The following is a 55,560-nucleotide window of genomic DNA, read 5'->3' as shown; positions in this document are numbered from 1 at the left end:
TTATGCGCCTTTTTTAATACCAACTAATACAAATTCTACGTAGTTAAAATTCGTAACTTACGCTAATACCGCCATCGGCTCTTTTTTCGTTGCTGTCGCTTGTTTTGCCATAGCCCACATCTAGCTCTAATCTAAAACCAGCGCTGTTCAATCCATTAAAGTTATAGCTGTACGTAAGCCCTATTCCGTTTGTTGTTTCTTCATCAAAAATACCGCCAATTACACAACCTAGCGTATTAGCAAAGTCAGTTGCTACATCATTAGTTGAACCTTCACACTCTTGGTCTGTATCTCTTGCACCAATAGCGCCCACAAGCGCGCCAAAAGCATGCTTTTTATTATCGCTTACTGCTTGTTCAAAACCTGCAGAAAATCCATCATCAAGGCCTAGTTTATAGTTTGCATACCAGCGTTGTGTGTCGTCGTTAGCCGACAAAGACACTTCAGGAATAACTAAGTAAGGATAGCCACCCCCAATCGAAAAACTAACATCGTTAGCAAAAGTAGAACAAGAAGCGATAGATAAAGTGAGTAGTAATATTTTTATTTTCATAAAGTTCCCTTTGAGTAAGCATAAAATGTACTTACTTTAGGGACGCTGTGCAATACGACAAAAAGCTCGTTAAATTTAGCTTTAGTAATAAAATAGGGATTAAATTTTAGCGAGTATTTTATCGCTAGCCGCTTCTATTAAATCGAGCACATTTTCAAAGCCATCATCGCCGCCGTAATAAGGATCGGGAATAGCGCTTTGGGCTTGCTCGCCATATTCTAAAAATAGCGCCAGCTTATAGCGTAAATGCTCAGGGCATTGCGCTGTTAAATCAGCTAAATTTTGCGTATCGGCCGCTAAAATCAAATCAAATTCAGTAAAGTCGCTTGTGCGTACTTTACGCGAATAAATACCTTTAAAACTATAACCGCGCTTCTCCCCTGCAGCCATTGAGCGACTATCAGGCGTTTTACCTTCGTGGTAACCAATAGTCCCTGCCGAATCGACTTTAACGTTAACACCTAGCTTTTTAGCACGGGCTTTTAATACCGCCTCTGCGGTTGGCGAGCGGCAAATATTACCTAAACAAACTATGAGTACTTTTTTCATTAAGGCTCCTCTAACTAATTTAAAAACCTAAGCTTTAAAACTGTTTTAAAATACTTGCGTCGTAATCTTCAACGTTAAGCGTTACGTTATGTTGCGCTGCAACAGATTCAAGCTCAGCTTGTTTAATAGCTAAATCGTCCATAGTGATTAGATTATCGTCTAGCTGCCACAATAACCGAGAGCCCGCATAGCTATAATGAATCGCTAATAACGCATCGGCATTACCTTCACGGCCAGCGGCTTTTAACTTAGCCATTTTACGGGTTATTTTGTTAAGTGCTTTTTTAAGCTCCCACACATAAACAACTTCAGTCATAAACGTATGAGTACGGTATTTATGAAGTAACCACGCAAGCCCAACGCTAGTAATAGCAACGCCTATTAAGTTCCAATGAAAGTGGCTACCACTTTCATCAGGAAATAAAGCAATCAGCGTTTGCGATATAGCCAAGCTGCCTACCGCCAAACCAATACCACATCCTGCAATAACACGGTTTAAATGTTTACGGTAACGTGCTTTATTTATTTCAATGAGTTGCATAACAGCCTAAAAAGTTAATAAGTAAAAGAATGCGAATGGCTATTGTAACTAAACCCCACATTTTTTATAAAATTATTTCACCCCTTTTTGATTTGCCACCCGTTATAGCTTTGAAAACACCCTAATTGTAGTGGTCAATAAAATTTGGAGCGGCTTATGCACACACTTGAAGTACCTAACAACCCAATATTTATTAAAACATCGACTGCCGTTATTGGCGGCGCCGCAATGACCTTTGCTGCTTTTGCGTTTATGCAATATTTAATAAGTGGCGAGCAACGCGCACCGGTTAAACCGGGCGGCGATATTATAGTAGAGATTTTTCAAGCGCCTGAGGATTCAAAGCTAAGGCACATACAAAAAATACAGCCACCACCGCCAATGCCTAAAGTGCCGCAAAAAGCTCCACCGCTTGATACATCAGCCGATCCTGTGTTGGCAATTAGCGACTTTACGCCGATTACAATTGACGATTTTGGTGGCGACATTAACAACACCATTAATCGCCCAACAGGGGATGCAACACCCATTGTGCGCATTAACCCTAAATACCCAACCACAGCAGCGCGCGATGGTATTGAAGGTTGGGTACAACTAAGCTTTAGTATTTCGCCAACGGGGGAGGTAATCGACCCAGTAGTTATTAACGCCGAGCCAAAACGTACCTTTGACCGCGAAGCAATAAGAGCCATTAAACGCTGGAAATATCGCCCCAAAGTAATTGAAGGTGTGGCACAATTACAAACAGGTCAAACTGTACAGCTCGATTTTAAATTAGATAACTCTATTTAACGGACTAAACGCCTATGCTACTAAGTATTAAGTCATGGTTATTTGAAACGCCAAGCAAGGACTGTATGGCAAGTTACGCAAAAAGTGGCGACAATCGTTACTTAGAGCAGCTTATTGCCCTCTACAGTAACGACTTATACCACTACCTTGTTACACAATCTAATACGCATTTAGCATACGACGTAAGCCAACAAACATGGCTAAAATTAATCGAAAAACGCCACCTTTATCAAGCGCAAGCCACACCCAAAGCGTGGTTATTTAAACTTGCCCGCAACACACTCATTGACGAATGCCGCAGGCAACAACGCTTTGTAGAGTTTGACGAAAACACGCATTTAGCAGCACAAAATGATAAAAGCGAAAGCGACTTAAATAGCAGTGACTTAACTAGCAGAGACTCGCATATAGGAAGCTCAAACATAAGCTATGACGCGTTCGACGCCGCACTTAAACAACTGAGTTTTGTACAACGCGAAGCCATTACTTTACAACAAGAAGGCTTTTCGCTCACCGACATAGAACTTATAACGCAAAGCAGCCTCGAGACCATTAAAACAAGGCTGCGCTATGCCAAGCAAAATCTTAAACGTTTATTAGGAGCAAACAATGAACAAGCCTGATGAGCCGCTTGATCAAAAGCTCACACAACACTACAAAGAGCGAAAAGCGCGCACTACACTTACAAGTGATCAGCAAAAAGTGCTACTTAATAAAGCCACGCACACTAATCCTAAAAAGATCGGCTTTACGCTACAGCTAATCAGCCTAGCCTGCGCACTGGGTGTGTTTGCATTTATTGTGTTTGATAATAACAACATAATAAATACAGAGCCCAAAACCGTGCTTAACAGCGTACTTAAGACTATAGACATTCACGACTATTCAATTATTAAAACACACGAAATAAATCCATCCGGCAGCTACGCAAGCTCTATTACAGAGCAAAAACACGCACTCGACAGCCAATTCGCTAATGATTTACGCCGCCACCAACAACGCCACATAGAATACGGCACTCTAGTGAAGGTAGATAACGACTGGTACATAGCCAGCTGTAATGACGAGGTGCTCGTGCAAATTAAGCGTTCGCTGTTGAGTGATTTAAAAGGTAAACACGCGGTCGAAAGTAATATAAATACAGGCGACATGCTCGCCATGGCACATAACGGTAAAGGGCAGATTATTGCGCTTAAACATGCGGGTAATGGGGTTAGGCAGTGTGGGGCTTAGGTGGTTTGGGATGGTGATAATTTAAATAGAGAATTACCACCAAGAACACAGAGGCACTTACCGCTGCGCAGAGTAGAGTTAATGAACATAAATTTTTATTTAGTATTTAGTATTTAGTATTTAGTATTTAGTATTTAGATTAGATAATTAACAGGCTATTTTGGGTTCCACCTGCTCTGGAAATAGCAAATTAAATGGTATTGGATAACGATAATATCGACAAGCCACTAAAACCAATGGCATATACCCCTGCTTTACCGCCGTTAGTCCCCAAAAAAAATTAGAATGTTTACACTCTTCTTCGACATGCTTTCTAGCCAACTTGCCATTTATAGGAAAGTTAGTCGTTGCGACTCCATGTTGATTAGCTCCTGAAAATAAATAATCTTCTGATATTTCATTCGGGTACCAATATTGGAGAGTACAGTGCTTCAAATTTTTATCGCAAAATTCTTCTAATATTTCTGCTAAATCAGGCGTGTCGTACAAATTGCAGAACAAGGTTATAGCGGGATAAAGAACACTCGCTTTAGTCATCGACTCTTTATAATCCATATCCGTTTTTTCTTTGTTGCGATGTTCTAGTAATTGTTCGTATGTATACAGGTTTGTGGGATACATACCATTTGACTCATAAGAGAAAGTTACTCGGTCAATAATGGTATCCAACCAACTTTTTACAAAGTCATCATCGTGACTATTTTGGTATAAAAGGTGAAGCGCTAATACTAAATCTATCGCCTGGTCATCTTTATAAGGTGAAAACAATAAAGGATTATTAATGACTAAATGATTTATTGCTCTTTTAACTTTACTTAATTTACTTTGGAGTACTTCGAATTCATCACTTTCAAATTTTTCCGAAGTATCATTTTCATACAACTTAGTAAGTTCAAATAGTAACCACTGCCCTCTAGTAGCTAAACGCCCTAAAATATCAAACAATTTCAAATTAATGCTTATTGAGCATGGTGCCGAAACTAAATGTGATATTGCATGCTTTTTATCTACAAATGGGAATACAACCTTCTCAAAATAAGCCTCGGTGATTGTATGATAGGTTTGTAAAAGCCCGTCAAATGAATTACGGATCGGCTTTTGATTAAGATTGTCTTTAATTGAGCCCCATGTCACAAGTAAAGAATATTCAGCCAATTGAAAAGATGCCTCTAAATTACCCTGTTCACGGTGTTGACTAAATATTAGCCACAAAGCTAAATTCACTTGATTAATAGCTTTAATAATAGCTGCTGGCTTCTTATCTTTATCAAAAATGAATTGTAGTAATATGCTGAAGTACTTTCTAGATTCTATTGGTTCATCAATTAAAGCTATAGATTTATGAAGTAGTGGTTGCCAGCCAATAGGAAAAAGAGCTTCGGTAAACATGTGTTCAAGAATCAGACCTGCTAGTTTATCGCCATTCCATTCTTCAAAAGATAAATCCGCCCTTGTATTTCTTCGGATATATCCTGTGACGTCTTGCCTAATACCTGTGCTAATGTGGCCACCAAAACACAAACCAATAACGACAGGCTTAGACTTGTGCTCAAGCGGAATTCGACTATCTATAAATGAATCTTGAATCTCTTCTAAAGACCACCGGAGAGATTGGTGTGAATCACCTATCCAGGTGCTACGAGTTAAGTTTTTTTCTTTAACTGAGAATAAATAAACTTTATCAACATCACCATTTATACTGCCCACAGCAGCAACATCTACACCGTATTCTTTAAACCCTCTAGAGGGTTTTATAAATACATTTAATCCCATCTGGCTTAACAAATCAGGTAAAATAATATCTAATTCATCCCTTTCCTTTAATGAGGCTAAATACTCCTTAAGCATCTTTTTCATTTATGAACCTCTCACAACGGAATACCCTCAGCATAATATCTAAACCTTCAGGATCAATCACACTCATTTTTGGCATTTCATAAGAATAACGCACTGAGTGCATCGTATTTTTTATGCGTTGATTTTTATTTCCCAAAGCTGAAGGTGTGACAACATCATTACCATATAAAATAGTTTGTGTTGTAGCGATTAAATCAACTATAGAGCCTTTCCTTGCTTCACTCATACTTTGAGACATTTTCTCTTCAAAATCTTGCCAGTAAATATTAACTTCTTTTTGAGAAACACTTAGTTCTTTTACATTTTTAATGTCTTTAAAATCTGCTTGATAGCGTTCTAAATCGGATAAAAGCTGGTTAATAATAGTCAGAATATCATTATCAGCATTCTCAATTTTTTTTGTCAGGAAGTCTTTGCCTTTCCCTGTATAACTAAGAAGTAGTGGATCATAAAGTAATTGGGTTATCTGCGTTTTTAAATCTGCTTTTGTATGAGGAATAATAGAAAGTAAAAAGCTGATAGCAGCATTGGGGGTATAAAAAAGCCAACCAACAGTCTTTCTAACCAAAAACAGAAACTCGTTATCCGTAAGCGGTAAAACTGATTCATCAATTGAGAGTTCAATCAAGTCTCTATCACCTTTAGTAATTACATCATGCAACGCACAACACAGTTGAACATCTCCTATTAAAAGCCATTTTGTAACTATTCTATTTAAAAAATCTGAATTTCGCTCATTCACAAGCTCATGATCTAGGTGCTGAAAATCGCTAACTTTAAGCTCATTATTTTTTATAAGTAGGGTTTCAAGTAAATCTTCTACTAAAGAACATTTCTCACCATTAATTTCATTTATAATAAAATAGGACAAGTGATCTAGTGTTTTAGATTGAGCTGGCGTTGTATTTTTGAAATAAGGTATTAGAAATGTAACGACGTTATCAGGAAGATCTTGTCCATTAAAAGCTGCTAGGTATGAAGCTTCTTGTATTACCAAATGTTCATATTTCTGAAGACATTGTTCAAACAATAACTGGGCTTGAGGCCATAATATGGGAGTTTGTTTCGCAATAAGAAAAGCTGAGCGAAAAATTTCAGATTTTTCAGAACTACCTGTTTCAATATTTAAAGCGCTTTCTAATAGCTTTAGACGAACTGATGGCATATCTAAATCATTCAATGAGACCCGACCTATAGCCGAATATATCTGTAATCGTATACCCGCACTTTCGTGCTTGATCAACGTCGAAAGTTGTTCTATTACCCATGAAGAGTCGAGTTTCGCAGCACCCATTATTGTATTAGCTAATAAAGGATAACTATTTTCCGGTTGCTCTAATATAAAACTTAAACCAGCTTTACAACGATCTAAATTTTGCTGGCAAAACAAAAAATAGGCTTGTTCATAATCGCCATAAACTAATTCTTCATCTTTTAAGTGAACGAATACATTAACAACATCAATCACAGTAGTATCAAGTTTGGGCAATACAGAACAATAGGCAAATGTCAGACTTGAAGAGTTATAATTATTTTCTTGATTTGTTAGCTTTAGTAATTGCTCATTCAGATCCAAGATTTGATTATTGTGGAGATACGCCAACTCTTCAGCTATTAAACTATCTTTATTACGAATATCTCTGAAATCCAAGTCATTTAAAAACTTAAGTAAGGTATCGTTTTTTACCGCATCCTCTAGAGTCGCTTTTATTTCCGCCTGTTCCATTGCAGAACCTTTGAATTAAGGGATAGTATTTAATCCCACTTTAAATTGACAGATACCACAAGTCAATTGAGGAGAAATATCATCACTCTAAACTAAGCTTTTGAGTTAGCGCTTATTTATTTAATTTGCAAAACCCGCTGGGCTAGATTTTGCATCCCATCCCTCAGAGTCAGGTCTTATTTCTTGCCAAACTAAAACATAAATTTCACGTTTAACAATTTTCCCGACATCGCGACATGAAAATAGGTAGTTGATGAGTAATTTCACGCATTGGTATCTTATCTTCACCATTTACTTTCACATCTATCAATATTTGAAGGGAGTAATGTGATGCTCGGTGGTACAGGGAAAGCTCAGGGGATATAAGCGTCAGTATACCTTTGCCGCTGTCGCCAGCACGATAAAAACCTGAATGAGGTTTTATGTTGTATTTAACTTTCAGGCTACCGCCCGACGCGCCAGCAAGCTGTTCACCTACAATAAACACTACATATAACTAGCTTTGGAGGTGCTCATTGCATTGGCGATCCGTTGGGTTTCGTGTCACTCAACCCAACCTACGCAGCTATAAACATGATCCTAGCGCTAAATAAATCATTGTTAATGATTACCGCTTTAAAAGTCGTTTTTCTGGATTGTTTAAATACTTTAGACCAATGGTAACTATGCGTGTATGCACCATTGTTATAACGCGTATTTGCACATTACCAATAACAACAATATCGCCTTTACTGACTTCTCCTGAAAGCTTTTGGTTGATCACTTCTTCCAAGCTTATCTCTTCTGGGGCGTCTATTTGCATGTGATAAGAGTAAAATATATCCCCTACCAACGTTACCCCTTTCACTTTAAGTTCGTTGTGCGCTAAGTGGCTATCTTGATGGTTTGTTTTATCGGTTGCTGTAAAAACTAAATCAACAAAAGGTCTGTTATCTGGTTTTAAAACAACAAATAAGTGATCGTTTGCTTTCAACTTAGTTGAACCTCGTGGCGGTATGATTGACGGACCCCGCGTGATCATAGCAACAACCACACTTTCAGGAAGTGCGGCATGTGACAAGCTGCGCCCAGAAACCCGAGAAACGTCACTTAAGGTGTATTCTACAATTTCTATATCAATATCGTTTAGTGCTGTAATTTCGAGCGTTGCAGCGGCTAGGTCGGGCGGCGGCTCTACTAAATTTAGTTTTTTAGCCATCCAAGGCATTGTTGAGCCCTGTAACGTGGCTGAAATTAACACCACGAAAAAAACGACATTAAAAATAAGTTCAGCCCCTGAAAGGCCAAATAGTAATGGGAATATAGCTAAAATAATGGGTACTGAGCCTCTAAGGCCAACCCAAGATACAAATAAGGTTTCGCGATTATTAAAGCCAAACAGTTTTAAAATAGGCGCTACAGCTAATGGGCGAGCAACAAAAATGAGTGCCAGTGCAATAAGCAGTCCTTCTAACCATACGTCAACCAACGACGACGGGTTAATAAGGAGTCCTAATACAACAAACATGGTTATTTGCCCAAGCCATGCTAAGCCGTCATGAAACAGAAAAATACCGCGTTTATATACAAACTTGCTGTTACCTAAAATCACGCCGGTTATAAATACAGCTAAAAACCCACTGCCGCCGAGCGTTGCAGAAAGGCCAAAAGAAAGCAGCCCAAATGCGGTTACCATCACTAAATACAAACCCGATGCATTTAGTTTAATTCGATTAATAAACCAAACCGATACCTTACCAATTAAAAGACCACAAATAGCGCCAACACCCATTTGTTGAGCAAATAGCTGTAGTAAATCCAGCCCTATTGGCATGTCGTTAACGAGCATTTCGAGCAATCCAACTGTTAGAAAAATAGCCATTGGATCGTTCGAGGCACTTTCTATTTCAAGCGTCGATTTAAGCTTTTTGTTTAAGTGAATACCCGCACTTCGTAAAAGCGCAAACACTGCTGCAGCATCTGTAGAGCCAACAATAGCGCCCAGTAAAACACCTTGTAATATGGGCAGGTCTAAAATATAAGTGGCCACAAGACCTGTAATTACAGCGGTAAATAACACCCCAATGGTTGCTAAAGCAGACGCGGGTTTCCACACTTGTTTAATTGAACTGGTAGGCGTTTGTAAGCCGCCATCAAATAGAATAATGGCAAGCGCAAGAGTACCCAAAGCATGTGCGGCCTCAGCGTTGTCGAATGAAATACCTGCAATACCATCTTCACCTGCGAGCATGCCTACAAGTAAAAATAGCACCAGCACAGGTAAGCCAACGCGTGCAGATAACTTGCTCGAGATCACTCCTAGTAAAATTAATATGGCACTAACGAGAATGATATTATCAATTGCAAACATAGTGTGGATTTACAGCCTTATATGAATTATACCAATCCGCAATAATACTTAGTCATTTTGCGGGGCTAAACGTGTCGCTACCTGCGTTAAAAAATTCTCATTTAGAACAACTAAATAGCGAATTTTTTGCCTAGCTATCAACACGTTTTTCCAGCCTCAAAATAGATTACTTAATTAAGCGAATTGGTATTAAAAAGTAAGAATTTATAGCTATTAAAAAGCTTAAAGCTCATGCTATACAATAACCTAAAAAATATAAATACGGGTAATTAAGTCTATAATTAAATAGTTTTTCTAATAATTATAGAGCCTTTGAGTTTGGTATTGCTTGGCTCTATCTTAATTAGCTTTATTTATTTTGAAAACAAAAAAGCCTGCGACTAAGCAGGCTTTTGAGTATTTAAATAATCAAATTTTACAAAACAATAATGCTTGTTACTAAGTACGCTAAAAACGTAAGGCCACCACCAAATAAGGCGTACGGTAGCTGCGTTTTAACGTGAGTGAGTAAGTCACATCCCGATGCAATAGCCGATACAGCGCTGGTGTCGGATATAGGCGAGCAATGATCGCCAAATATACCACCACCCAAAATAGCACCAACAACAAGCGATGGCGGTAAACCTAGCGCTTGAATAAGTGGCACACCAATTGGGATTAATATAGCAAACGTGCCCCACGATGTACCTGTAGTAAACGACATTACTGCGCCAGTTAAAAACAGCACCGGTACTATTAAGTAAATAGGTAAGTAGTCGCCAACAAGTGACGCTACAAATACGCCAGTACCCAGCTCTTTTAAGCTTGCGCCAAGTGTAAGCGAAAGCAGTACAATGGCGACTAGCGGCATTAATTCGCCCATACCTTTAAAACCGGTATCAACTAACTGATGATGGGTAAATTTACGCGAACCAATCATTAAAAAGTACGCTACAACAATGGCTAAAACTGTTGCGTATAATACTGATTTAGAGCCACTACCCTCTGCCAACACACCATTACCGGTGTAATACATAAAGCCAACCATGCTGGTAATAAGCGTAATAAGCGGGATTAACATGTAACGCGCTTTAGAGGCTTTTATTTCATCTTTTACGTCGGTTGTTTGAAGCTCTAGTTTTTCTTCGGCTTCTTTCATTGGGCCGTGCACCTTATCGAACGCGATTGTGTAAAAAACAATGGCAAGGGTAATTATGGCGTAAAAGTTATACCCCACGCTGCCCCACAATACCGATACAGCCGACTCACCTAGCTCGTAGTTACCTAACAAACCAAGTACAAATGCACCCCAGCCGTTAAGTAGTATTAAAATACACACTGGCGCACTGGTGCTATCAATAATATACGCTAGACGCGCTCGGCTCATTTTAAATTTGTCGAATAAGCCACGCGATAAAATACCCGAGGTAAGTACGCTAAGGTTAGATTCTATAAACACCGCAATGCCGGTAAACATGGTTAAAAAGCCCACTTGGCGCTTACTTTTTGCAATGCCTTTGTTCATTAGCATATTAACAGTTGCTGCAACGCCGCCAGATTCGCGAATATAGGCAAGCAGTGCACCAATTAAAATACTAAAAATTAGTATGCGTGTATTACCTGGCGAGCTGGCAACCGAAATAATACGTTCAATGGTATTTAAAAAAGTATCAAACAAGCTATTACCTTCGCCCTGAAAGGCGAGTAAAAACTCAGAAGAAGCAACAGCAACAAGTAGCGCCATAATCACTTCTTTTCGCCAAAACACGATAGCAATCGCAATTAGCGGCGGTAAAATAGAATACCAATGCATAAAAAGTTAACCTTAATTATTAGCGAGTAGACCTCGCTTTGTACGCGTTTTAACGCTTATTTGTTAAGCCTAACAACATAAACCGGCTTAGTTTTATAGACCGCTTAGCTTAATGGATTGGCTTACTCAAGTCACCTGTAAATAAGCCACTTAAGGTGGCACAGTTAGTACGTTTTAACCTATACGATAGCTTATTGATTTAGTAGCGCTTCATAAATAAGCGACACCACCGATCCGTACTGTGCGGTTTCAAATCGTTTGCCTGTAAATTCGTAACGTTTTTGCGAGCCTTTAATTGCACTATGGCGAGCATTAGTAAGTAAAACAATAGCCAAGTCGTAAGCGGGGTCAATTACGGTCACTGTACCTGTCCAACCTGTGTGCCCATAAGCTTGCGCGCTTGCGTAAGGGCCAAAATGCCAACGCCTTGCTTGGTTGTTACCAGCAAGCCTAAAGCCAAGCCCGTAGGTTTCGTCGCTGCTTTGAGGCGTTAAAAATTGCGCTAAGGCGCTTGCACTAAATAATTGTTGGTCGCCGTAGCCGCCATTATTTAATAATAGCTGGCAAAGCACAGCTAAGTCGTGAGCGTTACTAAATAGTCCCGCATGCCCTGCTACGCCATCAAGAGAATAGTAAGCGCGCTCGTCATGCACTTGGCCTTGTAAAACATTGGTGCGAACATTATCAAACTTAATGCGCCCGTCTCGTGTGTTGCCGCTAAGCTCAGTGGCTGCAAATTGCTGCGGCTTAAAGCCTTTTTTAAGTGGATTAAATAACGTGTTAGTTAATTTTAGTGGCGCATACACTTGCTGCTCTAGGTATTCGTCAAGAGGCTGCCCTGTAATACGCTCAATTAGCACACCTAAAATCATGTAATCAATATCTGAGTAAATAGGCTGACCAGATGATTTACTACTAAAAGGCACGCTGGTAAGTAATAGCTGTTTGGTGGTTTTACTGTTTTGCGAATAAAACGCGTCGCCGTAGCTGCCATCTTTACGATGAAAGTCAAATACTGGCGGGTATCCGGCGCTGTGAGTAAGTAAATCTTTTACTTTACGTTGTACTCGCCCTTCGCCTTTATACTCGCTTAGGTAGCTTTGCACGGGTTTATTAATATTCAATAACCCTTCGCTTACTAATTTCATAAGTGCAAAGTTGGTGGCAAATATTTTGGTGTTTGAGGCAAGATCAAACAAGGTATTAGTTTGCATTGGCTCTGGGCGAAGTAGCATTAAATCACTTTGCTGATATTGCTTTGCATCGCCATAGGCGGTTAATTTTATTAGCTCTCCATTTTTAACAACGGCCAACACAGCCCCAGGAAAACCCGCTTTTACATCGCGTTCAATTAATGCATCTACTTCAGTAAAATCTACGAGCTTTATTGGCTCATCGCTTAAAGTAGGAAATGCAAAACGTAGCGTTAAACTTGCGCCAACAGGGAAAATATTTTCAACTTTAAAAGTATTAACACCATTGTGAGTATTTTTTGCCAAACTGTAATTGTATAGAGTGTTGGCGCTCAGTTGGCTAACGTCGAGCTTTTGATTATTAATATAAATATCGGCACTTTGTGCGTTGTGGTTTTGTATTAATAATTGCCCGCGCCCTTTGTAAGCTTTAAACGTTCCTCGGTTATTTACATAAAACCGGCTACTTGGATTTACCTCAGGAAACGTTACAACCACTTGTGCATTAGGCAGCTCTACAAGTTGGCTCTTTGTAAGTGGTAGCACCGAGCTAATAGGCTCAGGTGGTGTACTACAACCCACAACAATAAAGCTTAACGCCGCTATAAATGCTTTTTTTATATAACTACACCTTTGATTTTTTAAAGCAATAAACATGCTTAGCCCTTATTTATATAACAAGTAAGGCGCTCTTTGCGCTTTAAATTGCGCAAGCCCCGCCTGCCAACTTTGTTTTATTTGCGCCTCTGATTGCCCTGCTTCAATAGCTAAGCGCAATTTATTAGTACCCGCTAGTTTATCCATAAAATCAGCGCGCTCAAAAAACGAGATGTTGCTTTTACTAAGCTCCGTGTACGCATTTATTAAGTAAGTTAAATTTAGGCCTGTGATATTTGCTTGTCTTAAATCGAGCCCTTGTACGGTTTGGTTTTTAAATTTAGGGTTTAAAGCAGCCCCTTTAATTGCACGCGGTGTAAAATTAAAATCACCTAATGCAACTGGCGAATAGCCAATTACTTGAAATGCAAAGTCGGTGCCTCTACCAATGCTGATAGGCGTTGCCTCAAAAAAGCAAAGCGACGGGTAAAGCGCAATGGCTTGATCGTTAGGTAAGTTAGGGCTGGGTTTTACAGGCAAGCTGTATGTACTTTTGCGAGTGTAATGATCAACAGGGATCACGGTTAATTTTAAATCGGGCGCTTTATTGATCCAGCCCTCGCCCTTGATCATTTTAGCAAGTTCGCCAACCGTCATGCCGTGTAACACAGGAATTGGGTGCATGCCTACAAACGATTTAAATTCTGGCTCTAATATTGGCCCATCAACGTAGGCAATATTTGGATTGGGTCTGTCGAGTACTAAAAATTCTATCCCCTGCTCTGCAGCGGCTTCCATCATGTAGTGCATAGAGCTTATGTAGGTATAAAAGCGCACTCCCACATCCTGAATATCAAAAATAATGACATCAACATCAGCTAAAGCAGCTTGGCTTGGTTTTTTATTTTTACCGTAAATAGAAATAAGCGGAATACCGGTTTTGCTATCAACGGCATTTTTTACATGCGCGCCCGCATCGTGATCGCCGCGAAAGCCATGCTCAGGTGCAAAAATTTTAGTTATATTAATATTTTTAGTCAGCAGAGCATCTACTAAGTGAGCTTGCCTTACAGTTGATGTTTGATTGACTACTAACCCTACACGTTTATTTTTTAACTGTGGTAAATATTTAGCATATTGCTGCGCACCTACCACAGGAGAGTTATTGGCTTTGTTGGCTTGTGTGCTGGAAATAAAAATAGCGCTAAAAATAAAAAATAACGTAATAAATAGGGTTTTAAACATACTGCAATATCCTTTTAAACAAGGCGTTTAAAATAACATAGGTAATATTAAAGAGCAGCTTTAGAAAAAGGTTAGTGGGCTTGAGCAGATACAGCGCTTCTCACGCGAGCAAGCTCAGCGTCTACAACGGATGAATAAAACTCGGAGTTTAGATTTAAAGATTAGAGCTAGTTTTACTTGAAAATACCACCTCCCATTTTAAGCTTAAAGACCGTATTTAACCTTCTTAGAGCTAAACGCTTCTAGTTATTTAATTTCTTGGTCAATGAACCACTTAAAGATCTATTACACAAAGAGAAGTAAATGAGAAGACATAAGCCCGGGTTTATTAGTTTAACTTAGCTTTATTACTACCTCTAAAAGCGCAGCGCCTCTTAAACTCTTTGTGAATAAATTACTTATTTCTGGCGTTGCCAACGAATAAAATCTTATAAATTATATTTTTAAGGGGGGAATAGAAGCTGGCGCTTCTCACGCGAGCAAGCTCAGCGTCTACAACGGATAAATAAACTCGGAGTTTAGATTTAAGGATTAGGGCTGGTTTTACTTGTAGGCGTACAGCTTGCTGACGCGACGAGCAACGCTCGTAAATGTATTGTGCTGTGAGTTTATTCAATTAGAAGCTGGCGCTTCTCACGCGAGCAAGCTCAGCGTCTACAACGAATGAATAAACTCGGAGTTTGAATTTAAGGATTAGGGCTGTTTTTACTTGTAGGCGTACAGCTTGCTGACGCGACGAGCAACGCTCGTAAATGTATTGTGCTGTGAGTTTATTCAATTAGAAGCTGGCGCTTCTCACGCGAGCAAGCTCTGCGGCTACAGGAGTGGTAGTTTACATTTCACTTTATTTTAGGCACAAAAAAACCGACTTAATGTCGGCTTGTTTATGAAAGTGGTGGGCGCAGGAGGATTCGAACCTCCGACCGCTCGGTTCGTAGCCGAGTACTCTATCCAGCTGAGCTATGCACCCACTTTCATAGATTGCTTATTTAAACTCTAAGCAGAGCGTATAAATTCAGACATAAAAAAACCGATTTCCATCGGTTTATTTTTCTTACACTTAAAAGTGTATGAAAATATGAAAGTGGTGGGCGCAGGAGGATTCGAACCTCCGACCGCTCGGTTCGTAGCCGAGTACTCTATCCAGCTGAGCTATGCACCCACTTTCATTTTTACTATTACTTGTTTTTACTCTAAGTGAGAGTCTATAAAGTGGTGGGCGCAGGACGTATCTTGTAAGAATGAACCTCCGACCGTTTGGCTTTAGCCAACACTTTACTTTTTTATACTCTAAGTATGAGTCTATAAAGTGGTGGGCGCAGGAGGATTCGAACCTCCGACCGCTCGGTTCGTAGCCGAGTACTCTATCCAGCTGAGCTATGCACCCACTTTATAGTTTACTTATTTTAACTCTAAGTAGAGCTTTTGCTTATTTAGACTCTAAGCGAGTTATTAAAGTATGGTGGGCGCAGGAGGATTCGAACCTCCGACCGCTCGGTTCGTAGCCGAGTACTCTATCCAGCTGAGCTATGCACCCATACTTTAAAACTTTACAAAACACGCCATTAAAATAAATGGTGGAGAGGGAGGGATTCGAACCCTCGATAGAGCTACAAACTCTATACTCCCTTAGCAGGGGAGCTCCTTCGGCCACTCGGACACCTCTCCGTCTTGTGGGGCGTATAATAAAGATTTCAGAAAATATGTCAAACACTTTTCTACCAAAAACGACTATATGGTTATAGATTGCACATATGCTTGGTTTAAAAGTGTAATTAGTTTGAAATTTAAGCGGGTTACGTATTTTTATTTGAAGGATTAACACCTAGCACAGGAACTAAGTCATCAGTTAACTGAGCCAAATACTGTTCTTGGTAACCTAATTGTTGAAATTCAGCAATACAAGCACGGTAGTAAGCATTTCTTTCTTGCTCTGATGTGCATTCTTCTGATAAATCATCTACTCGTTTGTCTTTCATACTATTATTCTAAGTCCTTTAAGAATCTATATTTAGCTGCTAAATACCAAGCAGTGTAAATTTCGTGCGTATTCTAGCTAAAACCTTTACATAAATACAACATATGTTTAAAAAACAATCATACTAAAAAGTTATAGCACTGTTAGTTTTAATATTAAAAACTTCCAATAACAATAAATTAGCGAAGCTGAATTGCACATTAACCAGCACTAATAACTACATTTAATTTTTAGTGTAGTACTTATTAATTAAAATACTAATGCAAAGCAAAAAAAACGCCGCTATTAAGCGGCGTTTATTAACTTACTTTGTTCTACCCAAAGCTTAGTCAGCTTGTGGACGCATATGCGGGAACAAAATAACGTCTTTAATTGTAGATGAGTCAGTAAACAACATTACTAAACGGTCAATACCAATACCTTCACCTGCAGTTGGCGGTAAGCCGTACTCAAGTGCGCGTATGTAGTCTTCATCGTAATGCATTGCTTCATCATCGCCTGCGTCTTTCTCTTCAACTTGGCGAGTAAAGCGCTCAGCTTGGTCTTGTGCATCGTTAAGCTCAGAGAAACCATTTGCAAGTTCACGACCGCCAACAAAAAATTCAAAACGGTCTGTAACAAATGCATTTTCGTCGTTACGGCGTGCAAGTGGAGAAACTTCCCACGGGTAGCCAGTAATAAACGTAGGTTGAATAAGCATGTGCTCTGCTGTTTCTTCAAATATTTCACACAAGAACTTACCTGGGCCCCAAACACAATTTTCAGGAATTTTAACGTGCACTTGTTTAGCGTACGCTTTTAATTCGTCAAAGTGGTTTTCTGGGTCGTTAAATACCGCAGCATCAAACTCAGGGTTATATTTTAATATTGCATCGCTCATGCTTAAACGTGTAAACGGTTGGCCAAAGTCGTACTCAACTGAGTCAATTACTTCGCCGTTTTCGTCTTTAGTTGTATTAACTACAACTGCACTACCTAGTACGTTTTCTGCAACCGTACGAAGCATGTCTTCGGTGATGTTCATCAGGTCGATGTAATCAGCGTATGCTTGGTAAAATTCAATCATTGTGAATTCTGGATTGTGACGCGTAGATAACCCTTCGTTACGGAAGTTACGGTTAATTTCGAATACACGGTCAAAACCACCTACCACTAAGCGCTTTAAGTAAAGCTCAGGCGCTATACGTAAGTACATGTCGATATCAAGCGCATTATGGTGAGTTACAAACGGACGTGCAGATGCACCGCCAGGTATAACCTGTAGCATTGGTGTTTCTACTTCCATAAAGTCACGGTCTGCTAAAAAGCGACGAATGCCTTCAACTACTTGTGAACGAATACGGAATGTTTCGCGCGTTGCTTCGTTAGTAATTAAATCAACGTAACGTTGGCGGTACTTTGTTTCTTGATCTGATAAGCCATGGAATTTTTCTGGTAACGGACGAAGTGACTTAGTTAATAGTTGGTACTCAGTCATTTCTACGTATAAATCGCCTTTACCTGATTTATTTAATGCGCCTTTAACACCAATAATATCGCCAGTGTCTAGTTGACCATATTTTTCTTTAAGATCTTTTTGAACATCTTTAGATGCATACGCTTGTACGCGACCTTTCATGTCTTGGATTACAAAAAACGGTCCACGCTTTGCTAAAATACGGCCAGCGATAGACACAACTTCTTGCATCTCTACTAATTCTTCTTTGCTCTTATCACCAAACTGGGCTTGCAAATCAGCCGTGTAATGCTCACGACGGAATTGGTTTGGATGACCGTTGGCTGGGCAATTTTCGCGTATAGCGTCTAACTTGCCGCGACGCTCAGCGATTAACTTGTTTTCGTCTTGGATTTTATCAGTCATTTTTTAGCTCTTTATTAGCTTGGTGGTTATAGGCCAGATTTAAGGCTGGCTTCAATAAATTTATCTAAGTTACCGTCAAGTACCGATTGGGTATTGCGGTTTTCAACGCCTGTACGTAAATCTTTAATCCGTGCGTCATCAAGTACGTATGAACGAATTTGACTACCCCAACCAATATCAGATTTAGCATCTTCTTGCGTTTGTTTTTCAGCATTTTGCTGTTGTAGCTCAAGCTCAAATAATTTAGCTTTTAACTGCTTCATCGCTTGGGCTTTATTTTTATGCTGCGAACGCTCGTTTTGACACTGCACTACGGTATTTGTTGGTACGTGAGTGATACGAACCGCCGATTCGGTGGTGTTAACGTGCTGACCACCCGCGCCAGATGCACGGTAAACGTCTATACGCAGGTCTGACGGATTCATATCAATTTCAATATTATCGTCAACTTCTGGGTATACAAACGCAGAAGCAAATGAAGTATGACGACGACCACTTGAGTCAAATGGGCTTTTACGTACTAAGCGATGTACACCAGTTTCTGTGCGTAACCAACCGTAAGCGTATTCGCCAACAAAGCGGACAGTTGCGCCTTTAATACCAGCAACATCACCGTCGGTCGCTTCAACTAGCTCAACTTTAAAGCCTTTAGCCTCGCCCCAACGTAAATACATACGAAGTAGAATATTACACCAGTCTTGTGCTTCAGTACCGCCAGAACCTGATTGTAAATCAAGGTACGCATCGTTTGAGTCATGAGGACCTGAAAACATACGACGAAACTCTAAACCTTCTAACTGTTCGTTTAGATCAGTTAATTCGCTTTGCGCTTCGTCAAAGGTATCTTGATCTTCAGCTTCTACAGCAAGCTCAAGTAAGCCTTCAACATCATCAGTACCGGCTACAAGGTTGTCGATTGTTTCAACAACAGCTTCTAATGCTGACTTTTCACGGCCAAGCGCTTGTGCGCGTTCAGGCTCATTCCACACGGCTGAATCTTCAAGCTCGGCGTTAACTTCTTCTAAGCGTTCTTGTTTAAGAGCGTAGTCAAAGGTACCCCCGAAGCAATTCAGTACGTTCGCGAATTTCCTTGATTTGATTAATCACAGGATTCACTTCAAACATGTACATCACTCCAAAATGGCTAGGTAATTGCGCCCCTTTAAATGGGATTTTCGCAATAAATTATCGTCAAATGATAAAAACGCCCGATTTTAACAAAAAACCGCGCGCTTTATTAGCATTTTATGCATGATATTACATATTTTTTAGTGTACTTTTTCAAGCTCTCTAACTATTAATTGCAGCGTAAATTTACCTCTAAACTCATTTATATCGAGCTGGTACGCTACTTTTACAAACTTCGCCTCAGTATCAGGCCATTCTTTTACATCAATACCAAAAGCAATGGCATCAACTAAACGACCAGATTGGTGCTTTAACACGAGCTTTAAATGCTTTTCGCCTACTATGCGCTGCTGTATTACTTCAAAGGTATGCTCAAACACCGGCTCAGGAAATTGCTGCCCCCACGGGCCCGATTGCTTTAATAGCTGAGCAAACTCCATCGTAAAGCAGTCGTTTGGCAGCTCACCGTCGGTAAATACAATACAGCGTTTACTTTCTTCACTCAGTTGCGCGCTAACGGCGGCATCAAACGCTTTTTTAAAGTCGTTAAAGTGTTGCTCGTTAATACTTAAGCCGGCTGCCATGGCATGGCCACCAAATTTATTAATTAAGTGTGGGTCGGCTGTATTAAGCCCTTCGAGTAAATCGCGCATGTGTAGCCCTTCAATAGAGCGGCACGAGCCTTTAATTTCACCGTTTTCGCCACCAGCGAATATAACGGTAGGGCGGTGGTATTTTTCTTTTAAGCGACCAGCCAAAATCCCAATAACACCTTGATGCCAATCGTCTTGAAACAAACAAATAGCATCAGGAATGTTATCGTCGCTAAATGCGAGCCTATCAAGCACGGCTTGCGCCTCGGCTTGCATGCCTTGTTCTATTTCGCGCCTTGCAAAGTTTAAGCTATCGAGCTCGCCAGCTATACTACGCGCTTGGTTTATGTCGGTGCTAAGCAAGCACGCTATACCCAAACTCATGTCGTCTAATCGCCCTGCTGCATTTAAACGCGGAGCAAGTGAAAAGCCAAAGTCGCTTGCGCTTAAGCGGGCAGCATTGCGGTTAGCCACTTCAATAAGCGCGGTAATGCCTGGGCGTGTTTTACCACTGCGAATACGTGCTAAACCTTGGTGTACTAAGGTACGGTTATTTGCATCAAGTGCCACTACATCGGCAACCGTTCCAAGCGCTACAATGTCGAGCAAGTTAGCTAAATTAGGTGGTGGTTGTTGCTCAAAATAACCCAAATCTCGCATTACGCTTCTCAGCGCTATTAATAAGTAAAAAGCAACGCCAACGCCTGCAATAGATTTAGACGGAAAATCACATTCATGTCTATTTGGATTTACTATTGCATCTGCATTTGGCAGCTGCTCACCTTGTAAGTGGTGATCTGTTACCAGCACTTTTATGCCAACCGCTTTTAAAATATCAATACCGGCAATACACGATATGCCGTTATCTACGGTGATCACTAAATCAGGTTTTATTTGTACTATTTGCTCAGCAAGCGCGGGGCTTAAGCCATATCCTAAGCTAAACCTGTCAGGAATTAAGTAATCTAAATGTTTAAAGCCAAACATCTCAAGGCCTTGCATTAATGTTGCAGTGCTTGTTGCGCCATCGGCATCAAAGTCGCCAACTATTAATATTTGGCTTTGCGCTTTTAATGCTTCAATTAATAAGTCGCTGGCTTTGTCGATGTCTTTAAACAATTTGAAGTCGTGAAGCGTAGCTACGCTGTTATTTAGCTCTTCGGCATTGAATACATTGCGGTTAGCATAAATTTGTTTAATTACAGGGTGTAAATTACTCGGCAGATGCGAGTCGTCAACGTTTTCACGCGCAATGATTAGTTTTTTCATGCAGGGTTTTAACTTATTGAGTCGTATTAAAAAGACAAAAAAAGGCCATTAAGGCCTTTTTAATAATAACTAAGCGTTTAATTACGACGCTTTGTTAGCTTCTAATGCTGCTTTTAGTGCTGCTGCTGGCTGGTAACCAGGGATCATTGTACCATCTTCTAAAATAATAGCGGGTGTGCCGCTAATACCAAAGCTTTGACCTAATTGGTAATGCTCTGCAACCGGTGCGCTACAGCCTGCAACTACTTTAGTGCTTGTGCCCGATTTAGCTTCTGTTAGTGCTTCTTGCTGATCGCGTGCACACCATACGTTCATTAAATCTGCGTAACCTGAACCTTGTAAGCCACCACGTGGAAACGCTAAGTACTTAACGGTAATACCCGCATCAAGTAAATCGTCTAACTCGCGGTGTAATTTACGACAGTAACCACAGCTAATGTCGGTAAATACAGTAATGCTGTGTTTTTCGTTTGGCGCTTTGTACACAATCATCGATTCTTCGTATTCTTTAAGACCTTCAACACGCACGCCATTTAATGCTTGCTCTGTTAGGTTATTACGATTATTTAAATCAATTAACGTACCTTGCATTAAATATTGACCGTCTGGACTTGCGTAAAGCACGCCCTTATTAGTAATCAATTCTTTTAAACCCGTTACTGGACTTGGATTAATTTGCTTTACAGTTACACCAAGCTCGGCAAATTTAGTAATAATAGGATCATTAGCATCTGGTGTTACAGCAACGCCATTTGCAAATGCACTAATACTTGTGCACAACATGGCACCTGCTAACATTAATTTTTTCATAACTTCTCTCTATCCTAAAAATACTTAATATATTGACCGGCTTAATGATATTTACTTTCAAACTTACGCACGCGGGTGATGCTCTGCGTGTACCGACTTTAACCGTTCATTGGCAACATGGGTATAAATTTGCGTCGTCGATAAATCGCTATGGCCCAACATCATTTGTACCACACGTAAATCTGCCCCATGATTTAATAAGTGCGTAGCAAAAGCATGGCGCATAGTATGGGGCGATAATGGAGACTCAACTGCTGCCAAAATAGCATAGTGTTTAATTCTATGCCAAAAGGTTTGTCGCGTCATGCCTACTCCGCGTTTAGATGGGAACACAAAATCGGTGGCATGTTTTATCATTTGCGCACGCCCACCCTTTAAAAATTGCTCAAGCCAATACATGGCTTCTTCACCCAGTGGAACTAAGCGCTCTTTATTACCTTTACCTTTTACAAACACCACTGCTTGGCGCAAATTAATTTGCTCCATGCGCAGTCCAACAAGCTCACTTACACGCAAACCCGTTGCATAAAGTAGCTCTAGCATGGCTTTATCGCGCAGTCCCATCGCTTCTTCGGTATTAGGCGCATTTAATAATGCCTCAACTTCGGCCTCTGAGAGTGTTTTAGGTAACGACTGCCCTGCTTTTGGCTGAGAAATATTTAGCATGGGGGTGTCGCTAATTAGTTTTTCGCGCACAAAGTACTGATAAAAACGCTTTAACGCACTAATACTACGTGCAGTACTGCGTGGTTTTAAGCCTAAATCGACTCGGTGCGCTAAGTAACTTTCAACATCAAGCCCTGTTACCGTCATTAAATTTTCGCCCTTTAAAAATAGGCAAAACTTATCTAAATCACTGCGATAAGCACTTAATGTGTTTTCGCTTACGCCTTGTTCTAAGTACAGGCTATCTAAAAAGGTTTCTAGGTAGTCGCTATTACTGCTCATACTGCTGTTATTTTCAAAAGAATCGTCAGATAGCGTTGTCACATTATGCTCTCATGCTTTGCTAAGGTATCAATTAAAAATACCTTACGGTAAACTTGAGCCTATCATATCAGGCAATTACACAGTGATAAATACGATGCAAATTGGTTTATTTTTTGGTTCTACTACGTGCTACACCGAAATGGCAGCAGAAAAGATTCGCGACATTATTGGTGCCGATATAGTTACCCTGCACAATATTAAAGACGAGCCACTAAAAAATGCAGAGCAGTATGACTTTATCATCTTTGGTATTTCAACATGGGATTTTGGTGAAATACAAGAAGACTGGGAGTCAAAGTGGGACGACATAGCCGACGTAAACCTAAATGGTAAAACCATTGCTTTATTTGGCATGGGCGATCAGCAAGGTTACGGGCAGTGGTTTCAAGATGCGCTAGGCATGCTACACGACGAAATAAATACGCAAACATTTACTCAACTTGGTTTTTGGCCAAACGACAGTAGTTACGAGTTTGAAGCTTCAAAAGCATTAACGCCTGATGGTAAACAGTTTGTAGGACTCGCGCTCGACGAAGACAGTCAATACGAGCTAAGCGACGAGCGCATTGCAACATGGGTTGAACAGGTAATGACTGAATACGGCGAAACGCTTTAATTAATAAGCTAATAAATAAAAAGCAAAAAGCCCGCAACTAGTTTAGTTGCGGGCTTTTGATTAGTAATATGAGTAATTTATTGAAACGTCATCACATTGGTTGTTTGTGGGTAGTACCCATCTGCCATAACAATGTACGGTAGTAAATTACTTAACCATTTTTGCTGCACGCTTTCGCTATAGTTTAAGTAAAGCTTATCTTCGTGAATATAAAATGCTTCTGGGTCTATACCTACAGCGTTACCTTCATCAGCCATTGCATAAGCACACCAACCACCGTATTGCGGTGCATAACGCTTTGGATTTTCTGCAAATGTCGTTTTGTTTTCTTCACTCGAAAAGTGCCAGTTGGCACCTAAATAACTAAACGTGTATTTGTCGCTGCCTTTAACGGCTTTATTTTGCGTAAAATAAGCAACGCTGTCGTACCCTTTAATAGCCGTGTTATTAAACCAACCCGTATTTACAGCATCATCCTTTGCATTTGCCCCACCGCTTATTAACAGTGCGCTAAGCATTATTAAAGCAACTATGTACTTAATCATCTTTTTTCCTTTATTATTTACTCAAAATTGAATGCCAATTAAATATAGCTGGCTTAGTGAGTAAGAAAGGCAAAGCGCAAAAATGATTTCAGTTAATGCTTAATTATTTAACGCCCAGTGATTAAATAAGTAGTAAAACTTACTCTACTTTTAGCCAATATTGGTTTCGATAAAAAAAGCCAATGTAGCCGCGTACCTCGAGCTTTTTACCTTCATCTTGCGGGGTTAGTTGTAAAGTGTAGGTTTTACCATTTGTTGGATCGAGTATTTCACCGTCTCCCCAAACGCCATCATCTTGTGCTTTTACATCCGTGATTATAGTCATTCCTAAAATAGGCTGATCTTTTAACTCATCATCACATTTACTGCATATATCGTTTTGTTTTGCCGGGTTAAGAATGGTTTCAACTTTGCCGCTTAATACACCGTTGGTTTGGGTAATACGTACATACGACTTAGCTTGGTTTGTATCCTCATCAATTGTTTTCCAAAGCCCTACAGGCGTAATAGCAGCAAACACACCTTGGCTTGCAAAAATGGTGGCTGCTAACGTGCTAAGTAATGCTAATTTATTTAACTTTTTCATTGTGTTGCCTTTTAAATTAAGTGGCCAATGGCTAAATCATATCAGGTGATTTATAAACACACTATTAAAGCGCTGTACATAAAATAAAAAACTAAACTAATAATCATTAGTTTAGGTTTTCATATGAGCTTTTTTGCTTACTTTTAAAAACTACGAATTACTACACCTGAATTATTAAACTCAAATTTATTAATTTTTCCGCATTGCGCCATATGATTAGTACTTGTATAAAGTGGATTGTCTTGTGCAATGGCTGTCTCCCATCCTTGGCCATTTTTAATGAATGCTTTTAGTTCAAACCATCCATTAACCGCTTTACTGCAATCCATATCTACATCAAGCATCCAATAGTGTTCGCCCCATATATTTAAAGGTGTCACACCAAAACCATCTGTGTTTACCGTTTTTTCAGCGCCCCAACCTGCTGGCCAAACGTTCGTTGTCCAGTCGGTAGCAGAACCTTCTGCTTTGCTACTTTGCCCATTTTCTATACCATACCAATCAAGGTAGTTATCATTTGCTTTCCAAGGGCTTGTTGTGACATTTTTTAAATTGTTATGACGAATAGGCATTGCACACTCAAAATTACTTGTTTGGCAATTTCGACCAAGGTTTGCGTTTGCATAAGCGTGGTCAATTCCACCACGGATAAACATATCTTGTCCGCTTTGTGTTTGTGCATTAATAAAAATAACCGTTCGCTGCCAGTCACTTTCAGTGCTTGAGGCAGAACTGGTATTTAACTTGGCATTTTTATGAATTGCCATCGCATCCCAAGCGCCAATATTAAGATTAATAGTACCGTCGGAATTAACCGTTATAACCTCACCACTACAACTTTTAGCATCAGCTGACAGTTCGCCTTTTAGCACATTACAGTATTGCCCTGACGCCATATCGGTTTGCACAGTTGCACTAAGTGTTGAGTCTTCTTTGTTAATAGCCATATGACCCGAGCTACCTCGGCCAAATGAAATTTGATTATTTGTGTTATCCCACCAGTTTGTTACTGCCCAATTGTCGGCGGTGTTATTTCTAAAATCGACCCCGCCTGCAATATATGACCAGCGATGCTCACACTTCCAATTACTCGCAAAACACTCTAAGTTACCATTATTATGTACCGGTACATTTGGCCCACCAGCATCTGTATCACCATGAAAATCATAACTCGACATTACTTTTGGATAACCGTACGGATAAGCCAACATAAATACATTGGCTAAGTCATATAAGCGGCCATCTTCAAAGGTAATAACATTGCCAGCGCCGCCGTGCCCGCGCTGATTGTCGTGATTGTCTACAAAAACCACCGCAGAAGAGCTTGGCATAAAGCCCCACCCTTCGCCAAAATTACTCAGCCATGCAAGCGAGCCGTTTCTAAAAGTGTTACCAAGCTCAGTGCTATATTTAAATTCAGTTACTAAACCTGTGCTTAAATATTCAGAGGCACCAACAGCCTCCCCACCTTGATCGATCACTTCTTGAAAAACCACTGGCGAGCCATTTACTTTGGCCATTAAACTTTGGATATCGCTTGCTGCAACATGTTTAGAAGCATCAAACCGAAAGCCTTTTACGCCAATAGCTTGTAAGTCGTTAATATATGCTGCAATGGTATTTTGCACATAGTTTGAAGCGGTATCTAAATCGGCAAGTCCAACTAGTTCACAGTTTTGTACTCGGTAGCGATCGTTGCCATAATCAGAGTTATTAATGGTACAACTTTCATGAAAATCTTGTGGGCTATAAATAGGAAAGCTTTTATTACCAAAGCTATTTCCGGCTGTGCCTGTGCCACTTCCTGCTGCCATATGGTTAATAAGCGTATCAACGTAAATATCAACCCCAGCTGCACTACAGCGATTTACCATATCGATAAACTGTGCACGGTTTCCGCCACGACTTTGCAGTTCATAACTTACTGGCTGATAACGTGTCCACCATTGGCTTCCTGTAATGTGCTCATTAGGTGGCGAGACCTGTACTGCAGCGTAGCCTTTTGGTCCTAGGTATTGCTCACATTCTTGCGCTACATCTTGCCAATTCCATTCAAACAAATGTACAAATGTGGTGGGCGTAGCAGTCGCAATGCTAGGTAAGAGCAATCCTAGGCTTAAACCTGCGGTGGTGATTATTTTATTGAGTTTCATAGTGTGTGATCCAATTGTTGAGCGAGCAAAACAACTACTCGATGTTATTTACAAGTGGTTAACACTAGATTGGTAATTGATTAAATAAAAATTGAATACGTATGCATAATAGGTAAATTATCCTTTATTACTAGATAACCTACATAACTAGGCAATTTACATTTTCAAATAAAATGCTTTGCACAGGGCTATATAATCAGCAGTGTAGGTATTATCTAAGTTTCTAATACACAGGGTTGATGATTCTATATCGCTTTTTACGTAGCTAAATGTCATTAAACTGCGGCTAATATCTTTGTTGGGCGTGGATTTTACTTGGCAATGAGTATTTAAATAAAGCCCATTTTGAATAGCAAGCTCAATAAATAATGCGCCTTCAACGCTTGGGAGTATTAAGCTAAAGCGGGAACCACTATGGCTTAAATGTTTAAAGGCATTAATTAACTCTTCAAAACTTAATCCGTCGGTATGGCGTGCGGCATTACGCGCAGCATTATCGCCTTTTAAACTGTGATTAAAATACGGTGGATTAGAGATAACCACGTCAAATTTAACTTCACTACTAAAGCGCTGAATAGTTTGGTGCGTAATACTTATAGTTGGCCACGGACTATTAGCTACATTTTGTAATGCTTGGGTATAGGCGCTTTCGTCAATTTCTACCGCAGTTATATCAAGCTCATTACTGCGCTGCTTACACATTAGTGCTAGTAAGCCGGTGCCGGTGCCTATATCAAGTAATGACTTTACGCCGCTTAAATTAGCCCATGCACCAAGCAAAATGCCATCGGTAGAAACTTTCATTGCACAGTGGTCGTGTTCAACTTTAAATTGTTTAAATACAAAACCAGACATTTTTTCACCTTTTCATTCACCAAGCGCAGCATAGCGCGTATAATCAGGGTAATTGTCCCTTATTTTAGACACTCTATGCAATTTTCTGAATTTGATCTTGATAACAAGCTACTCGATGCCATTAATAAAATGGGCTACGAGACGCCAACCAGCATTCAACAACAAGCTATTCCTGAAGCACTACAGGGGCGCGATATTTTAGCATCTGCGCCTACTGGTACAGGTAAAACAGCGGCATTTTTAATTCCGGCTATTCAGTACTTACTGGATTTCCCACGTCGTGACCCTGGTTTTGCGCGCGTACTCGTTATGACCCCAACTCGTGAGCTGGCTTATCAAATTCATGAACAATGTGAACTGCTAGCTAAACGCACACACCTAAAAATTGGTGTAGTAACAGGCGGTATTAACTACGGCACGCATAAAGAAATTTTTGAAAAAAATAACGATATTTTAATCGCCACACCAGGTCGATTAATGGAATACCTAGAAACCGAAAACTTTCATGCTGAACATGTAGAAATGCTTATTATTGATGAAGCAGATCGCATGTTAGATATGGGTTTTAAAAAGGAAATGAGCCGTATTTGTGACGAAGCTAAAAATCGTCGCCAATGTTTTTTATTCTCAGCAACACTTGAAGGTGACAGCGTAGAAAGGTTTGCTGAAAAAACATTAAACGACCCAGCTCTATTAGAAGCCGAATCGTCACGTAAAGAAAAGGCTAAAATTCACCAATGGGTACATTTAGCCGACGATTATCATCACAAACTTGAATTATTAGTTAATACGCTAAAAAATCCTGACGTAACTAAAGCGATTGTGTTTGTTAAAACTCGCGAACGCTTAGAAACATTGATTGGCGAACTTACAACTAACGATGTAAAAGCAGCGTGGTTACGCGGCGAAATGCCACAAGACAAACGTATGAAAGCCATGGAAAACTTCCACAGTGGCAAAACAAGCATATTAGTTGCTACCGACGTAGCTGCACGTGGTATTGACGTATCTGATATCAGCCACGTTATTAACTTTGATATGCCGCGTACTGCCGACGTATATGTACACCGTATTGGTCGTACTGGCCGTGCTGGTAAAAAAGGGATAGCAATATCGCTAGTTGAAGCACACGATATTGGTATTTTATATAAAGTAGAGCGCTACGTTGAACAAAAATTAAAACGCCGTGTAATTAGAGGTGTCGAGCCACAGCATAAAGAAGCTAAGCCACCTGCTAAAAAGCGTAAAGATCCAGTAAAAATGAAAGCCAAGAAAAAGGCTAAGGTTAAAAAGAAAAAGTAACCTAAAACATTTTTATACTAAGCCGGCTTTTGTCGGCTTTTTAATGCAAGCTTTATAGCTCTGTCACTTGTACCTGTTACATATGTAACCCAAGCATGTAACTCATACTCATTTAAATGTAATTTTTGCCCACCTGAATTCCCACTTAATAAAATCCCCTTATATTTCATAGCGTTAATATTGGCACCGAAATTGTAACTACAAAGATAACCTAGCCGATGGAATTTCCATATTGTGGCTGCACTATTCACCGTAATGTAAGGATTAAGTTATGAACCGCTTCAAGTTAACTATCGCTTTAGTATCATTTTGTTGTTTATTTTTATTAGCTTGCGCTACAAAGGTAAGTGCAGCAACCAACATGGCCGTAGTAAGCAGTGTAGCCACTCAACCTAACTTACAACAAGCTATCACCAACACCCTACGAACTAATCCTAACCTAGCGTTAAGTGATATTCGTGTGCAGGTAAAAAATGGTGAAGTAGATTTATATGGTGAAGCACAAACTGGTTTTCAGCGCGCACTAGCTCAAAAGTTTTTAGAAAATATGGATGGCGTAAAAATCATTCGTAATAAAATTAGCGTTATTTAATACGCACCACATAAACTTATTTGTATAACTAATTCATAAGCGCGGCTTGTTACTCCAACACAAGCTGCGCTTTTTTATACCCTGTTTAAGGCGAGTTTAGCTGTTGAGTACAAAGATAAAATAAAACCTATGTAATGCAATTATTCCTCCCACCAAAGCGATAGCCCCACTAATACCAAACATACTACTGGCTTGGCTAATAGAACAAGTTACATCAGCATTAGTCACCATCCTCGTTTTAGTACAGCTATCTAAACAATTGAACCAACAGATCGTTTGGTTACTGTTTAACTTATAAATATAAGCGCGCAACTCTACGAACTTGTTATGCGTAAAAAGAAGCTAAAAATGACACCCTAATTTTTACACTATTGTTTATATTCAGTTTTTGTAATGCTGAAGAAGAGTGATTTGGATTTGATGCTAGCGTGGCTATCTCTGATTTTTAGCCTTGAAATAAACTCAGTTAATTTTGTAAAGGTTTACACAGGTTCTTCAGCCGATCGAGCGGGACTGAAAGAGGATGATTTAGTTATTGAAATAGATGGGGGTGCTATTCCAAAGTATGCTGCAAAGGTAGTAAAGAAGTCGGTGGATAAACACTACTTTTACTTATTAAACACTCCTATAGTCAGAGAACTGATCAGCATTGATATTCAATAGACACAACACTAGGTATTTAACTTTTGGCTAATAATCCGTTTATAAAAACCAACAGCGCAATTTTACTCTGTAAAAACGCGCTGTTGGTAAGTAACTATTTCCCAATGCTTTTGCCTAATGAGCTTTAACTAAATTACTCACTTTGGTTAGAGTCAGTCCCCTCACCACTGTCTTTATTTGATGATTGCTGGCTTATTTTATCGCTTATCATGGCATCGAGTTTTTCGCCGCCTTTAATACCAAAATCTAAAGTACGAATTGGGAATGGAATACTAATATCAGCTTCATCAAGTGCCTGCTTAACGGCAACAACACCTTTGTGGCGTACCGTCATAAAGTCAGGCTCGCCTGGGTATTTAATCCAAAACCATACCAGTAAGTTAATGCTGCTGTCACCAAAACCTTCGGCGTATACTGCGGTTTCGTCTTTACGTATTACGAAATCAAATTCATTTATTTTTTCGACGATGACGTCTTTTGCTTTTTCTATGTCGTCGCCGTACGAAATACCTACGGGTACCTCTATGCGCCTAACACCTAAAGTGGTGTAGTTTTTTAGTACGTTCCTAAATAATACTTTGTTTGGTACCAGTATTAACTGCCCGTAAAAGCTCTCTATTAGCGTGTTACGTAGGTTTATAGAATGTATTGAACCAAACACATCATCGGTTTCTATTACGTCACCTGTTTTAAATGGCTTACGTACACCCATTGCTATACCAGCAATTAGGTTTTCGGTCATGTCTTGAAACGCAAAACCAATGGCTAAACCCACAATACCCGCACCAGCAAGTAACGAAGTTACGGTGCCTTTTAGCCCAACAAAATCGAGCGCTATAAATAAACCTATACACAACACAATAACTTTAAAAATTGACGCCATTAAGTCGGCAATTTGTGTTGAGTCGAGAGAGCGGCGTAATATGTTTTTCATCAGCTTGCCAGCAAAGCGCGCCAATATTGAAAACACAATTGCGATCAGTATCGCAACTATAAAATTAGGGATATGGCTTATTACAACATCAAACCACCCTCCGAGCTTTTCTTCTATTAGTTTTTCGGCTTCGTCAATTGACGGAATGCTGATCATTTTATTTGCACCTATTTAATTAGTGTTCTCATTAATATTAGATGAGATTGCAAATATAACGCCAACATCAAAAAAGCCATGCAATGCATGGCTTTTAAATTTTTTATTTAAGCTTATAAACCTAATTTTGTTCGTCGCGCATAAATACCGGCTCAAGCTCTTTAACTGTTGCCTCAGGGCTAAAGTAATAACCTGCTACCTTAAACTCTTTAAGTTGGCTTAACTGCGTTACTTTATTTTCGATAATGTAGCGCGCCATCATGCCGCGTGCTTTTTTAGCGTAAAAGCTAATTACTTTGTATTGACCGTTTTTACAGTCTTTAAAGTGTGGGGTAATAATTTGCGCATTTAATGCTTTTTTATCTACCGCTTTAAAGTATTCGTTTGAAGCAAGGTTAACTAAGTATTGCGCGTCTTGTGCTTTTAATACGTCGTTTAGTTTGTTCGCTATTACGCTGCCCCAAAACTCGTATAAGTTTTTGCCACGCGAGTTTTCAAGCTTGGTGCCCATTTCAAGACGGTAAGCTTGCATTAGATCAAGTGGTTTTAATAACCCGTATAAACCCGAGAGAATACGCAAATGGTTTTGTGCGTAATCAAGCTCGCTAGCTTTAAGCGTACTTGCATCTAAACCGCCATATACATCGCCATTAAAGGCAAGTGCGGCTTGTTTAGCATTATTTTGTGTAAACGGTTGTGCCCACTCGCTAAAGCGCGCAGCGTTAAGTCCAGAAAGCTTATCGCTAATTTTCATTAAACTGCCAATTTGCGCTGGTGTTAGTTCACGGCATACTTTCATGAGCTCTTCGCTGTGCTCTAGTAATTCAGGCTGAGTGAACTTGTCTGTTGCGGGTGGCGTTTCGTAATCAAGATTTTTTGCAGGTGAAATAACAGTGATCATAGTTAGCTATTGACTTGTAATTTATTTAGTGTCAATTTCAACATTAAATGAAACGAAAAGCACGTTTTGTTTAAATAAATCCTCTCTTAATAACCCATGCATTGCCGTTTTTTTATTGATAAGGACATAAGACCTATCAAGCATTGTCACACTGTTGCAGTATGGATTGTATATATTAAGAGTGATTAGATTTTTCTTTTAACTTGCTTGGAATGAGGAAAGCAAATGACTTCAGCTCTACAAAGGCTAAAACAACATTCATCTATTGTGGCCGACACTGGTGATATTGAAGCTATTAAAAAGCATCAACCAGAAGATGCAACTACAAACCCGTCACTTTTATTAAAAGCGAGCGAGATTGAAGCATATAAGCCTTACCTAGATAAAGCTTGGAGCTACGCAAAAGAAACCGAGCAAGAGCCTGCTAAACAACTTGAACTAGCATGTGATTACTTTGCCGTATTACTTGGTAAAGAAATTAGCGAGATTGTACCAGGTTATATTTCTACTGAAGTAGATGCACGCCTTTCGTTTAATACACAAGCTACAATTGATAAAGCACATACCCTACTTAGCCTTTACGAAAAAGAAGGTGTAAGCAAAGACAAAATTTTAATTAAAGTAGCGTCTACGTGGGAAGGTATTAAAGCCGCTGAGCAGCTAGAAAAAGAAGGCACTAAATGTAACCTTACTTTATTATTTAGCGATGCCCAAGCTCGCGCGTGTGCCGATGCAAACGTATTTCTAATTTCGCCATTTGTTGGTCGTATTTTAGATTGGCACGTTGCTAACGGTATGGAAAAACCAACAGATCCGCTACAAGATCCAGGTGTTCAGTCTGTACGCAGCATTTTTGAATTTTACAAACGCCATGACTACAAAACAGTTGTGATGGGTGCAAGTTTCCGTAATACAGGCGAGATTATTGCACTTACAGGTTGTGACAAGCTAACTATTAGCCCTAATCTTTTAGAAGATTTAGGCAACCTTGAAGGCGCACAAGAATATTTGCTTGAAAGCGATGTTCCACAAGAGCCAAAACCAGAGCCACTTACAGAAGCGCAGTTCCGTTGGTTACATAACCAAGATGCTATGGCTACTGAAAAACTAGCTGAAGGTATTCGCTCTTTTGCTGATGCACAAGAACAACTAGAAGCGCGCTTTAAAGCAATGTAATTTGCTATAATCGTGTTTTAAAAAACGTCGCAATAGCGGCGTTTTTTTATGCCTAAAATACGCTACTCCTCTATATAATCTTCGTATAAACCTTCATCAACTCATCACATCCCCGTAACATAACTGTCACTTTTTTGTTCTATTTTAGTTATGCCTGTGGTATAGGTATTCTTGAGGTCAATAAAATCAATAGGAGAAGTTCATGGATAGCCTAAACGATATATTAGAGATATTAGAAGGACCAGATACAACAAGGAAAACCTCCCAGAAAAATAAAAAAAGAAAATGGCGTGAAATAGAAGCAATAAAAGACAAACAACGCCTACGTAAAGAACTACAAGAACTAGACTACTTTGCAGACAGTATTGCGATTGAAGAGCTCGATTTTTAATTCAATACGCCCCAACTAAACAAAAAGGCTTCCATAATATGGAAGCCTTTTTTAATGCGCTGAAAAGAGCTGCATGAGATAAATTTATTATTCAGAGCCCAGGTTATTTACACCTGCCAGTTAATCTGTTTTTCATCTTGGGCTTGTAATAGCTCATTCGTTTTTGAAAAATGCTGACAACCAAAAAAGCCTCTATGCGCCGAAAGCGGCGATGGGTGCGGCCCTTTTAAAATATGATGGCGAGCGCTATCTATGCCTTTACCTTTTTTTTGTGCATGTGCACCCCATAAAATAAATACCACACCTTCGCAGTGCTTATTAATATGCGCTATTACATTATCGGTAAATTGCTTCCATCCTAAATGCTTGTGAGAATGCGCTTGCCCTTGCTCAACGGTCAATACTGTATTGAGTAGAAATACACCCTGATCTGCCCAACTTTGCAGGTACCCGTGTTCAGGAACAGCAAAACCGCTGATATCGGTAGCTAACTCTTTGTACATATTTTTAAGCGACGGCGGCAGCTTTTTTACATCAGGCAATACCGAAAAACACAAGCCATGCGCTTGCCCTTCTCCGTGGTATGGGTCTTGTCCTAAAATTACAACGCGGATGTCATTTAGTGCTGTGGCATCAAAAGCACTAAATACTTGAGGTTCAGGCGGATAAACAGCAACACCTTCATTGCGGCGATTAGCCACATACTCTAACGTTTCCTGCATGTAAGGTTGCTGTAATTCACTTTCTAAAAATGTAGCCCAATCGCTCATTGTGTACTCTTAATCTGTTTACGTGATGCGTCTATTTTATCACACATATCCGCGAGTCCATCTAGCATCCGCGGAGTAAAACGATGTAATAAATCAGCATTTACGCTAATAAATTGATCGTTTTTAACTGCTGGCACTTCTGGCCATTTTTGCCAATTAACAACCGGCTGTGGTGTTTTTGATTTTTCATCAGGGATAATAATAACTTGTGGCTTAGTAACAATGACATTTTCGATACTAATTTGCGGGTAATCTGTAACGCTCTGTGCAAATACATTGCTTACATGGCATGTTTCAATCAGTTGGCTTATCCATGTATTTTTACTTACTGTCATCATGGGCTCAGCCCATAACTGATAAAACCCGGTAATATTTTTTTTATCTTGTTGGTTTTTAACAATACCATTTAGCTTATGTTTAAATGCATTTGCCGCTTGCTGGCTTTGCTTAATGTTCCCTGTAAATTCACCAAAAGTAAGTAATTCATCGGCTACACCAGCGATTGTGGTGGGATTACTCAAATATACTTTTATACCCAGGCGCTCTATTTGAGCTAAATCTTCGCTTTGATTTCCGCTTTTCCACGCAATTACTAAGTCAGGTTTAAGCGCCAACACTTTTTCAAGTGAGATACCGTAATAACCGCCTATGCGCTCAATACTTTTAGCCTCAGCAGGATAGTCGGCGTAATCAACCGTGCCCACAATATTATCGCCCGCTCCTATGGCAAATAGGTTTTCGACTATATGTGGTGCAAGCGCGATTATGCGCAGTTTTTTAGAATCCTTGGTCTGCTCTGCAAGTGCATCACCCAATACACTAAAAAGCAGCAGCCCAATAAAAAGCGCTTTAAACATTAGTAATCAAACCCTTCTAGCGCTTTTATGCCTGAGTCGAATGCGTGTTTTACATTACGTACTTCGCTTACGGTGTCGGCAAGGTCGGTTAAAGTACGGTGCGCTGCACGCCCGGTAATAATAACTGACTGCATTGGCGGGCGGTTATTAAGCGCTGTTACCACTTCATCTAAATCAACGTAGCCGTAGGTCACCATATACGTAAGCTCATCGAGTAATACTAAATCAATACTGCTATCTGCAAGCATGCGTTTTGACTCTTGCCATGTTGCTTGGGCGGCTGCGGTATCGGCTTCTTTATTTTGCGTATCCCAGGTAAAACCGGTGTTCATTACAACAAACTCAACGCCTGCACCTTGTAATAAATTACGCTCGCCACATTCCCATGTACCTTTAATATATTGGCAAACGGCTGCTTTTTTACCATGCCCTACGCAGCGTGCTACAACGCCAAAACCCGAGGTTGATTTACCTTTACCATTGCCGGTAATTACCTGAAAAATACCTTTTACATCTTGTGCTGCAGCAACGCGCGCATCCACTTGTTCTTTTACTTTTTGTTGGCGCTGCTTGTGCTTATCGTTGTTTTGTTCAGTCATTATTGTGCCCTTCATAAATCGAGATAATTTGCTGTATATTTAAATGCGTTTCGCACATGGTTGCTAATCGTTCTAACTGCTGCTCGCGATGAGTGGCAATACTAATTGGATTAATTGAGGCGCTTGGTTTTACCCATTTTAAAATTTGCGATGTAGCATCGGCTTCATCAAATAAACCATGTAAATAGGTGCCCGCAATGGCGTTATCATCGCTAATAAAGCCATCAAACGTAAAACCATGTGGGTGGTTTTCATCAAAGGTTAAAAATGGCTTATCAAGCGCTGCACCTTGGCTAATTCCTGCATGTATTTCGTAACCACTACAGGGTGTTGATTGGTTATTTAAAAGCAGTGTAGCGGTTATTTTAGTTAATACTTTTTGTGCTGTCAGCGTGGTTTCAAAGTCGCATAGAGCAAGCCCATTCACTTGCTTTAATGACGACTCAATACCATCGGGATCGTTGATTGTATTGCCCAGCATTTGCATGCCGCCACAAATGCCAAGTACTTTGCCACCATAGCGTAAGTGGCGCTTAATTTGAGTGTCCCAGCCTTCATTTTTCAAAAAATTTAAATCGCCCAGCACATTTTTACTGCCAGGGAGAATTATCAGATCAACGTCTGGGATCGTTTGGGTATGGCGCACATAATTTATATTAATGTTTGGGTGCAAACGCAGTGCATCAAAATCGGTGTGGTTACTAATGTGGGGAACAAGTAGCACTGCAATATTAATTGTGGCGTTGGTTACGTTATTATCAATTGCAACAGCGTCTTCAGCATCAAGCGCGAGGTCGTGCAAATAAGGTAATACGCCAAGCACGGGTTTGTTTGTGTATTCTTCAAGCCAATCTAGCCCGCCTTGCAGCAAACCTACATCGCCTCTAAAGCGGTTTATAACAAAGCCTTTTACACGCGCCTGTTCTGACTCGCTTAACAACGCAAGCGTACCTACCAAATGTGCAAACACACCACCTTTATCAATATCGGCAATAATAATGACAGGACAATCTACCTCTTCGGCGTAACCCATATTGGCAATATCGTTTTCACGCAGGTTTATTTCAGCAGGGCTACCTGCCCCTTCAACAAGGAGTAAATCAAAGCATTTAGCTAAGCGGTTATGTGAGGTTATTACTGCATCCATCGCCACTTTTTTATAGTCGTGATATTTACCCGCTTCCATATTACTAATGGCTTTTCCGTGAATAATCACTTGTGCGCCCGTATCGCTATTAGGTTTAAGTAAAATAGGATTAAAGTCTATTTCGGGCTCTACTTTAGCTGCTATTGCTTGCAAAGCTTGCGCACGACCAATTTCGCCACCATCTTTTGTTACTGCGCTATTAAGTGCCATATTTTGTGGTTTAAAAGGCGCAACCTTTACCCCTCGCTTAGCAAATACCCTGCAAAGGGCTGCAACTAGGGTACTTTTACCTGCGTCGGAAGTAGTGCCTTGCACCATTAAGGTTTTCATGGAATTACACCCTTCGCTTTCTAAAAAACAATAAACTCAAAAAGAACACGCTACCAATAGCAGCGGTTATAACACCTACGGGCAATTCTTGGTTTTTTAGCAATGAGCGCGAAAGTACATCAACCCACACCATAAATGTACCGCCCACTAAGCTGGTTACTAGCAATCCCGCGATGGTGCCTTGGGATATAAAAAAGCGCACAATGTGCGGTACCATTAATCCTACAAACCCAATACCACCACACATAGCTACCAGCACAGCGGTAATTAATGAGCTCAAAACCAGCATAAGTATTCTAAAGCGCTGGACCCTAACACCTAATGTAATTGCGCTTTCATCGCCAAGTAACATGGCATTGAGCTGCCTTCTATAGCTCAGCATTACAAACGTACACAATGTAATTACCAATAAAGGTAACCAAAGCGTAGCCCACTGCGCACGAGCGAAGCTGCCCAGTGTCCAAAATAAAATAGCGGCTACCGCCTGAGGGTCGCTCCAATAAAGCAACAAGCTGGTAAACGCACTAAATAAAAACGACAGAGCAACACCAGCTAATAACATTGATTCTACCTGTGCACTTTGCTGCCTACCTGCAATAAGTATTAATAAACTCATAGCGAGTAAGCTGCCCAGCAGTGCTGCTGCCGATAGCATAAAGCCTGCGCTAATGCCTGCTAATGCCATAAGTAACACCACACCAAATGAGGCACCCGACGATATACCAAATAAGTAAGGATCGGCTAAAGGGTTACGCGTTACCGTTTGTAAAATAAGCCCCGCAATTGCTAAACCAGAGCCAGCTAAAAAGGCGAGTAATGTGCGTGGCATTCTTAGTTCAAAAATAATACGCGTATTAAAAGACGCATCATTTGAGAGTAAAAAGCTATTAAGTACGTCTTGAAGTGAGGTCTCTACTGCACCAAAACTAAGTGCTGCAAATAAGCTAAATAAAGCAGCTGCAGCACTTATAAAAAGCGCAAATGAGTGGCGATTATTAACTGCGCTCATATTATTTGTAACCATAAAAGTAAGTGATATGAGGGATGCTATTTCCCGACTTCGATATTTGCGGGTGGTCATTTACTTGGGCGCAGACACCAAAAACGTCGCCTAACATGCTTTCGGTTAATACCTCAGTTGGCGTGCCTGTATGCGTAATTTCACCATTTTTAATAACCACTAGTTCATCGCACATTGCAGAGGCTAAGTTTAAATCATGAAACGATGCAAATACCGTTACACCCAACGATTTAGCAAGCTCCATAACCTGTATTTGGTATTTAACATCTAAATGGCTAGTTGGCTCGTCCATTATTAACAGTTGAGGTTGCTGGACTATGGCGCGGGCTATCAAGGCACGTTGCTTTTCACCGCCTGAGAGCGACTCAAAGCTTTGATCACTATGATCTTCCAACCCGACTGTATTGATTGCTTGAATGATTTTTTGTTTATCAATGTTAGTTATTGAGCTAAATAGCGATTTATGAGGCGTAAGCCCAAGTGCAATAACATCAAATACGCTTAAGTTAAATTGCGAAGGTGTTTCTTGAAGTACCACAGCGACTTGCTTTGCATAATCTTCACTTTTAAGTTGCCAAATATCGTGGTTATTAAAAGTAACCTGCCCTGATATTGGCCGGTTAAAACGATATAAACAACGCAGCAAACTCGACTTACCCGCCCCATTTGGGCCTATTAAACCCACAAATTTACCTGGCGATATTTGCAAATTAATATTATTTAAAATGCTTTTATTGGCAATCCCCCACGAAACATTTTTAACGTTAAGTAAAGGCGTGTTTAGCGCTGATTTAGTGTGCAACAGTGAGTCCTTGGTAGGCGTGTACTCACTAACAATACAGCTAACAATAACTAGTGCATTAATAAAAATGAGTAAACCCGCTCGTTAAAAAATTATACCAATCTATTTAGATATAGAACCTATTAAGCGATAAATTTAATTCGTTAAATTGTTCAAATATTTATGCTGATTGGTATTGCTCATTTGTATCTGACTTAAAGCGTTGTACTAATTACAGTTACGGGAATAGTTGAGGATTTGCACCTCATTCCAAATGAGGGTCTATTATGGGCGGGTAAATAATTTAAAGCAAAAAAAACCGCGCTCAAAAGAGCGCGGTTAAAAAGAGAGTGTTTTAACTAATTTAGCGAATAGTTAAAACTTGTATTCCATACCTAAGCCTACGTAGTCTTGGTCAACGTTGTTGTCCATATCGAAGCTTGAATAAAAACCAAATACTTTAATATTTTTATTTAATTTGTGATCAAGACCAACTGAAATTGCTGACTTATCGTCGCTGTCGTCAAAGTCCATATCTTGGTATTGCACTTTAAATGTGTTGTTACCCATGCTGTAAGCAGCATTTAGCAAGTAACCATCCGCTTCTGCGCTGCCATCTACTGCTTCTTGTGTTTGGTACATTGCGCCCAATTTAAAGTTTTCAACTTTACCTTGGATTGATGCACGCACTACGTCGTAGCCATTTACTTCACTATCGGCTGCAATAGAGGCGTATACCGCGCTCTTTTTAAGTGCCACGTCACCGTATGTCACCGCCATTGAGTAACCGTTATCAGCGTCTACATCATCTTCAGCTACAAAAGTAGCAAGTACTTTAAAGCCTTCGTATGAGTTTGATGAATAACTAACTGTATTTCCTAAGCGGTTTTCACCTTTAAATACATTTTTAATGTCGCCTTCAAGATCGTTAAATAAATCTAACTTACCTTGAGATTGCTTAAGCGCAGTATCGTTACGACCAATTACAACCTGACCAAACGCACCTTTTAAACCAACATATTGGTTACGCGCAGAAATATTGTCGTCGTTATCGCCTTTTGAATCAGCATCAGACACATCAACTTGAAACTCAAACTTATATACCGCTTCTAAACTATCATTTATTTTTTCAGAACCTTTAACACCAAGACGAGATGCATTACTTTTTATCTCGGTAAAAGACCCTTCGCCATCATCAGATGATTGCACTGTTACATTCGCTTTACCGTAAATGTCTACGTCGGCAAGTGCATTAAAAGATAAACCACTTAATAGTGCTAAGCATAAGCTCGATTTTACAAATTTCATGTTATTTCCTTGGATAATCACAAAAGACTAATTTTCAAAACTGCTGCATTTTGTCATTCATAAATGACAGTAATATTACAACGGAAATATTAATGTCTTTTTTTGTTAATAAAAATGCATTAAATGTGAAATCAAAATAACATGAAAGCCTAGTAAGTGGTCGTACTTACTTATCTTGCTTTAATGACAAGCTTGGCGTCATTTTCGAAAGTAAATTAACTAAGGTTTCTATTAGCTCTTTTTGCTCGTTGTCTCTGTGATACGCTATAAATACGTCTCTTGAGGTGTTTTCTACCCCTTTAACATGAAACAACTCACCTTTTTCTAAATGCCCTTCAACCAATACTTGAGGTATAAATGCACTACCACCACATTGCAGTATTAAATCAAGTGCAATACGTCCCGTGCTGGTTCTAAAGTAAGGTGGCGTTTTTCCTGTAAACTGACGCGCATGCCAAAGAGAAAAAGTAGTTCCCCAATCAACATACACATATTGATTATCAAAAAAGTTTTCGTTCGTTGCGGTGTCGTATCCGCTTACTGGAATGATTGGCAACTCACAAATTCGCTCTACCACTAATTCATCTACTTTTGGCGGATCAAATAATATTGCCAAATCGAGAGTACGCTCTAATAAAAGTCGAGTGCTCTCTTGTTGTGCTTTAACTTCTGCAACCAACGACACGCCCGGCATCGCCGATACAATATTTGTTATACCAAACTGTAAAAAAGCATCCCAAATATTAGGCGTTCCTGCTAAGCTAATTTGCTTATGCATATTGTCGGCAAGTGCAACATCGACTTTGGCGCGCTGCATGCCCGTAATAATCATTTGTGCGTGCGGTAATAAGCGCTCGCCAGGTGCTGTAAGTTGAATATTATTACGCTGGCGAATAAACAAATTAACACCAAGCCCTTGCTCTAATTGGCGAATTCTAAAGCTCACTGCAGACTGCGTAATATAAAGGTTTTCGGCCGCTTTACCAAAGTGACGCGTACGCACTACTTCAACAAATGTTTTTAATAAATCGATATCCAATTTTTTATCCTCACGATAAAAATAATTTGTTTAATAAATTGCCAAACTTGCATCATACTCCAGCTAATTAATAGGGTATGAGGATAAAGCTATGAGCAATAACATTTCATTACTACGCCAAGCATTTGTTAGCCAACGTCAATTTTATGATGATCAGAATTTTCCACGTGGTTTTAGCCGCAGCGGAAACTTCACCTTATTAGAAGCCAGTATATTAGAACAACACGGTGTTGTTTTAAGAGGCTTATACAGTAAAACAATTGAGCCGCAAAACGAACATCAAGAACAGTTTGTAGCAGTAGTAACTGGCTCACAAGAACCTACTAACCCAATCGAACGTGCTTGGGTAAAATACTTAAAGCTAACGACCTGTAAAACTAAGTTTCATACTTTATTTGGCCGCTCAAAAATGTCAGGGCCGGCACCGATTAGCCAAGAGTATTATTCAGAAGCGGATAATCTGTAAGTACTTAAGTTGTTTGCTTTTTTGCGTTTTAACAGTTACAACTTGTATAAGCAAATAATTTTGCAAAATATAAACAAGGTTGTTACGTGACGCGAAAAATACTAATAGTTGAAGATACACCTGCAATGGCGCGAGTGCAAAAGCACATCGCGCTTAAAGCAGGTTATGAAGTTGATATAGCAGAGTCATTAGCACAAACAAAAGAGCTAATAGGTAAAAATAGCTACTTTTGCGCTGTAGTTGACTTTATATTACCTGATGCCCCATCAGGTGAAGCAGTACCGTGTACTGTTAAGGCTGACATTCCAACCATTGTAATGACGGGTAATATTGATAAACAAACCCGCGATACAGTCGAAAAATATCCAATCATCGATTACATCATTAAAGAAAACAAACAAGCATATCAATACCTTGAAAGACAATTACTTAGATTAACTCGCAACGAAAATGTAAAAGTGCTCGTTGTTGATGACTCCGCATCCACACGTACTTATATATGCAGCTTGCTTGCACGCCATAAATATCAAACTCTACAAGCTGAAGACGGTATAGAAGCACTGGCTATACTTGAAACATCTTCGGATATATCGGTAATTATTACTGATAACGAAATGCCAAACATGAATGGTGATGAACTATGCACTGAAATTCGCCGTTTATATGACAACGATGAAAAAGTGATTATAGGTATTTCAGCCGCAGACTCGTCTGATTTATCAACTTTGTTTTTAAAAAATGGCGCAAACGATTACCTGCATAAACCTTTTAATAATGAAGAGTTTTATTGCAGACTTAGCCAAAACGTCGATATGTTAGAACTTATGGCCACCATAAAACGACAGGCTAATACTGATTACCTTACTAATTTACCAAACCGCCGTTACTTTTTCGAAAAAGCTGAAAAATCACTAAAGAAAATTAAACGTGCTAAAGGTGATGGTGCTTTAGCGATGCTTGATATTGATCACTTTAAAGCGATTAACGACACATACGGACACGATGTTGGCGACGAAGTATTAAAAGGGCTCTCCATTTGCTTTAGCAAATATTTTAAAAAGTATTTAGTAGCCCGTTTAGGTGGTGAAGAGTTTGCCGTTTACTTTGCAAATGCGGATAAACAAGAAGCGCTAAAAAGACTTGAAGGTTTTAGGTACTTTATAGAGGCGAATAGCCAAGAGTTTAGTAAAGAAAAAATCAAATTTACTATATCTATTGGTTTTTCAAACGGGCCTGTTTATAAAATTGATGAACTATTAAAACAGGCCGATTTAAAGCTTTACGACGCTAAAGAATCTGGTCGTAATAAAGTAGTTAGCTAACAGCTCTATTAGGTTAATTATACTTCTGCGGCTGTAATAGCCGCTTTTTTACGTTTGCGTGATTGATGGTAAGAGTCCCAACTAAAAATAGCTAGCGCACTCCAAATACATGCAAACGTTACTAAACGTTCTGCGTCAAACACTTCACCGTAAAACACCACTGCCAATATAAACATTAGGCTTGGCCCTATGTACTGAAAAAATCCCAGTGTAGTGTACTGCAAGCGTTTGGCGGCGCCGGTAAAACACAGCAATGGTAATGTAGTTACAATACCTGCACTAATCAGTAATGCATTAGTATGCCAATCGTTGGCTGGGAGGCTTGAAGTTGGTGTCGGCACCATTAACCACCAATAAATGAGTGCAACAGGCAGTAATATAAGTGCTTCAAGTAAAATACCAGGCAGAGCTTCAACAGGTAACTTTTTACGTATTAAACCATAAAGCGCAAACGATATAGCCAATGAAAATGCCACTACCGGAAACGAGCCAAAACTAATTAACTGCAGTACAACACCACTAAAGGCAAGTGCCACTGCTACGCCTTGAAACTTACGCAGGCGTTCACCTAAAAAGAGCATTCCCAGCAATACATTTAAAAGAGGGTTTATGTAATAGCCCAAACTCGCATCAAGCATATGGTTATTATTTATAGCCCATATAAATAAACCCCAGTTAAACCCTAGCAGCGCAGAGGTAATAACAAGCATAAGCAAAAGCTTAGGCTGAACAATGATGCGTTTTACTTTGCCCCAATACTTTAAAACACTTACTACCAGTACTAAAAATACAACCGACCAAACAACCCGATGCATTAAAATTTCAAAGGCAGTAACATGCTGAATTAACTTAAAGTATATTGGCGCAAGACCCCACATAAAAAAAGCAAGACAAGCAAAAATAGCACCTTTACGCTGCTCGGTATCAATCGACATAATAAACACTTAGTGATTTAAAAGGCAGCTAGTTTACTTGCCACGCGCGTTTTATCCAACTAAATACGTACCAGTTCCAAAAGCAATTTGAACAGATTGTTCGTTATGCAATTCCATTCTACACACACATACTTTATTGCCTGAGCGAATAAGTGTGGCACTTGCTATAAAGCTCTCCCCTTTTCCTGGGCGCAAATAATCGGTTCGTAAATCGATAGTGCCAAGGGTTGCTAGCTTTTGCTGTACACTCTTAATGTCTATATCGGTTAGCTTATCAATTACACTCGCTGCCGCGAGCATGCCTCCTACGTTGTCGAGAACGGCTGAAATAACGCCACCATGTAATATTTTTTGCGCAGGGTTTCCTATAAATACGTCTTGCCAAGGAAAACTTATTTTTGCTTGCTCTGGAGTAAGTGACTCAACCGAGATATTTAAAAACTGATTAAATGGCATGCCATTTACAAACAATGCGCCCACTTGTTCAATTAACATTTCTTTATTCATTATTATTCTCTATGTTTAAACTGGTACGATGAGTAAAGCACAACTTAAGCAAAACTACGAGGCTCTCGTTAAGTCATTTTAAATAAGCCTGATATTAAAAAGCTATTTCAACACTAGGGTCTGTTGATCTTTCAAGGTTAAATTTGCAGCAGTCTGTTTGGTATTTAGGCAAGGCAGAGCCTATGTAGTGTGGTTATTCCCCATAAATGGGCGATAACGTAGCATTAATGACAAACAGGCGCTGCCCAAAGGGTTCTTCCTAGGGGCTATTTACTCTTTGTTGCTCAGTTTTTACTTAGCCCACTAGGTTACAAACCTCGCGCCGCGATTAAATAGTCCCTAGTCTGAACAAATTTTAATCCGCAAAGATCAACAGACCCTAGCAGAGTTAAATTTACTTACAATAGGGGTAAGGTTAAGTAACTCAGCTAAAGACATCTCACTAAAAAACCACTAAAATACCCGCCAATGAATACATCAACTCCCTCTTCGAGCACACTAGTGCGTAAACCCGAAACTGTCCTCAAACAAGTGTTTGGCTACAGTGAATTTCGCGACGGTCAAAAAGCAGTTATTGACGCTGCTATTAATGGTCAAGACTCTCTGGTATTACTACCTACCGGCGGCGGAAAATCAGTATGCTATCAAATTCCTGCTTTAGTGCTTGAGGGTGTAACTATTGTTATTTCTCCACTTATATCGCTTATGCAAGATCAGGTAACACAACTGCAAGCACTTGGGGTAAAAGCAGCTTACGTTAATAACAGCTTAGCGCGAGAAGAGCAGCAATTAGTCTATCAACAGCTTCATCAGGGGCAAATTAAGCTTCTATATGTGGCACCTGAAAAAGTATTACAACGCGAATTTTTAGAACGTTTATCGCATTTAAATGTGAGTTTATTTGCCATTGACGAAGCGCATTGTGTGTCACATTGGGGTCACGACTTTAGGCCTCATTACTTTAGATTAAATGAATTAAAGCAGCGTTTTGCACACGTCCCCATGATGGCGCTAACTGCAACTGCCGATAAAGCCACCCGTTTTGATATAGTTGAGCAATTAAAACTACAACAGCCTTATATTCATACTGGCAGCTTTGATCGCCCTAATATTCGCTACACCATAGAAGAAAAATTTAAACCTATGGTGCAATTGCTTCGTTACTTAAAAGAGCAAAAAAGCCAAAGTGGTATTATTTATTGCACCAGCCGTAAACGTGTAGACGACATTGCCGAAAAATTGGCTGATGCAGGGTTAAACGCTGCCGCTTACCATGCTGGTATGAGTAATGAGCAACGACAGTTTGTTCAAACTGGTTTTGCCCGTGACGATATTCAAATAGTGGTCGCAACCGTTGCCTTTGGTATGGGTATAAATAAGCCTAACGTGCGTTTTGTACTGCATTACGATATTCCAAAAAGTATAGAGTCTTACTATCAAGAAACAGGTCGAGCTGGGCGAGATGGACTCGCAGCTGAGGCCATAATGTACTTTGATCCAGCTGATATTGGCCGCGTAAGACGCTTTTTTGAAGACATAGACGACGAACAACGCCGCCGCGTAGAAGAACAACGCTTTAACGCAATGGCAAGCTTTGCAGAAGCACAGACCTGTCGTAGGCAAATATTACTTAATTACTTTAGTGAATATCAACGCGAGCCTTGCGGCAACTGCGATATTTGCTTAAACCCGCCAAAAAGCTTTAATGGTACCTTAGTCGCCCAGCAAGCACTTTCGTGTGTATATAGAGCTGACCAACGCTTTGGTCTTGGTTACATTGTTGAATTACTACGTGGTGCAAATACTAGCCGCATACGCGATAACAATCATCATGAGCTAAGTACTTACGGCATAGGTAAAGACAAAAGCAGTGAATTTTGGCTCAGTATTTTACGCCAGCTTATTCATCAAGGCTTACTTAGCCAAGATATAACGCAAGGTGCGTCACTTAGATTAACCGAAGCCGCGCGTGCAATTTTAAAAGGCGAGTACGCACTGCAATTAGCCGAACCACGCCTGCAAGCCAAACACGTTTATCAAGATAAATTAGCGCAATTTAATTACGACAAAAAACTGTTTGCTCGCCTGCGCGCACTACGTAAAGAACTTGCTGATGCCGATGATGTACCACCTTATGTGGTATTTAATGATAAAACGCTAGCCGAAATGGCGCAGCTTATGCCAACAAACGACAGCGAATTTTTAAAAGTGTCGGGGGTAGGTTTTACCAAATTAAATAAATACGGCGGCGAATTCTTAACTGCAATTCGTAATTACCTAGCTACAAATTAAGAAAGTTATGACTCAAATAGAATATGACCACGCCCATAAATACATTTTAATTACACCAGTCGAGCCGCCAAACGATGAAGACTTTGAGCTGTGGAGTACCCTATTTTTACACTCAGATGATGTAACACTCAACGAGTATTCTGCAGGTGCCGATCGCCATCAAGTTCGCTTTACCTATCATCAGCAAACCTTTAATTTAAACTATGAGCATTATAGCCAAAGTATTTGGATTAATGCCGAAGGCCATGAAGCTGAGCACTTATTAGCCGCTTTAGCATTTTATTTAAGTTAGCTTTTAATACCCCTCGCACAGGCGGTTCTAAACCAGGTTGCTTATTAACAAAAGTGAATATGAGTAACAATTAATTAGTTTCAAAATCCATACCTTTTACTTACATTATAATAACAATGATGTAAGCTGATATTACGGTAGTCATTTGCTACGTAGCAGTAAAGAGGTTTAATGGTGAACAAGAAATGGATAGCACAGTGTTGTATTAGCTTAACGGTTATAAGCTCTTATGTGCCTAATGCATTCGCACAACAATCTTCAATGAAAACAGATAACTGCCTTGTAGAACAGACAGATTTAAGCACAGATAAAAACTTACGCCGAGAAGTCCAAGACAAAACATCCCTCACAAATAGTAACAGTAACGCAAAAATAGCCTCAATAAAGCTCAAGCAACTTAATGTATTTAATACTGAGCTTGAAGAGGAAAATAATGCCCTATTCCGATTTGCTAACCGCGCTCATATTCAAACAGAGCCCGATGTGATTAATAACCTTTTATTATTCTCCCCTGGTGACAAGTACGATGCTAAAAAGCTTGCAGAGTCTGAGCGCTTACTTCGTAAAGAAAGCTACTTATATGATGCACAAATTAGTGCAATCGAAAACTGCGACGGTGACGTTAATGTAGAAGTGGTTACCCGTGATTTATGGACACTTTTACCTGAAGTAAACTTTAGCCGTAGCGGCGGAGAAAATAAATCGAGTATAGGTTTTAGAGAATCAAACCTGCTTGGTTGGGGGAAGCGCCTTTCTTTGTCACGCACGACCGACAGCGATCGTAGCGGTTATTTATTTGTTTACGACGATCCTAATATTTTATCTACTCGCTACCGCGGCCGTTTAGAGTACGCTGATAACAGCGATGGCAAGCGCCATTTACTTGAGCTAACCTATCCATTTTACGCGATAGATACCCCTTTTAGTTACGGTATTTTAAGCTATTCTGAGCAGCGCGAAGAGTCACTATATAAACGCGGCGAAGAGTTTAGCGAATTTGATCAAACTACTGATTTAAACCGTGCATTTATAGGACACTCTAAAGCGCTTGATAATAATTGGACCCAGCGCTTAACCTTAGGTTATACCGACGAGCAGCATACCTTTGAAGCTATAGACACTACATTTGCACCACTTGCCGATGACAGAAGTTTAAGTTATCCCTTTATAAGCGGCCATTGGTTTGAAGATAACTACATAAAAGTACGCAATTTTGACAGTATATCTCGCACTGAGGATTTAAACTTAGGTTGGAATATTAAAAGCTTAATTGGCTATTCAGACGAATCATTAAGTAATGACGACAGCCGCGCGGTGTATTCTTTTAACTTTAAAAAAGCCCACTTTACTAACGATAATACCTTATGGCGTTTTAGTGCTGATATTGATGGCTATTGGAATAAAGAACAGAAAAAACTCGAAAACTTTATGGCCACCAGCCAAGTACAATATTATTTAAATACCAGTGAAGACCAATCTTGGTATGTTAAAGCCCGCGTGCAATACGCAAAAAACCTTACTGCTGATCAACAGCTTACTTTAGGCGGCGAAACAGGCCTGCGTGGTTACCCTATGGATTATCAACATGGCGACCGCAGCTTTTTAGTTAATCTAGAAAAGCGCTATTACTGGGAGTACGATTTACTACAACTATTTAAAGTGGGTGGCGCAGCTTTTGTAGATGTGGGCAGAGCATGGTTTAACGATAAAGATAATGGTGAAAACGCACATGTATTAAAAAATATAGGCGTGGGTCTTCGTTTAGCACCGAGTCGTGCAAATTCAGGAACCATGATCCACATTGATATTGCCGCCCCAGTTGATAGCTACGATGACGTAGACTCAGTACAGTGGCTAGTAAGCGTTAAAAACACTTTTTAAATAATACAAACACGTTAAACTAATACCAATTGCATTAAATTACATTGTTATGAAAGTTCAGGACCTAATGTGGAAATAATAGAAGTTTTAGAATTGTTTGCATCACAATATAAGTTAATTGTAACTATAATCGCTATTTTGGTTTTCCCTCTGCTATTAAAAATAACCAAAAAATTACTCGAAAAAGCAATTAAGGGGAAAGTTGATTTACACCGAAAATACCGTGCAGAGCTCTTACTAAAAATTATACTCGCCTTTGTCGTGCTGTGTTTAGTTTTAGTATTTTGGGGTATAGAGCTTCGTGGCTTATTGGTTTTAGGCTCCTCTTTATTCGCTATGTTAGGCATAGCGCTTTTTGCCGCTTGGTCATTACTGAGTAACCTAACCGCATTTTTACTAATGTTTATTCAAAACGATTGCCGTGTTGGCTATTGGGTACGAATTATTGATGGTGCAAATCATGTTGAAGGGCGCATTGTTGAAATGGGCTTAATGAATGTAGTACTTGAGCATATTGATGGGCACCGTGTAATTTACCCTAATAATTTATTTGTGACACGCCCTGTCATGGTTTTAAATAAAGAACCAAAGCCAACAAAAGCTCCCGTTATAAAGCGTATTATTGGCCCTAAAAAACATAGTTAAAAAAGTACTAGTCACAAAAAAGCCGCAGTAAGTAATTAACTTCTGCGGCTTTTTAATGCTTTAACTAACCACAATTAAGACTAGGGCGTGTTGATCTTTGATGGTTGAATTTGCAGCAGTATGTTTGGTTTTTAGGCAAGGCAGAGCCTATGAAGTGTGGTTACTCCCCATAAATAGGCGATAACGCAGCATAAATGCCAAACATGCGCTGCCCTTCGGGTTCTGCCTAGGGGCGATAAACTCTTTGTTACTCGGTTTTTACTTAGCCCACTAGGTTACAAACCTCGCGCCGCGATTTAATCGCTCCTAGATTGAACAAATTTCAATCCGCAAAGTTAAACACGCCCTAGCTATTAGTTATTTAGTTCAGCTGTTTTAAGCTCGTCATCTAAATCGTTTATCTCGTCAATAAAGTTCTCTAGTTGCTGCTCTACTAAACTATTGTCATTTGCAAAGTAAGCAAGGTGGAATACCGCGTCACCTTCATTTACTAATGGCATAGTTTGCTGACCAATAACAATCCCGCCTTTGGGCGCTAAAAGTTCAAGCTCAGAGTCGCCTAATGGGCTACTAATATAAGCAAGTACTTGCCCTTTAGTCACATGCTCACCTAGTGATACTTGTGCACGCACAATGCCATCAACCTCTGCACGTATCCAACTAGTCGAACCGGCAATGATAGGATCTGGTAACTTTTTAGGACGCTTGCCACGGATCATTTTTAAATGACGCATAACATAATCAACACCCTGCACACCTGCCGCAATAGCTATAGGATCAAAACGCAGTGCTTCACCTGCTTCATAGGTTATAACCGGTATACCTAGGTTTGCAGCTTCACTTCGTAATGAACCATTACGCAATGACGCATTTATTACCGCTGGTGTACCAAATGCTTTAGCCATATCAGCCGTTGCTTCATCTTCTAAATTAGCGCGAATTTGCGGTAAGTTAGTTCGATGAATAGCGCCAGTATGTAAATCAATAATGTGAGTACAATGTACTGCCACTTGATTAAAAAACATATAAGCCATACGCCCAGCAAGTGAGCCACGCTCAGAACCTGGGAAACTACGGTTCATATCGCGTCGGTCTGGTAAATAACGCGATTTATGAATAAAGCCAAACACATTCACAATAGGCACAGCAATTATTGTACCGCGCAGTTGGCTTGGGTCTATTTTAGCAATTAACTGACGCACAACTTCTACGCCATTTAGTTCATCGCCATGGATCGCCGCACACACCATAAGCACAGGGCCCTCCATTACACCATTAACCACTTCAATAGGAATATTAAGTGGTGAATGGGTATAAAGTTTAGCTGCCTCTAAGGCAAGTGTTTTACGCTCGCCTACGCCTACACTTTCACCTAATAAGGTAAAAGGACGGTTAATTTTAACCTTTGCCACGTGTTGCTGTTCCTTTACTTGAAGCATTTTTTTCGATGAAATCAATCACCATGCCTGCAATGTCTTTACCTGTTGCTATTTCAATGCCCTCTAAACCTGGTGATGAGTTAACTTCCATCACAAGTGGTCCACGAGATGAGCGAAGTAAATCAACTCCCGCTACGTTTAAGCCCATTGATTTAGCCGCTGCTACTGCCGTTTTACGTTCTTCTGGAGTAATGCGAACTAACGTAGCGCTACCACCACGGTGAAGGTTAGAACGGAACTCACCTTCTTGTGCTTGGCGCTTCATTGCTGCTATTACTTTATCGCCTAGTACAAAACAACGTATATCCGCGCCACCTGCTTCTTTAATGTATTCCTGAACCATAATATTAGCTTTTAAGCCCATAAATGCTTCAATAACACTTTCTGCCGCTTTGCGTGTTTCAGCAAGTACAACACCAATGCCTTGTGTGCCTTCAAGTAATTTAATTACAACAGGTGCACCGCCTACCATTTCTAGTAAGTCTTTTACATCATCTGGTTTGCTCGCAAAGCCAGTTACTGGCATACCAACGCCTTTGCGCGAAAGTAACTGAAGTGAGCGTAATTTATCGCGCGAACGAGAAATAGCGACTGATTCGTTTACTGGATAAACACCCATCATTTCAAATTGACGAAGTACCGAACAGCCATAAAATGTAACCGATGCACCAATACGCGGGACGATTGCGTCAAATTCTTTTAAGTTTTCACCGCGATAGTGAATTTCTGGTTGCTCCGAGTTTATATTCATATAGCAGCGTAATGCATCAATCACCTTAACTTCGTGACCGCGTGCTTCTGCCGCCTCAATTAAGCGACGTGTTGAATATAATTTTCTGTTGCGAGATAAAATACCGATTTTCATAGTTAAACCTTACGACCTAATAGTTGAGATAAAGCCGGGTCAACGACTATACGATTTTCCATGGCTGTACGCCCTAATAACATTCTAAACTTCATTGTTGCACGGCTTGTTAAAGTAAGCTCTATCGGCCAACTATGCTCGCCTGCATGCAATGTCGTTTCTATAAAATAGCGTAACTCTTTTTGCCCACTTGAGCTGGTTACGTACTTCATTTTTTTAACTTTTGCCTTGCAAGTGACTTGCGTTTGCTCATCATCCTGCAATGGTTGGGCCGTAAATTTAACCCATTTCTCTGAGTCAACTTCGTATTCTTCAATGTTAATTGCATGAATACATGAAGTGCGAGCGCCTGTATCAATTTTTGCTTTTATATCGTTAATACCAAGCTCAGGTAAACTTAACCACTCACGCCAACCAACTGTAATCTTTGCTGTCATAAATGTGCCCTTAATAAAAAAGTGACTTATACGCTACAGGTAAAAAAACACCAACGAAATAAATTTATCTAGTCGATTAGTAAATTAAATTGATCTTTTTGAACAACTAGTCACACAATGCACGCCTTACTGAACAGTACTTTATGCTACTTTGCTCAGCCCCTAGGCTCTGCATTTATTTGGTTGCTCAAACTTAACTTATTAAAAATAAAGGTAAGTTTAAAATACTTAAGTAGATACACTATAGTTAACGGTATTAAAAATACACTATTATGAGAAATAATTATGATTAATGGTTTACTACATGCACTTGTACTTGATGGACAAGGCGGCGCTCGCCCTATTGAAAGCACGAATGAGCTAAATAGCTGGCAACCAAGCCAAGGGAAACTTTGGGTGCACATGGACTATAGCCAAAGTGAGGCGGTTGAGTGGCTCAAGGCACAGCCTCATTTAAACGATTACGAATTAGACTCTTTAATTGCTGATGAAACACGACCACGTATTACAGCAACAACTAATGGGCACATGTTATTTTTACGTGGTGTAAATTTAAACCCAGCACAAAGCCCTGAAGACATGGTTTCAATTCGTTTATTTATTAGTGAAAATATCCTTATTACCACCCGTAAGCGCCGTTTATTATCGGTGCAAGATACGCTTGCGTGTTTAAATGAAAACAAAGGTCCATGTAATATTTCTGAGCTAGTATGCTCCATTACACAAAAACTAACCTCTCGCATGCAAAGCGTTATTGATTCACTCGATGAAACACTCGATGAGTTTGAAGAAGAAATAGATGAACCTAGTAAAAGGTTTGATAACCAAGGTTTATCACAGTTACGCCGTCAAACAATTGCCTTAAAACGCTATTTAAAACCGCAAAAAGAAGCCCTTAGCTCAATGGTAAATAATCACTATTCCTGGCTGTTGGATGACGATAAAGCAAAACTTAATGAAACGACTAACTTACTTATTCGTTATTTAGAGGAGCTTGATAGCTCGATTGAGCGTGCGCAAATCATTCAGCAGACAATCACTAACCAAGTCTCTGAACAGTTAAACCAGCGAATGTATGTTATGTCAGTAGTAGCGGCACTTTTTTTACCGTTAGGCTTTTTAACTGGCCTGTTAGGTGTAAACGTAGGGGGTATTCCGGGTACCGAAAGCCCTTATGCATTTAGTGCTTTTGTCATATTTTTAATTGTGCTTACTGGCGGTATTGGTGTGTATTTTAAAAATAAAAAATGGCTATAAATTAAAGCAATTTTAGTATGGCCACTCAATTGAGTGGCCATGATTGAGTAGCTAATTAGTTAGTTTCTCGGGTATAACTAACATTTGTCATCGTTACTTTAGATTCTGTAATCCCTAAATCTTCAAAGCACTCTTTGAAAGAATCCGAATTACCCGATTCCCCACACTCATCCAATGTATCAGGGTCTTGTGATTGTAGGTAATTACCAAATTTAAAGTATGACTCTGAGTCATCTTCTACAGGTATACCAAATGAGCGACCTAGTGCGCTAACATCAACATCGCCATAATTATTTTCAACACGTAGAGTAAACGAGCCACCACTAGTAATAGTACCAAGGGCAAATTTTTCTTCGTTACCGCTTGTATTTCGCAGACGAACATAAACGTCAAAAATGCCATTTCCAGCTACACTGTCATCAAATCCAGATTCATCTGTATCTGAAACATACACTTTAGAAATTGTCCCGGTATCGCTAGCATGGTGCTGAGAGATAATTGTTTTACCACCATCTGACATTTCAACTTTTACAGTTGCCTCAAAAACCTCATAGGTTTCGGTCATTGCAACACGTGCACTTTCTTTAACTTTATATTCATGACGCCAGCCATTCCCGTTTGGAGTGATATGACGCGCTTCTAAAGGAACAAACTCCAAAGTATCGCTATTTACTAATGGATGAGGATCATTACCTTCAAGATCAAAAATACTACCGTTGGTGATGTTACTCGCTATACCAGAGCCACTACCCGTATCACCGCCGCCAGTATCACCACCGGTGTCTCCACCGCCAGAAGAACTACCCTTAGTTAACGAAAAGTCATCAAAACGAACATCGCTTGAACTCTTATCATGCTTAGCAAATACTTGTAGTGAACCAGTGTTAGCCGTGGTGAAAGTTTTAGATACTTTTGTCCATGAAGAAACATTGAATTTCTCACTTTTAAACAAACCATTAAGATCATTGATCCCGATTTGCCCCTTACCGAGTACATAGGCACTTAACGTGTACTGAGTATTTCGATCTACATCTACATTTTGGTAAACACGCCCTGGGCTACCTTGTATTTTCAGTGATTTAGAGCCTTTATACGAATCTGAAGATAGCGCTGCAGGCTCTGTTTCATTCCAATTACTCCAGCCACCTTCAAAACCTGAATTTTCAATCGTAGCAGCGTGCGCAAAAGAAGTACTTGCAGCAACTGCAGAGCAAATAAGTAACTTTTTAAATTTAACCATTATTTTTATTCCTTTAAACCTGAATAATAAGCAACCTTACAGCTTAACTTGGCGATAAAAATCAAACCTAGATCGCATCATGTAAACAGACTTTTAAACCCAAAAAAATTGGTAACAACAAAAAACATTTTAAAAGAAAAAACCTTCAAATTGGTATTACCAAAACCATCACCTAACCGGCAAAACAAGGCTATATTTTTTGT

General features: G+C 39.8%; 52 protein-coding genes, 5 tRNA genes and 1 riboswitch. Of the genes, 16 read left to right on the top strand and 41 right to left on the bottom strand.

The window, feature by feature from the left end:
- Positions 1-43: 43 nt before the first annotated feature.
- The 3 genes from CXF89_RS01825 to CXF89_RS01815 all read right to left on the bottom strand — a co-directional run bounded on the left by CXF89_RS01825 (position 44) and on the right by CXF89_RS01815 (position 1,643).
- A complete protein-coding gene (locus tag CXF89_RS01825; RefSeq protein ID WP_121953642.1) occupies positions 44-553 on the bottom strand; it encodes a hypothetical protein in 510 nt (169 codons plus the stop codon).
- A 99-nt stretch (positions 554-652) separates the two neighbouring features.
- Complete coding sequence (locus tag CXF89_RS01820) at positions 653-1,102, bottom strand: low molecular weight protein-tyrosine-phosphatase (RefSeq protein WP_010555493.1); 450 nt, start codon at positions 1,100-1,102, stop codon at positions 653-655.
- Between the two features lie 34 nt (positions 1,103-1,136).
- A complete protein-coding gene (locus CXF89_RS01815; protein ID WP_007583795.1) occupies positions 1,137-1,643 on the bottom strand; it encodes a DUF3087 domain-containing protein in 507 nt (168 codons plus the stop codon).
- 156 nt (positions 1,644-1,799) lie between these two features.
- Between CXF89_RS01815 and CXF89_RS01810 the strand changes: the two genes are divergently transcribed.
- The 3 genes from CXF89_RS01810 to CXF89_RS01800 are packed head-to-tail and all read left to right on the top strand — an operon-like array spanning position 1,800 to position 3,668.
- Entirely contained in the window at positions 1,800-2,435 is a 636-nt protein-coding gene (locus CXF89_RS01810) for an energy transducer TonB (protein WP_121953641.1), read from the top strand.
- A 14-nt stretch (positions 2,436-2,449) separates the two neighbouring features.
- Positions 2,450-3,058, top strand: coding sequence for a sigma-70 family RNA polymerase sigma factor (locus tag CXF89_RS01805; RefSeq protein WP_121953640.1), 609 nt, complete (start codon positions 2,450-2,452; stop codon positions 3,056-3,058).
- Positions 3,045-3,668 carry a hypothetical protein gene (locus tag CXF89_RS01800; protein WP_121953639.1) on the top strand — a complete coding sequence of 208 codons (624 nt, stop codon included), beginning with the start codon at positions 3,045-3,047 and terminating at the stop codon, positions 3,666-3,668. The genes CXF89_RS01805 and CXF89_RS01800 overlap by 14 nt, the downstream gene beginning before the upstream one ends.
- 147 nt (positions 3,669-3,815) lie before the next feature.
- On the opposite strand, the gene CXF89_RS01795 is transcribed toward CXF89_RS01800, so the two are convergent.
- From CXF89_RS01795 to xerD, 18 genes are all read right to left on the bottom strand, one after another.
- On the bottom strand, positions 3,816-5,525 hold the full coding sequence (locus CXF89_RS01795; protein WP_121953638.1) for a hypothetical protein: 1,710 nt from the start codon (positions 5,523-5,525) through the stop codon (positions 3,816-3,818).
- The gene (locus CXF89_RS01790) at positions 5,509-7,251 is read right to left on the bottom strand and encodes a hypothetical protein (protein WP_121953637.1); all 1,743 of its coding nucleotides are present in this window, start codon (positions 7,249-7,251) and stop codon (positions 5,509-5,511) included. Before CXF89_RS01790 ends, CXF89_RS01795 begins: the two co-directional genes overlap by 17 nt.
- Positions 7,252-7,371: 120 nt before the next feature.
- Positions 7,372-7,518, bottom strand: coding sequence for a hypothetical protein (locus CXF89_RS21140; RefSeq protein WP_175413907.1), 147 nt, complete (start codon positions 7,516-7,518; stop codon positions 7,372-7,374).
- A 340-nt stretch (positions 7,519-7,858) separates the two neighbouring features.
- On the bottom strand, positions 7,859-9,601 hold the full coding sequence (locus CXF89_RS01785; RefSeq protein ID WP_121953636.1) for a potassium/proton antiporter: 1,743 nt from the start codon (positions 9,599-9,601) through the stop codon (positions 7,859-7,861).
- A 415-nt stretch (positions 9,602-10,016) separates the two neighbouring features.
- Positions 10,017-11,393: a Na+/H+ antiporter NhaC family protein gene (locus tag CXF89_RS01780; protein WP_121953635.1), complete on the bottom strand. Its 1,377-nt coding sequence runs from the start codon at positions 11,391-11,393 to the stop codon at positions 10,017-10,019.
- A 191-nt stretch (positions 11,394-11,584) separates the two neighbouring features.
- Entirely contained in the window at positions 11,585-13,243 is a 1,659-nt protein-coding gene (gene pbp4b, locus CXF89_RS01775) for a penicillin binding protein PBP4B (protein WP_121953634.1), read from the bottom strand.
- A 9-nt stretch (positions 13,244-13,252) separates the two neighbouring features.
- Entirely contained in the window at positions 13,253-14,428 is a 1,176-nt protein-coding gene (locus tag CXF89_RS01770; RefSeq protein ID WP_121953633.1) for an exo-beta-N-acetylmuramidase NamZ family protein, read from the bottom strand.
- Between the two features lie 893 nt (positions 14,429-15,321).
- Positions 15,322-15,398, bottom strand: a tRNA-Arg gene (locus tag CXF89_RS01765).
- Between the two features lie 115 nt (positions 15,399-15,513).
- Positions 15,514-15,590, bottom strand: a tRNA-Arg gene (locus CXF89_RS01760).
- 148 nt (positions 15,591-15,738) lie between these two features.
- Positions 15,739-15,815 (bottom strand) — tRNA-Arg (locus CXF89_RS01755).
- A gap of 73 nt (positions 15,816-15,888) precedes the next feature.
- Positions 15,889-15,965, bottom strand: a tRNA-Arg gene (locus tag CXF89_RS01750).
- 38 nt (positions 15,966-16,003) lie between these two features.
- Positions 16,004-16,096 (bottom strand) — tRNA-Ser (locus tag CXF89_RS01745).
- A gap of 128 nt (positions 16,097-16,224) precedes the next feature.
- Positions 16,225-16,407 carry a hypothetical protein gene (locus tag CXF89_RS01740; RefSeq protein WP_010553261.1) on the bottom strand — a complete coding sequence of 61 codons (183 nt, stop codon included), beginning with the start codon at positions 16,405-16,407 and terminating at the stop codon, positions 16,225-16,227.
- Positions 16,408-16,731: 324 nt separating this feature from the next.
- On the bottom strand, positions 16,732-18,267 hold the full coding sequence (lysS, locus tag CXF89_RS01735; RefSeq protein WP_007583775.1) for a lysine--tRNA ligase: 1,536 nt from the start codon (positions 18,265-18,267) through the stop codon (positions 16,732-16,734).
- Between the two features lie 26 nt (positions 18,268-18,293).
- Positions 18,294-19,392, bottom strand: a protein-coding gene (gene prfB / locus CXF89_RS01730) for a peptide chain release factor 2 (RefSeq protein WP_096058065.1) whose coding sequence is annotated in 2 segments (ribosomal slippage) — positions 18,294-19,316 and positions 19,318-19,392 — 1,098 coding nt in all. Because the reading frame shifts where the segments join, the coding sequence is not laid out codon by codon here.
- Positions 19,393-19,535: 143 nt separating this feature from the next.
- Positions 19,536-21,257 carry a single-stranded-DNA-specific exonuclease RecJ gene (gene recJ, locus CXF89_RS01725; RefSeq protein WP_007583770.1) on the bottom strand — a complete coding sequence of 574 codons (1,722 nt, stop codon included), beginning with the start codon at positions 21,255-21,257 and terminating at the stop codon, positions 19,536-19,538.
- An 81-nt stretch (positions 21,258-21,338) separates the two neighbouring features.
- Complete coding sequence (dsbC, locus tag CXF89_RS01720) at positions 21,339-22,067, bottom strand: bifunctional protein-disulfide isomerase/oxidoreductase DsbC (protein ID WP_007583768.1); 729 nt, start codon at positions 22,065-22,067, stop codon at positions 21,339-21,341.
- Between the two features lie 63 nt (positions 22,068-22,130).
- Positions 22,131-23,057, bottom strand: a complete 927-nt coding sequence (gene xerD, locus CXF89_RS01715; RefSeq protein WP_024590718.1) for a site-specific tyrosine recombinase XerD — start codon at positions 23,055-23,057, stop codon at positions 22,131-22,133.
- 94 nt (positions 23,058-23,151) lie between these two features.
- On the opposite strand from xerD, the gene fldB reads away from it, so the two are divergent.
- Positions 23,152-23,673, top strand: coding sequence for a flavodoxin FldB (gene fldB / locus CXF89_RS01710; RefSeq protein WP_002961415.1), 522 nt, complete (start codon positions 23,152-23,154; stop codon positions 23,671-23,673).
- Positions 23,674-23,750: 77 nt separating this feature from the next.
- Here the strand turns inward: fldB and CXF89_RS01705 are convergent, their stop codons facing one another.
- From CXF89_RS01705 to CXF89_RS01690, 4 genes are all read right to left on the bottom strand, one after another.
- The gene (locus tag CXF89_RS01705) at positions 23,751-24,218 is read right to left on the bottom strand and encodes a YHS domain-containing (seleno)protein (RefSeq protein WP_121953632.1); all 468 of its coding nucleotides are present in this window, start codon (positions 24,216-24,218) and stop codon (positions 23,751-23,753) included.
- Between the two features lie 139 nt (positions 24,219-24,357).
- Positions 24,358-24,804, bottom strand: a complete 447-nt coding sequence (locus CXF89_RS01700) for a DUF2147 domain-containing protein (RefSeq protein WP_076925105.1) — start codon at positions 24,802-24,804, stop codon at positions 24,358-24,360.
- 143 nt (positions 24,805-24,947) lie between these two features.
- Positions 24,948-26,957, bottom strand: coding sequence for an alpha-amylase (locus CXF89_RS01695; RefSeq protein ID WP_121953631.1), 2,010 nt, complete (start codon positions 26,955-26,957; stop codon positions 24,948-24,950).
- A 156-nt stretch (positions 26,958-27,113) separates the two neighbouring features.
- Positions 27,114-27,812 (bottom strand): tRNA1(Val) (adenine(37)-N6)-methyltransferase, encoded by a 699-nt coding sequence (locus tag CXF89_RS01690; RefSeq protein ID WP_121953630.1) that lies wholly within the window; start codon positions 27,810-27,812, stop codon positions 27,114-27,116.
- 75 nt (positions 27,813-27,887) lie between these two features.
- On the opposite strand from CXF89_RS01690, the gene srmB reads away from it, so the two are divergent.
- From srmB to CXF89_RS01670, 3 genes are all read left to right on the top strand, one after another.
- Positions 27,888-29,114, top strand: a complete 1,227-nt coding sequence (gene srmB, locus CXF89_RS01685; protein ID WP_007376476.1) for an ATP-dependent RNA helicase SrmB — start codon at positions 27,888-27,890, stop codon at positions 29,112-29,114.
- Between the two features lie 271 nt (positions 29,115-29,385).
- Positions 29,386-29,706 carry a BON domain-containing protein gene (locus CXF89_RS01675; protein WP_010553266.1) on the top strand — a complete coding sequence of 107 codons (321 nt, stop codon included), beginning with the start codon at positions 29,386-29,388 and terminating at the stop codon, positions 29,704-29,706.
- 411 nt (positions 29,707-30,117) lie between these two features.
- On the top strand, positions 30,118-30,369 hold the full coding sequence (locus CXF89_RS01670) for a PDZ domain-containing protein (RefSeq protein WP_145990795.1): 252 nt from the start codon (positions 30,118-30,120) through the stop codon (positions 30,367-30,369).
- A gap of 133 nt (positions 30,370-30,502) precedes the next feature.
- Here CXF89_RS01670 and CXF89_RS01665 read toward each other — a convergent pair whose 3' ends face one another.
- The gene (locus tag CXF89_RS01665) at positions 30,503-31,459 is read right to left on the bottom strand and encodes a mechanosensitive ion channel family protein (protein WP_121953627.1); all 957 of its coding nucleotides are present in this window, start codon (positions 31,457-31,459) and stop codon (positions 30,503-30,505) included.
- A 121-nt stretch (positions 31,460-31,580) separates the two neighbouring features.
- A complete protein-coding gene (gene yaaA, locus CXF89_RS01660) occupies positions 31,581-32,360 on the bottom strand; it encodes a peroxide stress protein YaaA (protein WP_121953626.1) in 780 nt (259 codons plus the stop codon).
- A gap of 225 nt (positions 32,361-32,585) precedes the next feature.
- Here yaaA and tal point away from each other — a divergent pair, with 225 nt between their 5' ends.
- Both tal and CXF89_RS01650 read left to right on the top strand, forming a co-directional pair.
- A complete protein-coding gene (tal, locus tag CXF89_RS01655) occupies positions 32,586-33,536 on the top strand; it encodes a transaldolase (protein WP_024598990.1) in 951 nt (316 codons plus the stop codon).
- Positions 33,537-33,738: 202 nt separating this feature from the next.
- The gene (locus tag CXF89_RS01650; protein ID WP_024596183.1) at positions 33,739-33,927 is read left to right on the top strand and encodes a DUF3545 family protein; all 189 of its coding nucleotides are present in this window, start codon (positions 33,739-33,741) and stop codon (positions 33,925-33,927) included.
- A 107-nt stretch (positions 33,928-34,034) separates the two neighbouring features.
- Here CXF89_RS01650 and ung read toward each other — a convergent pair whose 3' ends face one another.
- The 8 genes from ung to CXF89_RS01610 form a co-directional block, all read right to left on the bottom strand.
- Positions 34,035-34,697, bottom strand: a complete 663-nt coding sequence (gene ung / locus CXF89_RS01645; RefSeq protein WP_121953625.1) for a uracil-DNA glycosylase — start codon at positions 34,695-34,697, stop codon at positions 34,035-34,037.
- Positions 34,694-35,554 carry a cobalamin-binding protein gene (locus CXF89_RS01640; protein WP_121953624.1) on the bottom strand — a complete coding sequence of 287 codons (861 nt, stop codon included), beginning with the start codon at positions 35,552-35,554 and terminating at the stop codon, positions 34,694-34,696. The genes ung and CXF89_RS01640 overlap by 4 nt, the downstream gene beginning before the upstream one ends.
- Positions 35,554-36,153 carry a cob(I)yrinic acid a,c-diamide adenosyltransferase gene (gene cobO / locus CXF89_RS01635; protein ID WP_007376484.1) on the bottom strand — a complete coding sequence of 200 codons (600 nt, stop codon included), beginning with the start codon at positions 36,151-36,153 and terminating at the stop codon, positions 35,554-35,556. Before cobO ends, CXF89_RS01640 begins: the two co-directional genes overlap by 1 nt.
- Positions 36,146-37,630, bottom strand: a complete 1,485-nt coding sequence (locus CXF89_RS01630) for a cobyric acid synthase (protein ID WP_121953623.1) — start codon at positions 37,628-37,630, stop codon at positions 36,146-36,148. The genes cobO and CXF89_RS01630 overlap by 8 nt, the downstream gene beginning before the upstream one ends.
- A gap of 4 nt (positions 37,631-37,634) precedes the next feature.
- A complete protein-coding gene (locus CXF89_RS01625; protein ID WP_121953643.1) occupies positions 37,635-38,639 on the bottom strand; it encodes a FecCD family ABC transporter permease in 1,005 nt (334 codons plus the stop codon).
- A gap of 1 nt (position 38,640) precedes the next feature.
- A complete protein-coding gene (locus CXF89_RS01620) occupies positions 38,641-39,453 on the bottom strand; it encodes an ABC transporter ATP-binding protein (protein ID WP_121953622.1) in 813 nt (270 codons plus the stop codon).
- Between the two features lie 162 nt (positions 39,454-39,615).
- Positions 39,616-39,740: riboswitch (cobalamin riboswitch) on the bottom strand.
- Between the two features lie 67 nt (positions 39,741-39,807).
- Positions 39,808-40,740: a porin gene (locus CXF89_RS01615; protein ID WP_024590705.1), complete on the bottom strand. Its 933-nt coding sequence runs from the start codon at positions 40,738-40,740 to the stop codon at positions 39,808-39,810.
- Between the two features lie 166 nt (positions 40,741-40,906).
- Positions 40,907-41,779, bottom strand: a complete 873-nt coding sequence (locus tag CXF89_RS01610; protein ID WP_101216524.1) for a LysR family transcriptional regulator — start codon at positions 41,777-41,779, stop codon at positions 40,907-40,909.
- A 91-nt stretch (positions 41,780-41,870) separates the two neighbouring features.
- On the opposite strand from CXF89_RS01610, the gene CXF89_RS01605 reads away from it, so the two are divergent.
- Positions 41,871-42,245, top strand: coding sequence for a MaoP family protein (locus CXF89_RS01605; protein WP_007583734.1), 375 nt, complete (start codon positions 41,871-41,873; stop codon positions 42,243-42,245).
- A gap of 86 nt (positions 42,246-42,331) precedes the next feature.
- A complete protein-coding gene (locus CXF89_RS01600; RefSeq protein WP_121953621.1) occupies positions 42,332-43,567 on the top strand; it encodes a GGDEF domain-containing response regulator in 1,236 nt (411 codons plus the stop codon).
- 17 nt (positions 43,568-43,584) lie between these two features.
- Here CXF89_RS01600 and rarD read toward each other — a convergent pair whose 3' ends face one another.
- Both rarD and CXF89_RS01590 read right to left on the bottom strand, forming a co-directional pair.
- Positions 43,585-44,502 carry an EamA family transporter RarD gene (gene rarD, locus CXF89_RS01595; RefSeq protein ID WP_121953620.1) on the bottom strand — a complete coding sequence of 306 codons (918 nt, stop codon included), beginning with the start codon at positions 44,500-44,502 and terminating at the stop codon, positions 43,585-43,587.
- Between the two features lie 51 nt (positions 44,503-44,553).
- Positions 44,554-45,009 (bottom strand): thioesterase family protein, encoded by a 456-nt coding sequence (locus CXF89_RS01590; protein WP_024599000.1) that lies wholly within the window; start codon positions 45,007-45,009, stop codon positions 44,554-44,556.
- 468 nt (positions 45,010-45,477) lie between these two features.
- Between CXF89_RS01590 and recQ the strand changes: the two genes are divergently transcribed.
- From recQ to CXF89_RS01570, 4 genes are all read left to right on the top strand, one after another.
- A complete protein-coding gene (gene recQ / locus CXF89_RS01585) occupies positions 45,478-47,301 on the top strand; it encodes a DNA helicase RecQ (RefSeq protein WP_121953619.1) in 1,824 nt (607 codons plus the stop codon).
- 7 nt (positions 47,302-47,308) lie between these two features.
- Positions 47,309-47,593: a DUF3630 family protein gene (locus CXF89_RS01580; protein WP_121953618.1), complete on the top strand. Its 285-nt coding sequence runs from the start codon at positions 47,309-47,311 to the stop codon at positions 47,591-47,593.
- 171 nt (positions 47,594-47,764) lie between these two features.
- Complete coding sequence (locus tag CXF89_RS01575; protein ID WP_121953617.1) at positions 47,765-49,474, top strand: BamA/TamA family outer membrane protein; 1,710 nt, start codon at positions 47,765-47,767, stop codon at positions 49,472-49,474.
- A 69-nt stretch (positions 49,475-49,543) separates the two neighbouring features.
- Complete coding sequence (locus CXF89_RS01570) at positions 49,544-50,119, top strand: mechanosensitive ion channel domain-containing protein (RefSeq protein ID WP_121953616.1); 576 nt, start codon at positions 49,544-49,546, stop codon at positions 50,117-50,119.
- A 353-nt stretch (positions 50,120-50,472) separates the two neighbouring features.
- Here the strand turns inward: CXF89_RS01570 and CXF89_RS01565 are convergent, their stop codons facing one another.
- From CXF89_RS01565 to CXF89_RS01555, 3 genes are read right to left on the bottom strand one after another with little or no spacing between them, the layout of a single operon-like run.
- Positions 50,473-51,531 carry a succinylglutamate desuccinylase/aspartoacylase family protein gene (locus tag CXF89_RS01565; RefSeq protein WP_121953615.1) on the bottom strand — a complete coding sequence of 353 codons (1,059 nt, stop codon included), beginning with the start codon at positions 51,529-51,531 and terminating at the stop codon, positions 50,473-50,475.
- Entirely contained in the window at positions 51,518-52,423 is a 906-nt protein-coding gene (gene rimK, locus CXF89_RS01560; protein WP_002961977.1) for a 30S ribosomal protein S6--L-glutamate ligase, read from the bottom strand. Before rimK ends, CXF89_RS01565 begins: the two co-directional genes overlap by 14 nt.
- Positions 52,424-52,425: 2 nt before the next feature.
- A complete protein-coding gene (locus CXF89_RS01555) occupies positions 52,426-52,860 on the bottom strand; it encodes an ATP-dependent zinc protease family protein (RefSeq protein WP_024596236.1) in 435 nt (144 codons plus the stop codon).
- Between the two features lie 285 nt (positions 52,861-53,145).
- Between CXF89_RS01555 and CXF89_RS01550 the strand changes: the two genes are divergently transcribed.
- Positions 53,146-54,117 (top strand): zinc transporter ZntB, encoded by a 972-nt coding sequence (locus CXF89_RS01550; RefSeq protein ID WP_076925088.1) that lies wholly within the window; start codon positions 53,146-53,148, stop codon positions 54,115-54,117.
- Positions 54,118-54,172: 55 nt separating this feature from the next.
- On the opposite strand, the gene CXF89_RS01545 is transcribed toward CXF89_RS01550, so the two are convergent.
- On the bottom strand, positions 54,173-55,357 hold the full coding sequence (locus CXF89_RS01545; protein WP_121953614.1) for a polysaccharide lyase family 7 protein: 1,185 nt from the start codon (positions 55,355-55,357) through the stop codon (positions 54,173-54,175).
- Positions 55,358-55,560 lie beyond the last annotated feature (203 nt).

This window comes from Pseudoalteromonas sp. MelDa3 (assembly GCF_002863625.1).
In the GTDB taxonomy this organism is placed as follows: Bacteria; Pseudomonadota; Gammaproteobacteria; order Enterobacterales; family Alteromonadaceae; genus Pseudoalteromonas; species Pseudoalteromonas arctica.
This window is presented reverse-complemented; position numbering and strand designations above follow the sequence as displayed.

Excerpts from the sequence above, each read along its gene's own strand:
- CXF89_RS01825 (WP_121953642.1), bottom strand. The coding sequence starts at position 553 with ATGAAAATAAAAATATTACTACTCACTTTATCTATCGCTTCTTGTTCT.
- CXF89_RS01820 (WP_010555493.1), bottom strand. The coding sequence starts at position 1,102 with ATGAAAAAAGTACTCATAGTTTGTTTAGGTAATATTTGCCGCTCGCCA.
- CXF89_RS01815 (WP_007583795.1), bottom strand. The coding sequence starts at position 1,643 with ATGCAACTCATTGAAATAAATAAAGCACGTTACCGTAAACATTTAAAC.
- CXF89_RS01810 (WP_121953641.1), top strand. The coding sequence starts at position 1,800 with ATGCACACACTTGAAGTACCTAACAACCCAATATTTATTAAAACATCG.
- CXF89_RS01805 (WP_121953640.1), top strand. The coding sequence starts at position 2,450 with ATGCTACTAAGTATTAAGTCATGGTTATTTGAAACGCCAAGCAAGGAC.
- CXF89_RS01800 (WP_121953639.1), top strand. The coding sequence starts at position 3,045 with ATGAACAAGCCTGATGAGCCGCTTGATCAAAAGCTCACACAACACTAC.
- CXF89_RS01795 (WP_121953638.1), bottom strand. The coding sequence starts at position 5,525 with ATGAAAAAGATGCTTAAGGAGTATTTAGCCTCATTAAAGGAAAGGGAT.
- CXF89_RS01790 (WP_121953637.1), bottom strand. The coding sequence starts at position 7,251 with ATGGAACAGGCGGAAATAAAAGCGACTCTAGAGGATGCGGTAAAAAAC.
- CXF89_RS01785 (WP_121953636.1), bottom strand. The coding sequence starts at position 9,601 with ATGTTTGCAATTGATAATATCATTCTCGTTAGTGCCATATTAATTTTA.
- CXF89_RS01780 (WP_121953635.1), bottom strand. The coding sequence starts at position 11,393 with ATGCATTGGTATTCTATTTTACCGCCGCTAATTGCGATTGCTATCGTG.
- pbp4b (WP_121953634.1), bottom strand. The coding sequence starts at position 13,243 with ATGTTTATTGCTTTAAAAAATCAAAGGTGTAGTTATATAAAAAAAGCA.
- CXF89_RS01770 (WP_121953633.1), bottom strand. The coding sequence starts at position 14,428 with ATGTTTAAAACCCTATTTATTACGTTATTTTTTATTTTTAGCGCTATT.
- CXF89_RS01740 (WP_010553261.1), bottom strand. The coding sequence starts at position 16,407 with ATGAAAGACAAACGAGTAGATGATTTATCAGAAGAATGCACATCAGAG.
- lysS (WP_007583775.1), bottom strand. The coding sequence starts at position 18,267 with ATGACTGATAAAATCCAAGACGAAAACAAGTTAATCGCTGAGCGTCGC.
- recJ (WP_007583770.1), bottom strand. The coding sequence starts at position 21,257 with ATGAAAAAACTAATCATTGCGCGTGAAAACGTTGACGACTCGCATCTG.
- dsbC (WP_007583768.1), bottom strand. The coding sequence starts at position 22,067 with ATGAAAAAATTAATGTTAGCAGGTGCCATGTTGTGCACAAGTATTAGT.
- fldB (WP_002961415.1), top strand. The coding sequence starts at position 23,152 with ATGCAAATTGGTTTATTTTTTGGTTCTACTACGTGCTACACCGAAATG.
- CXF89_RS01705 (WP_121953632.1), bottom strand. The coding sequence starts at position 24,218 with ATGATTAAGTACATAGTTGCTTTAATAATGCTTAGCGCACTGTTAATA.
- CXF89_RS01700 (WP_076925105.1), bottom strand. The coding sequence starts at position 24,804 with ATGAAAAAGTTAAATAAATTAGCATTACTTAGCACGTTAGCAGCCACC.
- CXF89_RS01695 (WP_121953631.1), bottom strand. The coding sequence starts at position 26,957 with ATGAAACTCAATAAAATAATCACCACCGCAGGTTTAAGCCTAGGATTG.
- CXF89_RS01690 (WP_121953630.1), bottom strand. The coding sequence starts at position 27,812 with ATGTCTGGTTTTGTATTTAAACAATTTAAAGTTGAACACGACCACTGT.
- srmB (WP_007376476.1), top strand. The coding sequence starts at position 27,888 with ATGCAATTTTCTGAATTTGATCTTGATAACAAGCTACTCGATGCCATT.
- CXF89_RS01675 (WP_010553266.1), top strand. The coding sequence starts at position 29,386 with ATGAACCGCTTCAAGTTAACTATCGCTTTAGTATCATTTTGTTGTTTA.
- CXF89_RS01665 (WP_121953627.1), bottom strand. The coding sequence starts at position 31,459 with ATGATCAGCATTCCGTCAATTGACGAAGCCGAAAAACTAATAGAAGAA.
- yaaA (WP_121953626.1), bottom strand. The coding sequence starts at position 32,360 with ATGATCACTGTTATTTCACCTGCAAAAAATCTTGATTACGAAACGCCA.
- tal (WP_024598990.1), top strand. The coding sequence starts at position 32,586 with ATGACTTCAGCTCTACAAAGGCTAAAACAACATTCATCTATTGTGGCC.
- CXF89_RS01650 (WP_024596183.1), top strand. The coding sequence starts at position 33,739 with ATGGATAGCCTAAACGATATATTAGAGATATTAGAAGGACCAGATACA.
- ung (WP_121953625.1), bottom strand. The coding sequence starts at position 34,697 with ATGAGCGATTGGGCTACATTTTTAGAAAGTGAATTACAGCAACCTTAC.
- CXF89_RS01640 (WP_121953624.1), bottom strand. The coding sequence starts at position 35,554 with ATGTTTAAAGCGCTTTTTATTGGGCTGCTGCTTTTTAGTGTATTGGGT.
- cobO (WP_007376484.1), bottom strand. The coding sequence starts at position 36,153 with ATGACTGAACAAAACAACGATAAGCACAAGCAGCGCCAACAAAAAGTA.
- CXF89_RS01630 (WP_121953623.1), bottom strand. The coding sequence starts at position 37,630 with ATGAAAACCTTAATGGTGCAAGGCACTACTTCCGACGCAGGTAAAAGT.
- CXF89_RS01625 (WP_121953643.1), bottom strand. The coding sequence starts at position 38,639 with ATGAGCGCAGTTAATAATCGCCACTCATTTGCGCTTTTTATAAGTGCT.
- CXF89_RS01615 (WP_024590705.1), bottom strand. The coding sequence starts at position 40,740 with ATGAAATTTGTAAAATCGAGCTTATGCTTAGCACTATTAAGTGGTTTA.
- CXF89_RS01605 (WP_007583734.1), top strand. The coding sequence starts at position 41,871 with ATGAGCAATAACATTTCATTACTACGCCAAGCATTTGTTAGCCAACGT.
- rarD (WP_121953620.1), bottom strand. The coding sequence starts at position 44,502 with ATGTCGATTGATACCGAGCAGCGTAAAGGTGCTATTTTTGCTTGTCTT.
- CXF89_RS01590 (WP_024599000.1), bottom strand. The coding sequence starts at position 45,009 with ATGAATAAAGAAATGTTAATTGAACAAGTGGGCGCATTGTTTGTAAAT.
- recQ (WP_121953619.1), top strand. The coding sequence starts at position 45,478 with ATGAATACATCAACTCCCTCTTCGAGCACACTAGTGCGTAAACCCGAA.
- CXF89_RS01580 (WP_121953618.1), top strand. The coding sequence starts at position 47,309 with ATGACTCAAATAGAATATGACCACGCCCATAAATACATTTTAATTACA.
- CXF89_RS01575 (WP_121953617.1), top strand. The coding sequence starts at position 47,765 with ATGGTGAACAAGAAATGGATAGCACAGTGTTGTATTAGCTTAACGGTT.
- rimK (WP_002961977.1), bottom strand. The coding sequence starts at position 52,423 with ATGAAAATCGGTATTTTATCTCGCAACAGAAAATTATATTCAACACGT.
- CXF89_RS01555 (WP_024596236.1), bottom strand. The coding sequence starts at position 52,860 with ATGACAGCAAAGATTACAGTTGGTTGGCGTGAGTGGTTAAGTTTACCT.
- CXF89_RS01550 (WP_076925088.1), top strand. The coding sequence starts at position 53,146 with ATGATTAATGGTTTACTACATGCACTTGTACTTGATGGACAAGGCGGC.
- CXF89_RS01545 (WP_121953614.1), bottom strand. The coding sequence starts at position 55,357 with ATGGTTAAATTTAAAAAGTTACTTATTTGCTCTGCAGTTGCTGCAAGT.